This window comes from Burkholderia sp. WTPI3, from assembly GCF_021483755.1.
GTDB lineage: Bacteria > Pseudomonadota > Gammaproteobacteria > Burkholderiales > Burkholderiaceae > Burkholderia.
Genome location: NZ_JAGIXF010000026.1, coordinates 1 through 56,366 on the forward strand (window position 1 = coordinate 1; position 56,366 = coordinate 56,366).

The window sequence follows — 56,366 nt, forward strand, 5'->3', positions numbered from 1 at the left end:
ATCGACACCACCACGGCTGATCCGGACAGCACGCGGCGCGTGGCGGCGGCCCTGGCCGAGCGTGGCATCGGCTTCGTCGACGGCCCGGTGAGCGGCGGCCCGAAGGGCGCGGCCACCGCCACCATGACCATGGTGCTGGGCGGCTCGGACAGCGATATCGCGGCCATCGAGCCGATCCTCGCGACGATCAGCGCCAAGCGCGTGCATGTGGGCCCGGTGGGCGCCGGCCACGTCACCAAGCTGCTCAACAATCTGCTGACCGGCGTGCACCTGCTGGTCGCCAGCGAGGCGGTGCGCACCGCGCGCGCGGCCGGCGTCGATCCGGAAAAGCTGGTCGAGGCGCTCAACGGCGGCTCCGGCCGCAACAGCGCGACGCTGACCAACTACCCGACCTGGATCTTCAACGGCAAGTTCGATTCCGGTTTCACCATGAAGCTGATGCGCAAGGACGTGCGGCTCGCGCTGGGCCTGCTCGATCAGTTCGACAGCGTTGCGCCGGTAGCGCGCGAGGCGGCGCGCGTGTGGGCCGCCAGCGAGGTATCCGTCGCCGACGGCGAGGACTTCAACCGCATCGTCGACTTCCTCGACCCTGCCTGAGGCCCGGCAGCCCGCGCCACGATCCCGCTCGACTCACCTATACGGAAACCTGACATGACCCAGCACGCAGACCAGTTGCTCGCCGCCTTCGCGCATTTCTTCCCCGGTGCCGCCACGATCGGCTCGTATATCGACGGCGAACTCGTCGCCGGCCAGGGGGACACGATCCAGCTTTACGATGCGGCGACGGGCGAGGCCACGCTCGCCTATCGCGACGCCGGCGCAGCCGTGATCGGCCATGCCGCCGAAAGCGCGCGCCGCGCGCAGCGCGAATGGTGGGCGCTGACGCATGCCGCGCGCGGCCGCGTGATGCAGGAGGTGGCGCGCGCGATCCGCGCCGAGGCCGAGGCGATCGCGCGGCTGGAGGCGCTGGGCTCGGGCAAGCCGATCCGCGACTGCCGGGGCGAGGTGGCCAAGGTCGCGGAGATGTTCGAGTACTACGCGGGCTGGACCGACAAGTTCTACGGCAGCGTGATCCCGGTGCCGACCTCGCACCTCAACTACACGCGCCGCGAGCCGGCCGGCGTGGTGCTGCAGATCACGCCCTGGAACGCGCCGGTGTTCACCTGCGGCTGGCAGGTGGCGCCCGCGGTGGCGATGGGCAACGGCGTGCTGCTCAAGCCCTCGGAACTGACGCCCTTCACATCGCTGGCGCTCGCCAGGCTCGGCGAGGGGGCCGGGCTGCCGCGCGGCCTGGTCAACGTGCTGGCCGGCGCCGGTCACACCGCCGGGCAGGCCGCGATCGCGCATCGCGTGGTGAGCAAGGTGGTGTTCGTCGGCTCGCCGGCTACCGGCGCGCGCATCGCCGAGGCCGCCGCGCGCCGCGTGCTGCCCTGCGTGCTGGAGCTGGGCGGCAAGTCGGCCAATATCGTGTTCGCCGATGCCGACCTCAAGCGCGCGGCGCTGACCGCCCAGGCGGCGATCTTCGCCGGCGCGGGCCAGAGCTGCGTGGCCGGCTCGCGTCTGCTGGTGCAGCGCGCCGTCTACGACGACTTCGTCGCGATGGTGGCTGCCGGGGCGAAGAAGATTCGTGTCGGCGCGCCGCTCGACGATGCGACCGAGGTGGGCCCGATCAACAATCGCAAGCAGTACGACCACGTGATGTCGATGATCGAGAGCGGCGTGGCGGCTGGCGCCAGGCTCGCCAGTGGCTCGGCCGAGCGCGTCGGGGAGGGCCGCGGCGGCTACTTCGTGGCGCCCACCGTGCTGGCCGGTGTGTCGAACGCGATGGAGGTGGCGCGCACCGAGATCTTCGGTCCGGTGGTGGCCGCCATCCCGTTCGACACCGAGGAGGAGGCGATCGCGATCGCCAACGACACCGACTTCGGCCTGGCCGGCGCGGCCTGGACCACCGACGTGGCGCGCGCGCATCGCTTGGCCGCGCAGGTGAATGCCGGCACCTTCTGGATCAACGGCTACAAGACCATCAACGTAGCCTCCCCGTTCGGCGGCTACGGCATGAGCGGCTACGGCCGCTCGAGCGGGGTCGAGGCACTGTACGAATACACGCAGACCAAGAGCGTATGGGTCGAGACGGCTGAAGCGCCGCCCACCGCGTTCGGTTATCTGTAACTACCGGCCCGCATTCGACGGCAGCCGGGCTTCAAGGGGAGACTCGTCATGGAACACGCACTTGGTATCGAACGCCGCGAGCTTGGCGGCGCGGCCACCGCCAAGGTCCTGCTTTACGCGGCCGGCATTCTGCTGGTCGCCGAATGGATCGGCTCGTTCACGTTCAAGCTCGGACCGGGCAAGGTCGTGCTGCTGCCGATGATCTGGGCGCTGCTGCTCGGCGCCGCGGTGGGGCTGGCCAGCGCGCGCTGGAACAGCAGTGCGCGCCTGAGCGTGCCCGACCAGTTCTTCGCGGCCGCGATCCTGCAGCCGGCGCTGCTGCTGTTCGTCTCCAAGCTCGGGCTGATGGTGGGCAGTGCGCTGCCCAAGCTGGCTTCGGCGGGCTGGGCGCTGGCCTTTCAGGAATTCGGCCACTTCGTTGGCACCATCCTGCTCGGCCTGCCGCTCGCGTTGCTGCTCGGCATCAAGCGCGAGGCGATTGGCGCGACCTTCTCGGTGGGCCGCGAGCCGAGCCTGGCGATCATCGGCGAGAAGTACGGCATGGATTCGGCCGAGGGTCGCGGCGTGCTGGCCGAGTACCTGACCGGCACCGTGTTCGGTGCTGTGTTCATCGCCGTGTTCGCGGGTTTCGTGAGCAGCCTCGGCATCTTCGATCCACTCGCGCTGGCGATGGGTTCGGGCGTCGGCTCGGGCAGCATGATGGCGGCGGCCTCGGGCGCGATCGCCGCGCAGCAGGACCCGGAGACGGCGAAATCGGTGCTCGCCTTCGCCGCGGCCAGCAACCTGATCACCACCACCATCGGTACCTACTTCACGCTGTTCATCTCGCTGCCGCTCGCGGTCTGGGGCTATCGCGTGCTGGAGCCGCTGATCGGCCGCACCACCAAGGCATCGGCGCAGCCCGAGGCGGCCAGCCCGTCGCTGGGCGAAGTGCGGACCGAGGCGCCCGCGCTCGGCTACGGCGGCAAGCTGCTGGCCTGGATCGTGACGGCCGCGATGGCGCTGGTGTGCGACTGGATCGCCCACGGCACCACACCGCTGGTGGGGCTGCCGGGAATCGCGATCATGGTGTGCGCGACGATCGTCGGCGATGCGCTGGCGCGCGTAGCGGGGCGGCGGATTCCGGCGGTCTGCTGGGTATCGGTGGTGGCGATGTTCCTGACCTCGCCGTGGTGCCCGTGGGCTTCGCAGATCGCCGCGCTCAGCTCGCACAACGATTTCCTCGGGGTGACCACGCCGATGCTGGTGTTCGCGGGGCTGTCGATTGCCAAGGACATCCCGGCCTTCCGCCGGCTCGGCTGGCGCATCGTGCTGGTGTCCTTCGTGGCCAATGCCGGCACTTTCATCGGCGCGACCCTGGTGGCGCAGCTGTTCCATATCTGATGCCTCGCGGCGCGGCGGCGGGCGGCATGGACCGGCCCGCCGCCGTGCCGCGACGACCGACAAGAGCGCTCCCATCCGCATGAAACTGATCGATTCCATCGTCGCGCACGCCGACGAACTGACGGCGATCCGCCGCGACATCCATGCCCATCCCGAACTGGGCTACGACGTGTTCCGTACCGCCGAACTCGTCGCCGAGCGGCTCGAGCAATGGGGTTATGCCGTCACGCGCGGCGTCGGCCGCACCGGCGTGGTCGGCACCCTGAAGCGCGGCGGCAGCGCGCGCGCGATCGGCCTGCGCGCCGACATGGATGCGCTGCCCGTGCAGGAAGCCAATACCTTCGCGCATCGTTCGACGGTGCCCGGCGCGATGCATGCCTGCGGCCACGACGGGCACACCACCATGCTACTGGGGGCCGCGCGCCATCTGGCGCGGCATGGCGAGTTCGACGGCACCGTGCAGTTGTTCTTCCAGCCGGCCGAGGAGTCGGGCGGCGGCGCGCGCGCGATGATCGAGGACGGCCTGTTCGAGCGTTTTCCGGTGGATGCCGTGTTCGGGCTGCACAACTGGCCCGGCATCGCGGCCGGTGATTTCGCCGTGCGGCCGGGGCCGCTGATGGCCTCGACCAGCCTGTTCCGGATCAACTTGCGCGGTGCCGGCTGCCACGCGGCCATGCCGCACCTGGGCCGCGACCCGGTGTTCGCGGCGGGGCAGGTGCTGAGCGCCCTGCAGGGAATCGTCACGCGCAACCGAAATCCGATCGACGGCGCGGTGCTGTCGGTCACGCAGGTGCATGCGGGCGAGGCAATGAACGTGGTGCCGACCGATGCCTGGCTCGGCGGCACGGTGCGGACCTTCTCCGATGCGACGCTCGACCTGATCGAGAGGCGCATGCGCGCCGTGGTGGCCGCGACGGCCGCGGCCTTCGATTGCGAGAGCGAGGTGGATTTCCAGCACCAGTATCCGGCTACCGTGAACGACGCCGAACAGACAGCGGTGGCGGTGGCGGTGATGCGCGAGGTCGTGGGCGACGCGCATGTGAATGCAGCCGTCGATCCGACCATGGCGGCGGAGGATTTCTCGTTCATGCTGCGCGAGAAGCCGGGTTGTTATGCGTTTCTCGGGAATGGGGTGGGCGATCATCGCGTGCATGGGCATGGCGGCGGGCCTTGCCTGCTGCATAACGCCAGTTATGACTTCAACGATGCCTTGCTGCCGGTCGGGGCGAGTTATTTCGTGAGGTTGGTGGAGCGGGTTTTGGGGCGGTAGCGGGGCGGTGCCGACTTTTCGGGGCAGTTCGTGATCAACGAGCGCCGCCGGGGTGGTCCCGGTATGGGTGGCGCTCGTTGGTAAACCTCGATTCGACGAGAGGGGGCCGCAATCACCCATGCGCAGGGGCTTTGAGCACATGCAGAGCAACCCTGGCCATGCCACGTTTCCTCAAGGCATCGGAGGTTGCATAAACATGAGCGAGAACGACACTTTCGAGACGAACACGTTCGGGTTCAAACTTCCCTGTCGTCGGTTCGTAATCGCGGCCGAGAGGCCGAAGGAGCGTCGGATACTATTCGGTATTCGAAGTTTCTGCTAACCGTGACCGCAGATACTGCTAGCGCGTGAATTCCCGGCGGCACAGCCGGCAAAGGCCGAGAGCGAGTTTCTCGTCGTGTCCGCCGTGATGCTTTGGCGCAACAATATGACTGAGGTGTGTTCACCAATTCTGCCAATGCACCTTCAAGAGTGTGAGATTGTGCAGTAGCCCGCGACCCGCTTGATGGGGCATGCCGCCCGTGACAAGCTCATAGTGCGCGTACGAACGGTGAGCGGCAAATTGGATGTAAGCGCAACGATTTTCTTCGGGTAACTGGAACGGATCGAAACTTCAATCCCTGCTTTTCGGGTTGATGGTAGCGGTCTGCATTGACGCTGACTGCCTGGCAAGCGCGGCCACTCGAACCAATGTATCCGGTGGTGTTCTTTGACGCGCGCGGATCAAAGATTCGCGAAGACGCCGTGGTGCGCACCGTTGCGCAAGATCATCAAGACTCGAGGACACTTCCCAACCGATGAGGCTGCAACCAGGCTCATCTGGCTGGCACTGCGCAACATCACTGCCGGTTGGGGGCTGCTCATGACGGGAAGGAGACTATGAACCTGTTCGCCATCCTGAAACCGCCTGAAATGAGCGCAACGATAGTTCGTCGGACTCCCGCGTCATCCATCATTTCCCCTTGCTTCTGTGAAATTGCCGTGCTAATTTTTCATGAAATTAACCGGCGAAAATTTCACGGGAGTCCGCATGTTCGTGCAGTCCGACCGTCACGTCGCAAGCTACTACGCCGGCACCTACCCGGCGCCGATCCCGCATCGTCCCGAACTGGATGAGCGCATCGACGCCGACGTGCTGGTCGTCGGCGCGGGGTTCAGCGGGCTGCATACGGCGTTGCGCCTCGCGCTCGCGGGCAAGCGCGTGGTCGTGCTGGAAGCGAGCCGCGTCGCGTGGGCGGCGTCGGGCCGCAACGGCGGGCAGGCGCTGCTCGGCTGGTCGTGCGACATGCAGCCGCTCGAGGCTTCGCTCGGCCGCGACGGCGCGCGCGTGCTGTGGGACAGCATGCGCTGGGCCGCGGCCGAAGTGCGCGAGTTGCCCGCACGACACGGTTTCGACGTCGACTACCGGCCCGGCAGCCTGTGGGCGGCGGTGCGGCCGCGCCGCGTGGCGATGCTCGCGCAGGCCCGCGACGAAGCGGCCGAGCGGTGGGGCTACGACCGGCTGCGCGTGATCGGGCAGGACGAGATGTCCGGGTGGATCGGCAGCGCGCGCTATCGGGCCGCGCTCTACGATCCCGAAGCCGGACACCTGAATCCGCTGAAGCTCGCGCTTGGCCTCGCGCAGACGATCGAACGCGCGGGCGGCCGAATCTTCGAACGCAGCCGCGTGCTCGATTGTCGCGAGACGGCGGGCGGCCATGTTGCGCGCACCGCGCACGGCGAAGTGCGCGCCGACGTGCTCGTGCTCGCGTGCAACGCATACGTCGACCGGCTCGATCCCGAACTGTCGCGCCGGCTGCTGCCGGTCGGCACGTACCAGGTCGCGACTGCACCGCTTGCCCCGGACGTTGCGCGCTCGCTGCTGCCGCGGAACAGTTGCGTGATCGACAACCAGTTCGTGCCCGACTACTTCCGCTTGAGCCCCGACAACCGGCTGCTGTTCGGCGGCGGCTGCACGTATCTCGGCGGGATACCGGCCGACATCGCGGCGGCGACGCGCTCGCACCTCGAACGCGTGTTTCCGCAACTGAGCGGTGTGCCGCTCGACTACGCGTGGGGCGGCCACATCGACATCAGCATGCGGCGCACGCCGGACATCGGCTGTCACGGCCAGCGCTACTGGCTGCAGGGCTTTTCGGGACACGGCGTGCTGCCGACGCTCGCCGGTGCGCGCGCGGTCGCCGACGCCGTGCTCGGCGACGACCGCCTGCTCGCGCAGTACCAGCGCATTCGCAACCCGCGCTTCCCCGGCGGCGACCGCCTCGCCGCGCCGATGGAAGCGATCGGCAAGGCCTGGTACCGTTTGCGCGATACCGTCTGACGCACCGGATTCCAACATGAACGAACAGGAAGAAATAGAAAGTCTGGCGATCCTGATCCGCGATCTGCGCAAGCATCGCAAGGTCACGCTCAACGATCTCGCCGAACGGATCGGCCGCTCGGTCGGGTTTCTGTCGCAGGTCGAACGCGGGTTGTCGCGCCCGACGGTGGCCGATCTCACCGCGATCGGCGAGGCGCTCGGCGTGCCGACCACGTATTTCTACAGCCTGAGCAAGCCGCGCAGCGTGCCGTGGGTCACGCGGCCCGACGAGCGGCGCACCGTGTATTACGCGGCCGGCATCACCGACATTCTCGTGTCGCCGAACATGCGCTCGCGCTTCTCGATCCTCGAAAGCCATCTCGCGCCGGGCGCGAGCAGCGGCGAGCGGCCGGTCGACGACAGCGACGAGCAGGGCGGCTTCGTGCTTGAAGGCGAACTGACGATCTGGATCGACGGCGACGACATGCCTGTCACGCTCGGCCCGAACGACGCGTTCCAGTTGCCTGCGCACAAGCGCTTCCGGTATGCGAACCTGAGCGATGCGCCGACGCGCGTGATCTGGGTGTTTACCTGAGTTGCCGGCAGGGCGGCCCGGCGGGCCGCCGCGTTGCCGGCGTGCTGGTTTGCAGTACTGATCGACATCGGGCATGGAGCATTGACGCATGCCGATGAATCCGGGTCGCCGCAAGGCGGCACCGCCATACAGAACATGGAAAGGATGAGACATGGCTGACGTCGTTACCGTGCTGGTCGATGAAGTGCGCGCCTTTCGGCAGGCGCACCCCGAGATCCGTTATGTCGACCTGATCTGTCTCGACCTGCCCGGACACTTCTACGGCAAGCGCTATCCGATCGATGCACTCGAGAAGGTCGCGGCGGGTTCGCTGCTGAAGCTGCCGCAGAACTGCGTGCTGCTCGGCACGCAGGGCGGCCTTTACAAGATCGGCGATTACTGCTTCAACGACGGCGACCCCGACGCGCCGCGCCGGCTGATTCCGGGCACGCTGAAGCCGGTGCGCTGGGAGCGTCAGCCGCTCGCGCAGATGCTGATCAGTTCCGACGGCACGGACGCGCCAATCGAGTTCGAGCCGCGCGAAGTGCTCGCGCGCGTGCTGCGGCGGTTCGCGGCGCGCGGGATCCGGCCGGTTGTCGCGTTCGAGCTGGAGTTCTACCTGTTCGCGGCGCAGCTCGAGGGCGGGATGCCGCAGTATCCGCGCGACCGCTTGAGTGACGACCGCGACGATCAGCCGAACATGCACATCGAGCGCCTGTCGCGCTTTTCCGAGGTACTGCACGAGATGGTCGAGGCCGCGTGCGAGCAGGGCGTCGACGCAACGGTGATCACGGCCGAACTCGGCCCCGGCCAGTTCGAGATCAACTTCGGCCACACCGACGACGCGTTGCGCGCGGCCGACTGGTCGGCGCTGTTCTGCCGCAGCACGCGCGGCGTCGCGTTGCGGCACGGCTATCGCGCGAGCTTCATGGGCAAGCCGTATCTGCACGCGCCGGGCAGCGGGATGCACGTGCATGTGAGCCTGTACGACGAAGCCGGTCGCAACCTGCTCGCCGCGGACAGGCAGCGGCCGTTGCGGCATGCGGTGGCCGGTTGCCTCGCGCTGCTGCCGCACTGCATGCCGGTGTTCGCGCCGAATCACAATGCGTTCCGGCGCTACGGATCGATGGTGAACGCGGCGAGCCGCGCCAGCTGGGGTTTCGAGGATCGCGACGCGTGCATCCGGATTCCGGAGTCGGATGCGCGCAACCTGCGCATCGAGCATCGGCTCGCGAGCGCGGATGCGAATCCGTACCTGGTGCTCGCAGCGATCCTCGCCGGGATGGAGCACGGGCTCGATGCACGAAAGGAGCCGATTGCGCCGCTCAACGACGATCGCGGCAGCGGGATCGATTTCCCGAAGGAGATGTTGTCAGCCGTCGCGGCGATGCAGGATCACGCGGCCGTGCGCGACGGGCTCGGCAGCGAGTTCGTGATGGTGTATTGCGAGAACAAGCGGCAGGAAGAGCTGGATTTCCGCAACGAGATCGGCGCGCGGGAGTATCGGTGGTTTCTGTGACGGCGAGACGCGCGACCCCGCCGCGCATCTCGCATGATCGATCAGCGCCCCGCCGCGAAACGCATCGCGACAAGGTACGCGAAAACCCCGTTACTCACCGAGCTTCGACGCCACGCATCCCGTGCTCGAGCATTCGCGCTCGCGTTCGCGCAGGAACGACAGGCGCGACTGCGTCATGTCGGTTGCACACTGCAGATCGACGAGGTAGCCGTTGTTGCGCGTCTCGCTGCATTGCGCGTCGCGCTGCTTCAGCCAGGCGAGCTGGCCGGCCTTCAGCGTGGCCTGCTGGTCGCCGCTCAGTTGCTTGCGCAGGCGGCCGTACTCGTCGTTGAGGTCGCGGTCGGCCTGGGAAAATTGCGTGCTGCTGCAATACACCTGATCGAACGCGCTGTGCGGCTTTGCACAGCCGGCCGCGTGTGCGGCGAACGGAACGGCAAGCGCCAGCAGTGCGCAGGATGCGAGCAGATTCTTCTTTTTCATGGTGATGCTCCTCGGTGGGTGAAAACCGTTGGAATCGGTCGCCGTTGCCGGTTATCGGGCCGCCGTGCAAGCGTCGACGCCGCCCGCGATCGCGGCGGCCAGACGCTGGATCGTCTCGCGTTGCGCGAGCCGCTTTTCCTCGTCGGGATTGACGATCACGCCGGCCTCGACCAGCACGGCCGGAATCGGTGCGGTACGCAGCACGACCAGATCGTCGAAGCGGTGAATGCCGAGTTGCGGATCGACGAGCGGGCGGTTCTCGCCCTTGATCGGCTGCGCGTGGTACAGCGACGGCCGTTCGCCGGTCGCGACCAGCCGTTCGGCGATCGCTTTCGCGCAACGCAGGCTTTCCGCGTAGTGGGGATTGCGCTCGGACACGAACACCGCGAACCCGCGGAATTCGCGTTGCCGGCCCGCGTCGATGAACTGCTGCTGCATCGAATCGTGATGGATCGATATGAACAGGTTCGCGTCGGGCGCCTGCGTCGAACGCTGGTCGAGCGCGATCTCGCGGCCGTCGGCCGACGTGCGCAGCACGCGGTCGCCTTGCGCGGCGAGTTTTTCGGCAACGGCGGCGGACAGGTCGAGGTTGTACCGGTATTCGACGCGGCCGCTCGCGCCGGTGGCGCCCGGATGGGCCGGTGTATGGCCGGTATCGACGACGATGTAGCGGCCCGATGCGGGCCGTGCGTCGGCACTCGCGTTGTCGGCCGCGTGCACCGCCAGCGGTGCGCCGAGCAACGGCGCCCATGCGAGCAGGCTCGCGGCGGCATGCACGAGCGGGCGCAGGCGTCGGAGGGTTCGGTTTGTCATTGTTGTCGTCGAAGAGGGCTACGGCGCGTCGAACGGCGCGGCACCGTCGGCCTGCTCGATGCAGTCGGAATGTCGCGCGATTATAACGGGTGGCAGCGGCGGTGCAATGACGGCACGGCCGCGGCCGTGCGGGCGCAAGCCGGTGCTCAGGCGAGCACGCGCCGGGCTGCGAGCATGCCCCAGTACGACGCTTCCTCGAACAGCGACAGTCCCGACAGGTCCGCATGCGCGAACACCACGGGGCCGTCGGCATCGCGCAGCGCGAGTAGCCCCGGCCGGCTCAGGAAGCCGACGTCCGGCGTCGCCATCGCGTGGCCGCGCACGGTGATCTCGAGCGCCGCTGCATGCTTCCACAGCGCGCGTCCGTACACGGCCTGCAGGTCGATCGCCGCCTGCTCGCGCAGCGCATCGGGCTTCGCCTGCGCGAGCCAGCGACGCGTGTCGTCGGGCGTGCGGGTGCTCAACGCCTGATACGCGGAGAACACCGAACGCGTGGGCGGCGACATCCGGATCAGCTGATGCGTCGACACGACATAGCCGAGCCCCGCGCCGTCGTAGACGACGTTGTCCCACGCGAGCGGTACGCCGGCTTCCTCGGCCGGCATCCCGTCGAGCAGGAAGTTGGACACGAGCCACGGCGCGCGCGGCGGCAGGTCGCGTGCGGGATCGAAGCCGGAGGCCTGAAGCTGCGGAAACACCCGCGCGGCGACGAACAGCGGCATCGCGCTGACGACGCGCCGCGCCTTCAGCGTAAAGGTGGACAGCGTGCCGTCGTTGCCGACGTGCGCGCACAGCACGTCGACGCCGCCCGTGCGTTCGGTTGCATGAACCGCGAAGCCGTCGCGCGACCATGCGTTCGAACCGGTACGCACGGTGATCGAATCGCTCAGCTTCGCCACCATCGTGTGCAGTCCGTCGGGCCAGGTCAGCACCGCACCGTCGCTTGCATTGCGCGCATGGCCGCCGCGCGACGAGAAGTAGTGGAGGCCGGCCCATGCGGATACGTGCTCGTAGCCCGCGCCGTAGTCGTCGCGGCAGCAGTAGTTCAGATACCAGTGCAACGCGGTCGCGGTGTAGCCCTCGTCGAACAGCCACTGCCGGAACGAGCGCCGGTCGAGCGAGCGCCACTGCGGGTCGTGCGACGATTCCGCGATCGGAATGCAGAACACCTTGCGGCCGTCCGCGCCGCGCGCGGTGCGCAGGCTGTCCGTGTACGCGAAGAAGCGCGTTTGCTGCGCGAGCGCATCGGCGCCGAGGCCGGCCGTCGGCACGATGCCGTCCTGCCACTGCCCGTTGATGAACAGCCGCTCGTCGGGTGCGTGCACGAGCACGCGCTCGTCGTACACAGGGCGTGCGGAGAACGGTGCAGATTCGATCACGCCGAGATCGGCGAGCATGTCGCGCAGATGCGCGGATTCGAGCGACGGCAGCGGCAGATAGTGCGCGCCCTTCGGATAGCCGAGATCGCCAAAGCGGCCGCCGGCCGCATTGCCGCCGAATTCCGGGCCGGCGAGCACGACGAAGCGCCGGTGGCCGGCACGCGCGAGCTGCCACGCACACGACAGGCCCGCCGCGCCGGCGCCGAGGATCGCGACGTCGGTTTCGATCGTGCCGGACGGCGCCGGCAGCGCTGCATGATCGCGCAACGCATGGCCTTCGCGCATGCCGGGATAGCCGACGCGCGGCGTCGTCTCGATCCAGCCGGTGCGGCCGCACGCGGCGAGCGACGCGGCCGCGGACGCGACGAGGAACGTGCGGCGGTCCATCAGCGCAGCACGTGCTTCCAGTCGTCGTCGAAGCGGCGCACGAGCGGCTGGTCGTTGAGTTCGTTCGGCGACATCGACAGCGCCGGCATGTCGGCCGGGAAGTGGAACATCTCGACGGCCGTCTGCGCGTCGAGCCAGCGCGTGGGCACCGAGTAATGCGTCGGTATGGTGAAGTCGCGGCGCTTGCCTGCGATCACGAAGCCCCAGTCGCCGAACGACGGCACATAGCAGTGGTACGGCCAGGTGTTGAGCCCGGCTTCGTGCAGCGTCGCGATGATGGTCCAGTACGCATGCGGCGCGAAATACGGCGACGTCGACTGGATCACCGCATAGCCGTTCTCCGACAGGTGGCGCGCGAGCAGGCGGAACACCGGCACCGAATACAGGCGGCCGAGCCCGAAGTTGGTCGGATCGGGGAAGTCGACGACGATCGCGTCGTACACGTCGGCGTTCGATTCGAGCCAGCGCACCGCGTCGTCGTTGATCACGTGCACGCGCGGATCCTTCAGCGAACCCTGGTTCAGCTTTACGAGCGGCGCGGAGGTCGAGAACAGCTTCGTCATCGCGGGATCGAGATCGACGAGCGTGATCCGTTCGAGATTGCGGTGCTTGAGCAGCTCGCGCACCGCAAGGCCGTCGCCGCCGCCGAGCACGAGCACGTGCTTCGCCCACGGCAGCGCTTCGATCGTCGGGTGAATCAGCGCCTCGTGATAGCGATGCTCGTCGCGCGACGAGAACTGCAGGTTGCCGTTCAGGTACAGCCGCATGTCGTCATGCCACTGCGTGAGCACGATGCGCTGGTAGGGCGTCGTTTCCGAATAGATCGTCTCGTCGCCGTACACGCCGTGCTCGGCCCAGTGCGTGATGCGGTCGGACAGCGCGAAGCCGGCGACGAGCAGCCCGATCACGAGCGACGCGCGCATCAGCTTGCCGCGTACGTTGCGGATCTCGTCGCGAAAGAGGTGCGTGGTCCACAGCGCGACGAAAGCGTTCAGCAGCCCGAACAGGAAGCTCGTGCGCAGCAGGCCGAGACGCGGCGCGAGCACGATCGGGAAGATCAGCGACACGGCGAGCGAGCCGAGATAGTCGAAGGTCAGCACTTCGCTGACGGTATGGCGGAAGGCCTGGCGGCGCTGCTGGAACGCGCGCATCACGAGCGGGATTTCCATCCCGATCAGCAGGCCGAGCGCGAGCACGAGCGCGTAGAGCGCCGCGCGGAACGGCGCGGCCAGCCACGCGAACACCGCGAACAGCAGCGCGGCCGATACGCCGCCGAGCAGGCCGACGAGCAGCTCGATGTCGACGAAGCGGTCGAGCACGTCGTCGTCCTCGACGAACTTCGCGAGCCACGAGCCGATTCCCATCGCGAACAGGTAGCAGCCGATCACCGACGAGAACTGCAGGATCGAGTCGCCGAGCAGGTAGCTCGACAGTGCGCTGCTGATCAGTTCGTAGCCGAGCCCGCACGATGCGAGCACGAGAATCGACAGGACGAGCGCACGCTTATGCAGCATGGCGCATCCGTTGTGCAGTGTTCGTCAATGTGGATATACTGGCGCGGATTTTCGTGGGGCGGCCAACCGTGGGGCGGCCAACCGTGGGGCGGCCAACCGTGGGGCGGCCAACCGTGGGGCGGCGCCGCATGGGCCGACCGGCGACGGGGCAGCGAACCGAGCACAAAATCCGAGGAAAAGAATGAATAGTGCCTATCTTTATGCGGTTCATTTGCTGTCGGCGTTCGTGCTGCTTTTTGTGTTCGCGGCAGTGTACCTGAAGGTCACCCCGTTCGACGAACTGGCGCTGATCCGCGACGGCAACGCGGCCGCGACGCTGTCGTTCGGCGGTGCGCTCGTCGGCTTCTGCCTCACGCTCGCGTCCAGCATCGCGCACAATTCGACGCTCGGTGAAGTCGTGCTGTGGGCCGTCGGCGCGATGGCCGTGCAGCTCGTCACCTATGCGGTGCTGACGCGCCTGATTCCTGGCATGAACCATGCAATCGAGGATCGCAACGCCGCGATGGGCGGGCTAATGGGCACCGCGTCGCTCGTCGTCGGCATCATCAATGCCGCCTGCCTGACCTGACGCGCCACGCGCTGGAGGAGACCGACATGAGTCTGGGATCGTTTATCCGCAAGCAGTTCATCGACGTCCTGCAATGGACGGAAGACACCGACGGCGTGCTGGCCTGGCGCTATCCGATGGAAGACCAGGAGATCCAGTACGGCGGCCAGCTGACCGTGCGCGAAACGCAGGTCGCGATCTTCGTCAACGAAGGCAAGGTCGCCGACGTGTTCCAGCCCGGGCTGTACAAGCTGGAAACGCGCACGCTGCCGGTGCTCACGTACCTGAAGAACTGGGACAAACTCTTTCAATCTCCTTTCAAGTCGGATGTCTATTTCTTCAGCACGCGGCTGCAGCTCGGCCGGCGCTGGGGCACCGCGCAGCCGGTGACGATCCGCGATCGCGAGTTCGGTTTCGTGCAACTGCGCGCCTTCGGCATCTATTCGTACCGGATCGTTGATGCGGCCGCGTTCCATCGCGAGGTCAGCGGCACGCGCGCGCAATACACGGTCGACGATCTCGAACAGCAATTGCGCAACCTGGTCGTCACCGCGATGAGCACGACGTTCGGCTCGGCCGACGTGCCGTTCGTCGACATGGCCGCGAACCAGTCGCTGCTGTCGCAGCGCGTCGCCGACGCGCTGGTGCCGGTATTCACGCGCTACGGCCTCGCGCTCGACGCGTTCGCGGTCGAGAGCGTGTCGCTGCCCGCGGAGCTGCAGAAGGCGCTCGACCTGCGGATCGGCGCGGGGATGGCCGGCGATCTCGCCCGCGCGACGCAATACCAGACCGCGCAGGCGATTCCGCTTGCCGCGCAGAACCCGGGCGGCATCGCGGGCGTCGGCGCGGGGCTCGCGGCCGGCGCGGCGATCGGGCAGGCGATGGCCGGCCAGATCGCGGGAGCCGCGCAACCGGCGCCGCCCGCGCCGGCTGCGGCACCGGTTGCCGCTGCGCAGCCGGCCGAGGCGACGGACTATGTGCAGCGGCTGGAGCAATTGAAGGCGCTGCTGGACAAGGGCCTCGTGACCGAAGAAGACTATTCGCGCGCGAAGGCGGAAATCCTCGCGAAGCTCACGCGGTAAGCGTCGCGCATGTTCAGTACATCGTGCCCCCAGTGCGGCGCGCCGGTCGAGTTTCGTTCGGCGGCGGCAGTGATGGCCGTCTGCGCGTTCTGCCGCAGCACGCTGCTCAAGCGTGGCGCCGACGTCGAACGCATCGGCGAGCTGGCCGCCGTGCTCGACGACGCGTCGCCGATCCAGATCGGCACGGCCGGGCGCTACGGCAAGCGCACGTTCACGGTGCTCGGGCGCATCCAGATGACGTACGACGCCGGCGCGTGGAGCGAGTGGTACGTCGTCTTCGACGACGGGGCATTCGGTTGGCTGTCCGATGCGTCGGGCCAGTATGCGGTCACGGTGCGCGAGCCGGACGGTACGTCCGGCGGTGCGTGGCCCTCGTTCAACACGCTCGAGCCCGGCATGCGGATCGACCACGGCGGCCGTGCGTATCTCGTGTCCGACGTCCGTACCGCACGCTGCACGGGCGGGGACGGCGAGTTGCCGTTCCGCGTCGATGCAGGCTGGGAAGCGCGTGTCGTCGATCTGCGCACCGGCAACGCGTTCGCGACCTACGACTATTCCGACGCGAACGCGAATGGCGGAAGTCCGGCCGTCTATACGGGCGAGGCGCTGGCATTCGACGCGCTCGCGTTCACGGGGCTGCGCGATACCGAAGCCGATACGCGCGAGAAACGCGGCGCGGCGATGGTGCCGTTCGCGTGTCCGAGCTGCGGCGCGCCGCTGTCGTATACGCCGAACGTGGCCGACTATGTCGTGTGCGGCAGTTGCCACGCGGGCGTGCAGTGCACGGCCGAGCAAAAGACGGTATTCGCCGCGCAGCGCAAGCTCGATGCGGTGAAGGGCGCGCTGGAGCTCGGGGCGGCCGGCACGTTCGACGGCGTGAAGTACACCGTGATCGGCATGATGCGCTGCCGCGTGCCGGGCGACGACGAGACGTGGGACGAATACCTGTTGCTGAACCCGAAGCGCGGTTTCCTTTGGCTCGTGCAGAGCGAAGGACGCTGGGAGCGCGTGCAGGTGCTCGACCACTGGCCGACGATCGGCGGCGAATCCGACGTGACCGAAGGCGGGAAGACTTACCGGTTGCGCGAGACGTACGACTCGGAAGTGGTGTACGTGGTCGGCGCATTCAACTGGCGCGTGCAGGTGGGCGACCGCACGTCGATCGTCGACTACGGCTGGCAGAAGGACAAGCTCACGCGCGAGCGCAGCACGGCGGAAATCGTCTGGTCGCGGGCGCAGCCGCTGTCGGGCGGCGCGCTTGCCGAGCGCTTCGCGACGCCGGCGCTCGCGACCGCGTCGGTTGTGTCCGCAACCGGTTCCGCGGCGAAGCCGACGGGCCTGTTCGGCACGAAGCATCCGCACAGCTTCGCGCCGCTGCCGCTCATATTCAGTGCGCTGCTCGTGTTCTTCAACACGGGTTCGCTGTTCTCGTTCAGCGGCCGCTCCGTCTACGTGCTGATCGGCTTGCTCGTGCTTTGGCTGCCTGAATGGCTGTGGAAGGGTTTCGCAACGGATGGAGGCGATTCCTGATGCGTTACATCCTCTACGGCATCTACGGGCTGATCGTCGTCACGCTGTTCAGTTGCGCGTCGATCGGCGGCAGCGGCTCGGGCGGCAGCGGGTGGGGGAGTTCGTCCGCGCGCAGCGGCTACTCGTCCTACGGGTCGCACAAATGACGGCGCACGACAGTATCGCTCCGCCGCGCGCAACGCTCGGCTCGCATGTGCTGGCCGACCTGGCCGGCATCGATGCGGCGCTGCTGCGCGATGCCGGACGGCTCGAGACGATTCTCGCCGACGCCGCGCGGCAGGCCGGCGCGCGCGTGATCGGCGCGCATTTCCATCATTTTGGCGGCGAGTGCGGCGTGACGGGCGTCGTGCTGCTCGCCGAATCGCACATCACGATTCATACCTGGCCCGAGCACGGCTTCGCGGCCGTCGACGCCTTCATGTGCGGCGCCGCGCGGGCGGCCGATGCGGTCGATGCGATCGCCGCCGCGCTCGGCACGCACGCGCAGGTCCGGCAGCAGGTGGCACGCGGCGTCGCATCCGCGTGAGCGGACGTCGTTACCCCGGCGTGACCGTTCGCGACGCGCGATACGCCGCAATCAGCGATTGATTTCGTCGGCCGAGATCAGTTCGGCCACCAGCACCTGCGCGGGCCCCTTCAGGTAGTACTCGTGTTCGAGCGGTTCGCGCAGCTTCATGAACGTGTCGGCGCCGACCTGCATCGTTTCGCCCGCATGCATCCGCGCGCCGCTTTGCAGCAGGTAATGCATCACGTTGTTGAAGATGCCCGAATACCGTTCGCCCTCGTGATGGCCTGCAGCCAGCGCGGCGAAATCGGGCAGGCCGAACACGTCGGCGCCGTATGTGCGCATCCATACGCCTTCGGTGCCTTCGACCTCGTACTTCACGAAACCGCAGAAGAACAGGTTCAGCGGGATTTCGCGCAGGACTTCGAGGCTTTCTTCGCCGAGTTCCTCCGCGTCGAAGACGCCGGCCGGCAACGACGTATGCGCGCGCTCGTTCAGCACCGCGAGGCCGCTCTGTCCGGCCAGCGCGCCGGCGACGGCCGCCAGCGCGACATACTGGTCGAGCGGGTTCGCTTCGTGGCCTGCGTAGTAAAGGATCACGTGGCTGCGGCTCGCACGCACCTGCTGCTTCAGGTCTTGTCCGTAGTGGGCTGGCGCGACGCACGCTTCCAGCGCGTCCGACGGATAGGGTGCATCGAAGCCGACCAGCCGGACGACGTGGTTGCTCCAGCCGGCGAGCCCGAATACCTGCTCCAGCGTCGGTTCGGTTTCGACGCATGCCTGGCTCATGCTCGGGTGGTATGCGCGCAGCGCGGCTGTCAGCGCGTCGATATCGACCTGCAGCGGTCCGTCGAACACCACCGCCACGCTCAGCGGATTGTCGATGTCGGCGGCTGCGACCAGCGCGGCCGCGTTTTCGGGGGTGTCCTTGCGGCCAAAGAATCGGGATATCAGGCTCATTGGATTATGTTTGTGTCGATGCCGTGTCAGGCAGGAAAGCCCTGTTCTCTCGGTCAGGGCGCGCCGTCGGGGTGACGGCCGTCGGTAGTTTCCCCATGTTCGGCGAATCTGGCAAATGCGCGACCGATGCCCGATGGCGCGTTCGGGCGCATTGGGGCGGAAGTGATGCGGTCATGCCGGGCCGCACACGTGTGCGGCGTTGCGCGAGCGTCGCTCAGTGCGGCAACGCTTCGGCTTCGGCCCAGCGCTTGAACGAGTCGAGACGTCGGCGCGTCTGCACGAGATAGAACGCGCCGATCAGCGGCTCGAGCAGCCAGCGCAGCCACGCCGGTTGCACGCGGAAGTGATACGTGAACTTCACCTCCGTCGAGCCGGCCGAGCGTTCGGTGAAATTCCAGCTGCCGCTGAAGCGTTCGAGCACCTTCGGCCCGTCGACCATTTCGATGGCCGCGACCTGCGGCGGACGGTACGAGATGTAGCGCGACACCATAGTCGCGCCGGACTGGCTGCGGCAGAACGCGTCGATGCCGACATCGGCCGTCATCCCGTCGAGCAGATAGGCGTCGGAGAGGAAGCTGTCCCAGACGAGCCGCCGCCCGTAGTCCTGCGACCACGTGAAGAGGCGTCTGCGATCGACACCGACGATCCGGCTGACTGAGATCCTCATGATGGCGGGCGAAGGGAGGCGGATTGGGATGGAATCGAGTGTAACCCGCCCGCGCCGCGCACTTGTTAAGACTTCGTCAAGTCGAGCGGCGATTCGATTGACGGTCTCCGGGAATTCCCCTAGGATCGAATCCATGCCTTTGGGAAAGACCCGAAGCGTTTCAATCTCTTGAGGGAGCCTCATGAGTACGCAACAGAACCGGCGCTTCGACGCGCTCGTTTTCATTGGTCGTTTCCAGCCTCCGCATCGTGGTCACCTGAATGTGCTGAAGTCGGCATTGAGCCGGGCCGGGCGCGTGTGCGTGCTGATCGGATCGACCGACAAGCCCCGCACCATCAAGGATCCGTTTTCGTTCGACGAGCGCTGCCAGATGCTGGTTTCGCTGCTCGACCCGTCCGAGCGCGAGCGCGTGACGATCGCGCCCGTGCAGGATTCGACGTACAACGACGGCGACTGGGTGCGCTGGGTGCAGGATGCCGTGGCGTCCGCGCTCGGCGACGTCTCGCAGCGCAAGGTCGGGTTGATCGGCCACGAGAAGGACGCCACATCCTACTACCTGCGGATGTTCCCGCAATGGGAGCTCGTCGACGTCGATGCGGCCGAAGACATTTCCGCGACCGAAATCCGCGACCAGTATTTCGCCGAACGCACCAACAGCTTCGTGCAATGGGCCGTGCCGGAACCCGTGTTCGGCTGGCTCGAACGCTTTCGCACCCAGCCGGCCTTCGCGCAGCTGAAGGCCGAGGCCGAATTCATCGCCGCGTATCGCAAGGCGTGGTCGGCTGCGCCGTACCCGGTCACGTTCGTGACGGTCGACGCGGTGGTCGTTCACTCGGGCCATATCCTGCTCGTGCGCCGGCGCAGCGAACCGGGCCGCGGCCTGTGGGCGCTGCCGGGCGGATTCGTGAACCAGGACGAGCGGCTCGATGCGGCCTGCATTCGCGAACTGCGCGAGGAGACGGGCGTGAAGCTGCCGGAGCCGGTGCTGCGCGGCTCGATCAGGGATCGTCAGGTGTTCGATCATCCGGCCCGCTCGCTGCGCGGCCGCACGATCACGCATGCGTGCCTGTTCAATTTCCCGACCGGCGAGCTGCCGCGCGTGAAGGGCAGCGACGACGCCGACAAGGCACGCTGGGTGCCGCTCAACGAATTCGCGCAGATGCGCAACGTGATGTTCGAGGATCACTTCGAGATCGCGTATCACTTCCTGGGGAAGCTGTGATCCGTTGATTCCCCGGATACCGGTCCGCTGCGACAGACGCGGCGGCACTTCAACGGCCTAGAGGAGCTCTAGCCATGCAACACGTTCCCGGCGGCTTTGCCGCGGTTCTCGCCAATCCGATCCTCAACACGGATTCGTACAAGGCTTCCCACTTCCTGCAATACCCGCCCGACGCGCAGGCGATGTTCTCGTACGTCGAATCGCGGGGCGGCCGCTACGACCGCACGCTGTTCTTCGGCCTGCAGATGCTGCTGAAGGAATATCTGTGCCGGCCCGTCACGCACGCGATGATCGACGACGCGCGCGATTTCTTCGCGGTGCACGGCGAGCCGTTCAACGAGGATGGCTGGCGTCATGTCGTCGAGCGCTACGACGGCTATCTGCCCGTGAAGATCCGCGCGGTGCCCGAAGGTTCGATCGTTCCGGTGCACAACGTGCTGATGACCGTCGAATGCGACGATCCGAAGGTGTTCTGGCTCGCGTCGTATCTCGAGACGATGCTGTTGCGCGTGTGGTATCCGGTGACGGTCGCCACGCGCAGCTGGCAGCTGCGCCAGACGATCCGCCGCTTTCTCGAGAAGACCGACGACGATCTCGCGCAATTGCCGTTCAAGCTGCACGACTTCGGCGCGCGCGGCGTGTCGAGCGCGGAATCGGCTGCGATCGGCGGCGCGGCGCACCTCGTGAGCTTCATGGGTTCGGACACGGTGCCCGGCGTGCTGGCCGCGAACCGCTTCTACCGCGAGCCGATGGCTGCGTATTCGGTGCCGGCAGCCGAGCACAGCACGATCACGTCGTGGGGGCGCGACGGGGAGGCCGATGCGTACCGCAACATGATCGACCGTTTCGGATTGCCCGGCGCGATCGTGTCAGTCGTATCGGACTCCTACGATCTGTTCGCCGCCCTTGAAATGTGGGGCGGCCCGCTGCGCCAGGCGGTGATCGACTCGGGCGCGACGCTCGTCGTGCGTCCCGATTCGGGCGACCCGGTGACGATCGTGCTGCAGACCGTGCGCGCGCTCGACGCGTCGTTCGGTTCGACCGTGAACGGCAAGGGGCGGCGCGTGCTCGATCGCGTGCGCGTGATTCAGGGCGACGGTGTCGACGAGCAGTCGATCGAAGCGATTCTCGCCGCGCTCGACGATGCGGGTTATGCGGCCGGAAACGTCGTGTTCGGGATGGGCGGCGCGCTGCTGCAGCAGGTGAATCGCGATACGCAGCGTTTCGCGATGAAGTGCTCGGCGATCCGGCGCGACGGCGTGTGGCACGACGTGCGCAAGGATCCGGTCACCGACCGGGGCAAGCGCTCGAAGAAGGGGCGGCTCACGTTGCTGCGCAATCGCCGTACGGGCGAGTACCGGACCGTGGCGTTGCCGGTCGCGTGGGACGATCGCGCGCTGGAAGGCGAGTGGGACGATGCGCTCGAAACGGTGTTCGACACGGGGCGGATGCTGGTCGATACGACGTTCGCCGAGGTGCGGGCGAGGGCGCACGCGGGCGAGCGGTGAAACGTGCGCTGGGGTGATGCGGCAGCGCGTCACCCGGGCGATGCCGGGTCGTGTCGCGTACCCGGCACACCGCGCACTGCGGGTCGTCTGCTGTTTCAAGGCCCGGTGCGCGTGCGCATCGCATCGGCGACTGCGTCGCGCACACAACTCGCGGCGATTTCCGACGCACGCGTGCGTGCCGCACGCCCCAGACGCGCAATCACCAGCGGCTGGATCACGGTCGATTCCCGAATCGCACATTCGACGACGAGCGGCGAGCGCGTGACCGCCGGGCTTTGCGTGATCAGCAGCGACACGCCGAGCCCGCTCGCGACCATTGCCCGAACCAGCTCGATCGAGACCGCACGATAGCGGACATTCGGCGACAAGCCGCATTGCCAGAACGGCGCCATCAGGAAGTCGCGGCTGTGCGGCAGGTCGATCAGGATGACCGGATACGCGGCGAGATCGCGCAGCGAAATCGCGCGCTTGCGTTTAGCGAGCGCGGACCCGGCCGGTACGAGCGCATAGGGCCGCAATTCGGCAAGGCACTCGCGCTCGATGTCTTCGGGCAGGCCGACGTCGTACATCAACGCGAAATCGATCTGCTGCTTGTGCAGTGCCATATCGAGCTGAGCCAGATCGCCTTCCACGAAACGGATGTCGAGGCGCGGATGGCGTTGCTGCGCGAGTTCCAGCACGCGCGGCAAATAGACCGGCGCGATCGTGCTGAATACGCCGATATGGACGATACCGCCCGGCTCGTCGCCGATGTCGTCGGTCGCGAATGCGGACGCCGACGCCAGCAACTGGCGCGCCTCGGCGAGCTTGCGTTCGCCGAAATGCGTGAGCGTCATCCGTGTGCCCGCGCCACGCGTGAACAGCCGGTCGTCGAACAGCGCTTCGAGCTCGCGGATTGCCACCGAGATCGATGGTTGCGACACGCTGAGCCGGACCGCGGCGGCGGTCGTGCTGCCCGATTCGGCGGCGGCGACGAAATAACGAAGCAGTCTCAGCGACAGAGCCATGGTGTACCCATATGAAAATCGTATAGGTGTTAATTTATTCCGATATTTTATCTGATTGCCATGCTCGAACAGAATCACTGCATCGGCCGACTCGGCCCGACCTTCAGGAGAAAGATGCCGTGACTGTGTCCAGGCTGCCGCTCGACGGCATACGCGTGATCGATTTTTCCCGGGTGCTCGCGGGGCCGCTATGTTCGGCGTTGCTCGGCGACCTCGGCGCCGACGTGATCAAGATCGAGCCGCCCGCGGGGGACGACTATCGTGCGATCGGCCCGTTCGCGAACGGCGAGAGCGGGTTGTTCGGCGCGATGAACCGCAACAAGCGCAGTGTCGTGATCGACATGAAGACGTCGGACGGGCAGGCGCTTGCGCAATCGCTGTGCGCCGGCGCGGATGTCGTCGTCGAGAACTTTCGCCCCGGCGTGGCCGATCGGCTCGGAATCGGTTACGCGACGCTGTCGGCGCGCAACCCGGCGCTGGTGTACGCGAGCGTGTCCGGATTCGGGCAGACCGGCCCGGAATCGCGCCGGCCGGCGTACGACATCATCCTGCAGGCGATGTGCGGGTTGATGGATGCGACCGGCGCACCCGACGGCGAGCCGACACTCGTCGGCGATTCGGTGTCCGATGTGGTCAGCGGGATTTTTGGGTCATGGGGCGTGCTCGCGGCGCTGGTCGCGCGCGATCGAACCGGACAGGGCACGCACGTCGACGTATCGATGTTCGATGCGACGATGAGCCTGACCGCGGCACTCGTCGCACGTTATGCGACCACCGGCGTTGCGCCGCGGCGTGTCGGCAACCGCCATCCGACGTCCGCGCCGTTCGGCGCATATCGCGCCGCGGACGGCCATTTCGTCGTCGCGGTACTCAACAACAAGCTGTTCGGTTTGCTGGCCGACACGATCGGCCAGCCGGCGCTGGCCGACGATGCGCGCTTTGCGTCCGACACGTCACGCTGTGAACACGAAGCGGCGTTGCGCGCGTACATCGAGCAGTGGGCCGCAGCGCGCTCGGTCGACGAGGTCAACGCGACGCTGGCCGCGGCGGGTATTCCGGTCGCGCCGATCCGGAACATCCGGCAAGCGCTCGAAAGCGAGCAAGCGCGCACACGGCGCCTGCTCGTCGATGCCACTGCGGCCGACGGCTCGCCGATCCGGTTGCCCGCGCAACCGCTGAAGTTTTCCGCGTATCCCGACACGCGCACGACCCGCGCACCGCAGCTCGGCGAACACACGCACGCCGTGCTCGGGCAGGTGCTCGGCCTCGACGACGCAACGATCGCCGCACTGGCGAAGGACGGCGTGATTCATGCGGCACCCGGCATGGCGTACGGCGGCGCTGCCGAACCGTCGCGACAGACCGAAACCCATCAGGAGATGAACGATGCTTAAACGACTGGGCGTCGCCGACGCCGACCTCGAAATGGCCGACGCGATTCGCCGCTTCGCACAAGCCGAACTCGCACCGCACGCGGCGCAGGTCGATCGCGACGAGACGTCGACCACGCGTTACGTGCCCGCGCTGGCCGAACTCGGCGTGATGGGGATGAATCTGCCGGAGCGCTGGGGCGGAATCGGTGCGTCGCCGGCCGCGATCATCCTGTCGCTGGCCGAGATCGCGAACGCGTGCGCGGCGACGTCGTCGATGATCGGCGCGCACTATCTGGCGACCGATTCGGTGCTGATCGGCGGCGACGACGCGTTGCGCGCGCGCTATCTGCCGGACGCCGCAAGCGGCGCGAAGCTGGGCGCATTTGCGCTGACCGAGCCGCAGGCCGGCTCCAATCCGGCCGGCATGACGGCGCAGGCCGTGCGTGACGGCGACAACTACCGGATTCGCGGCGTCAAGCACTTCATCTCGAACGCCGATGCCGCGCAGTTCATCGTCGTCTATGCGAAAACCTCGCCCGAGCTCGGGACGCGCGGCATCAGCGCGTTCGTCGTCGATCGCGATACGCCCGGCGTGTCGGTGTCGTCGCCGGAGAAGCTGATGGGCATTCACGGCGCCCCCGCGCACGAAGTCGCGTTCGATTGCGTGGTGCCGGCGTCGAACCGGCTCGGCGACGAAGGGAGCGGCTTCCGCACCGCGATGAAGGTGCTCGACAACAGCCGGCTCGACGTCGCGGCGACGAGTCTCGGGATCGCGGAAGCCGCGCTCGGCGACGCGATCGACTGGGCGAAGCAGCGTCACGTCGGCGGCGAGGCGCTCGCGAACAAGCAGGGGCTGCAATGGCGATTCGCCGACATGAAGACGCAGCTCGAAGCCGCGTGGCTGCTGACGCTGCAGGCCGCGGCGCGGCGTGCTGCCGGCGAGCCGTTTACCGACATGGCGTCGATGGCGAAGCTGTATGCGTCGGAGATGGTGGCATTCGTGACCGATGCAGCCTTGCAGATCCACGGCGGCTATGGGTTCACGCGCGAAATGCGGATCGAACGACTCGTCCGGGACGCCCGCATTCTGCGGATCTACGAAGGATCGTCGGAGATCCAGCGCACGGTGATTGCACGCACGATGCTGGCATGACGGCACGTGAAATCGAACAAGGAGACGCGTGGTGAAAGTTCTGGTTCCAGTGAAGAGAGTGGTCGATTACAACGTGAAGGTCCGCGTGAAGTCGGACAACACGGGTGTGGATATCGCGAACGTGAAGATGTCGATGAACCCGTTCGATGAGATTGCCGTTGAAGAAGCGGTGCGTCTGAAGGAAGCGGGCGTGGCAACGGAAGTGATCGCCGTGTCGGTGGGCGTTGCGCAAGCGCAGGAAACGCTGCGCACGGCGCTGGCGATCGGTGCGGATCGCGCGATCCTCGTCGAATCGACCGACAGCGTCGAGCCGCTGGCGGTCGCGAAGATCCTGAAGGCGCTGGTCGACAAGGAACAGCCGCAACTGGTGATCCTCGGCAAGCAGGCGATCGACGACGATTCGAACCAGACGGGCCAGATGCTGGCGGCGCTCGCAGGCTTGCCGCAGGCGACGTTCGCGTCGAAGGTCACGATTGCAGATGGCAAGGCCACGGTTGCACGCGAAGTCGACGGCGGTGCTGAAACGCTGTCGCTTCAACTGCCGGCAGTCGTGACGACCGATCTGCGCCTGAACGAGCCGCGCTACGTGACGCTGCCGAACATCATGAAGGCGAAGAAGAAGCCGCTGGAAACGGTGAAGCCGGAAGAGCTGGGCGTGGACGTCGCGCCGCGTCTGAAGACGCTGAAGGTGGTCGAGCCGCCGAAGCGTGCAGCCGGCGTGAAGGTGCCGGACGTGAAGACGCTGGTCGAGAAGCTGAAGACCGAAGCCAAGGTGCTGTAAGAGGGAGCGCAAAGAAATGACGATTCTGGTGATTGCAGAACACGACAACGCGTCGATCAAGGCCGCGACGCTGAACGCGGTGGCGGCGGCGGCGAAGATCGGCGGCGACATTCACGTGCTGGTCGCGGGCCACAACGCGCAGGGCGCGGCCGATGCGGCGTCGAAGATTGCGGGCGTATCGAAGGTACTCCTGGCCGACGCGCCGCAACTCGAAGCGGGCCTGGCGGAAAACGTCGAGGCGACCGCGCTGAACATCGCGAAGGATTACTCGCACATCCTCGCGCCGGCTACCGCCTACGGCAAGAACATCGCGCCGCGCATCGCCGCGAAGCTGGACGTCGCGCAGATCTCGGACATCACGGCAGTGGACTCGGCCGATACGTTCGAGCGCCCGATCTACGCGGGCAACGCGATCGCGACGGTGCAGTCGAGCGACCCGATCAAGGTCATCACGGTGCGTGCGACGGGTTTCGATCCGGTAGCCGCGGAAGGCGGCAGCGCATCGGTCGAGAAGATCGAAGCGGCAGCCGACGCAGGCAAGTCGCAATTCGTGAGCCGTGAGGTGACGAAGCTGGACCGTCCGGAGCTGACGTCGGCAAGCATCATCGTGTCTGGCGGCCGCGGTCTGGGCAGCGGTGAAAACTACACGAAGGTGCTGGAGCCGCTGGCGGACAAGCTGTCGGCGGCACTCGGCGCATCGCGCGCGGCAGTGGATGCAGGCTACGTGCCGAACGACTATCAGGTCGGCCAGACCGGCAAGATCGTTGCGCCGCAGCTGTACATCGCAGTCGGTATCTCGGGTGCGATCCAGCACCTGGCCGGCATGAAGGATTCGAAGGTGATCGTCGCGATCAACAAGGATCCGGAGGCGCCGATCTTCAGCGTGGCCGATTACGGTCTCGTCGGCGATCTGCACGAGCTTGTCCCGCAACTGACCGCGTCGCTCTGATCCCTGCAACTCATCAGGATCCACTGATCCTGCCCGCATGCCGTGTCATTGCAACCGGCATGCGATTCACGCGAAGGACCGCGGCCTGATGCCTCTGGTCCGAGCGAACCCCCAAGCGCAGTTTTCCACCGGTCAGGAGCCGAGCATGGAACGTACCGCTTCACCTGTCGCCAATCCGTCGCTGATCGAGCGTCGTTCGATCGACCATATTCCCGATGCCGAGCGCCACGGCAACCTGTTCAGTCAATTCACCCTGTGGTTCGGCGCGAACCTTCAGGTCACGGCAGTCGTCGTCGGCGCGCTGGCGGTGGTGCTCGGCGGCGACGTGTTCTGGTCGCTGATCGGTTTGCTGGCAGGCCAGGTGCTTGGCGGCGCGGTGATGGCGCTGCACGGGGCGCAAGGGCCGCAGCTCGGGCTGCCGCAGATGGTGTCGAGCCGCGTGCAGTTCGGCGTGTACGGCGCGATCGTGCCGCTCGCACTCGTCTGCGTGATGTATGTCGGATTCTCCGCGGGCGGAACGGTCCTCGCCGGGCAGGCGATCGCCGAATTGCTGCATGTCGGCCATACCGCCGCGATCCTGATCTTCTCCGCGCTCGTCGTGCTGCTCACCGGTCTCGGCTACCGGACGATTCATGCAATGGGGCGCATATCGAGCATCGTCGGCACGCTCGCATTCCTGTATCTGTTTGCGAGCCTGCTGAACGGGCCCGCGCTCGGCGCGTTGCTCGCGAATCGCCACTTCACGCCCGCGTCGTTCCTGCTCGCGGTGTCGTTGTCCGCGTCGTGGCAGATCGCGTACGGACCGTACGTCGCCGACTATTCCCGTTACCTGCCCAGAGCGACGTCGCCCGTCAAGACCTTTGCCGCCGTATTCTGCGGCACCGTGATCGGCGCGCAGGTATCGATGACGTTCGGCGTGCTGGCCGCGGCGCTCGCCGGCGATCGCTTCGCCGGGCACGAGGTCGCGTTCATCGTCGGCCTCGGCGCGACGGGTACGATCGCAGCGGTGCTCTATTTCACGATCGCGTTGGGCAAGCTGACGATCACGACGCTCAACGCGTACGGCAGTGTGATGTCGGTTGCGGCGATCCTGACCGGCTTCGGCGGGCGACGCGAGATCTCGCCGCGCACGCGCATCGCGTTCGTGCTGCTGACCGTCGCCGCATCGAGCGGGATCGCGCTGGCCGGGCAGCACGATTTCCTCAAAGCGTTCTCGTCGTTCCTGCTGTTTCTGCTAGTGTTCTTCACCCCGTGGAGCGCGATCAATCTCGTCGACTATTACTGCGTCACGCGCGAGCGTTACGACGTGCCGGCATTGTTCGACCCCGACGGCCGGTACGGCCGCTGGAACGTCGTCGGTATCGCGGTCTACGCGGTCGGCGTGCTCGTGCAGATGCCGTTCGTCGCGACGGGGTTCTACACCGGGCCGTGGGTCGATGCGCTAGGCGGCGTCGACGTGTCGTGGATCGTCGGCATCGTCGTGCCGGGCTTGTTGTACTACGTCGCGTCGCGCGGCGCCGTGGCGAGCGTGCCGGATCGCCTGATCCTGTCCGACTCGGCGCGCGACGTCGACTAGTGTAGTGCGTCACAAATAATGCAACTTAATCGCGGTTTACGAGTCTCCTTGATACGGAGGGAGAACTCATGCGAATCGCGGCGAAAGTTGAGCTAAGTGAAGCACAGCGCAAACAGTTAAAGACGTGGGCTACTGGCCGGACGATTCCGGTTCGACTGGCTGAGCGCGCCAAGATGATTTTGCTCGCAGCGCAGGGAAAGACAGATAAAGAGATCAGTGCGGACCTGGCTATCTGGCGAGGCACGGTCGCACGCTGGCGCGCTCGCTTTATAGCTGACGGTGTGACGGGGATCGAGCGGGATGAGACGCGACCCGGGCGCAAGCCGAAGATCTCCGCGCGCAAGGTCAAGACCGTTGTGGCACTGACGACGCAGCAACGTCCGGATAACGCGACGCATTGGAGCACACGCAGCATGGCAGCGGTGGCCGGCATAAGTGAGGCGAGCGTGCGGCGCATCTGGCAGGCGCATGGCCTCAAGCCGCATCGGTTAGAGAGCTTCAAGGTATCGAACGACAAGCACTTTGCCGAGAAACTCGAGGACATCGTCGGGCTGTATCTCGATCCCCCGGAGCACGCCTTGGTCCTGTGCTGCGATGAGAAGTCCCAGATCCAGGCACTTGATCGGACCCAGCCGGGCTTGCCGCTCAAGCGAGGTCGCGCTCAAACGATGACGCACGATTACAAGCGCCATGGTGTGACGACGCTGTTTGCCGCGATGAACACGCTCGATGGCAGTGTCATTGGCCAGTGCCAGACTAAACATCGTCACCAGGAGTGGTTGAGCTTCTTGCGCAAGATCGATCGCAACACGCCCAAGGACAAGGAGCTGCATTTGATCGCTGACAACTATGCAACCCATAAGCACCCCGAGGTACAGGCATGGCTTGCCAAGCACCCGCGATTCCACATGCATTTCACGCCCACCAGTGCCTCTTGGCTCAACATGGTCGAACGCTTCTTTCGTGACTTATCAGTGAACCAGTTGCGACGTGCGGCGTTCCGCTCGGTACCCGAATTGGTCAGCACAATCGAACAGTACGTGCAGAAGCACAATCGTCATCCGAAACCATTCATCTGGACAGCAAAAGCCTCCGACATCCTCGCGAAAGTCACGCGTGCCAGGGCCAAACTGAATAAGATGCAATCTGTTTGACGCAGACCACTAGGTCACGGTTCGCTCGCGATTGCGCGTAACGGGCGGCGGCGTGTCGGGGTCGTGCGATGCGGCCCGCGCCGCCTCCATCGCCCCCGCAAGCGCATCGAACACCGCTGGCCCCTTGCAGCGCGACACGTTGAAGCGCATGAACGACGTCGCGCTGCGCGCCGCACTGAACACGTTCCCCGGCGCGAGCACCACGTCGTGATCGAGCGCGTGGCGCGCGACGTGCGCGGCGTCGAGCCCGTCGGGCAACTCCGCCCATACGAACAGTCCGCCGCGCGGTTCCGTCCAGATCCCGAGCCCGGCGCGCGCGAGCCGCCGGATCGTCTCGCCCATCGCGTCCGCGAGCTGCGCGCGCAGGCTGTCGAGATGGCGCCGGTACGTGCCGTCGACGAGCAGCCGATGCACGACGTTCGCGCCGATCTGCGCATTGCCGAACGACGTCGCGAGCTTCAGGTCGACGAGCGCATCGATCCATTCGGGACGCGCGGCGACATAGCCGCAGCGGATCGCAGCCGACAGCGTCTTCGAGAAGCTGCCGATCGACACGACGCGCGACAGCCCGTCGAATGCCGCGAGGCGCGGCGCGGGCGTGCTCTCGAAGTCCGCGAAGATGTCGTCCTCGACGATCAGCAGCCCATGCTCGGCCGCGAGCGTCAGCAGCCGGTGCGCGACCGGCGGCGCGAGCGTTGCGCCGGTCGGGTTGTGCAGTGCCGCGTTCGTGATGTAGAGCCGCGGACGATGCTCGACGAGCACCTGCTCGAAGCGCGCGAGGTCGGGGCCGTTCGGCGTGTACGGGACGCTGACGATCCGCGCACGATGCGCGCGCAGCAGCGCCTGGAAGTTGAAGTAGCACGGGTCGTCGAGCACGACGGTGTCGCCGGGCTCCAGCAGCAGCCGGCACACCAGATCGAGCGCATGCGTGCCGCCGTCGGTCAGCATGATCTGCGCGGGCTCCGCATGGATGCCGTGCTGCGCGAGGCGCCACGCGAGCTGCTGGCGCAGTGCGGGCAGCCCGAGTGGTGTCGCATAGTCGGTCAGTGCGTCGGGTTCGTCGCGCGATACGGCGCGCAGCGCGCGGCGCAGGCTCTCGTCGGGCAGCCACGACGATGGCAGCCAGCCGCAGCCGGGTTTCACCGAGCCGGGCGCCGCTTCAAGCGCCTGGCGCGACAGCCACAGCGGATCGAGCTCGCGATCGAGGCGGGGCCCGAGTTCGGCGAGCGCGAGCGGCGGCGCATGGCCCGACACGTAGAAGCCGGAGCCGCGCCGCGCGACGAGCACGCCTTCGCTCGCGAGCCGTTCGTACGCGTCGACGACGGTCGATTTCGACACATGCAGCGCGTCGGCCATCATCCGGATCGACGGCACGCGCGCGCCAGGCATCAGCGCGCGGCTCGCGATCCGCGCGCGCAGCGTGTCCATCACGGTTTCCACACGCGTGCGCGATGCCGCGGGCGGGGCGAGGTGCTGGGCGGATTGGCTCATGGCGAAGGGTGAACTGTACGGCCGGTTGTTCAGTACAGTTTGTCCGAATTGTATTGAGCTGTAGCTTACGCGCATTTCGCGGGCGGCGGATTATCAGACATCCCCCTTTTTCCGATCAGGATGTGCCGTGCAAAAGACGACCGACGGATGGCTCAGCGGCTTGCTGGGCGTGATCATTTTCAGTGGCTCGCTGCCTGCGACACGCGTCGCGGTGCAGGGGCTCGACCCGCTGTTCCTCACGTTCGCGCGTGCGACGATTGCCGGCGTGCTCGGCCTGGGGTTGCTCGTCGCGCTGAAGCAGAAGCGGCCCACGCGCGCCGAGACCGCGTCGCTCGTCGTCGTCGCACTAGGGGTCGTGGTCGGTTTTCCGTTGCTGACCGCGCTTGCGTTAAAGCACGTGACGTCCGCGCACGCGATCGTGTTCGTCGGGCTGCTGCCGCTGGCGACCGCGCTGTTCGGCGTGTGGCGCGGCGGCGAACGGCCGAGGCTGCCGTTCTGGATCTTCTCGCTGCTCGGCAGCGGCGCGGTGGCCGCGTTTGCGCTGCGCAACGGCGGCAGTGCGTCGGTGGTCGGCGACGCGCTGATGCTGGCCGCGATCGTCGCATGCGGGCTCGGCTACGCGGAAGGCGCGCGCCTGTCGCGCCAGCTCGGCGGCTGGCAGGTGATCTCGTGGGCGCTGGTGCTGTCGCTGCCGGTGATGCTGCCGCTCGCGTGGTTCACGTGGCCGGCCACGTTCGACGGCGTCGACGCCGCCGCGCTGTGGGGGCTCGCCTACGTGTCGCTGTTCAGCATGCTGATCGGCTTCGTGTTCTGGTATCGCGGGCTCGCCCTCGGCGGGATCGCGGGCGTCGGCCAGTTGCAACTGCTGCAGCCGTTCTTCGGTTTCCTGCTCGCAGCCGGGCTGCTGCACGAGGCGGTGCCGCCGTCGATGCTCGTCGTGACGGTCGTGGTCGTCGGCTGCGTCGCGGGCGCGAAGTACTTTTCGAAAATGGCGCCGATGCAGCGCGCGGGCTGACGCGCGGTGCACGGCGACGTGACGGGCCAAGCCGAACGAGCGGCTCTGCCGCGCGCCGAGCGTCGCGCAAGACGGGCCGCGCATGTTGCGCGGCCCGTTCGCCGGCGCCCGTCGACATCAGGCGTCGGCGTGCTTACGCAACGTGCGCAACGCCGTATTGCGACGACAGATAGCGCCGGATATCGGCGGGCGAATCGATGAAGCGACGGCCGTTGTGCTCGCGCACGCCGAGCGCATCATCCTTCGGTGTCTGCCCGTTGGCCAGCACGAGCACGGGTGCCGACTGATTGTCCTCGCCGATCAGCGCGACGATCGGCTGGCGCGGCCGCGGCGCGTCGATGTACTCGACCGCGACCGCGTCGCGCAATTGCGGATAGAAACTGAGCAATCCTTCGACGGCAACCGAGTCGCCGCAGTAAAACGGACCTTCGGAGTCCTTGAAGAAACCCGGGCGGAGAATGAACAGCGTGTCTTTCATGATGGCCTCGCTATCAGTGGTGGTCGAACGTTGAAAAAGATGTGATGCGTCGTGGCACGAACAGGCGTGCGCGAGATGCGCTGCGTTGCCCGATGTCAGGCTTCCACGAATGCGGCCGCGGCGGCACGCATTCTCGCGAAACCGGCGTCGAGGTCGGCGATCATGTCGTCCGGATGCTCGAGCCCCGCGTGAATGCGCAGCAGCGGGCCGGCGGCAGCCCATGACGTCGCGGTGCGATGACGCGACGGGTTCGACGGGATGATCAGGCTTTCGAAGCCGCCCCAGCTGTAGCCCATGCCGAAGCACGTCATCCCGTCGAGCAGCGCACGCACGGCCTCGTCGGGCTGCGGATGCAGCACCAGGCCGAACAGCCCGCACGCGCCCGTGAAGTCGCGCTGCCACAGCGCGTGGCCGGCATCGCCTGGCCGCGCCGGATAGAGGATCTGCGCGACTTCCGGCTGCTGCGCGAGCCATTCGGTCAACACGTGCGCATTGCGCTGGTGCCGCTCGAGCCGCACCGACAGCGTGCGCAGGCCGCGCAGCGCGAGATACGCATCGTCGCCGCTGACGGTCATCCCGAGCTGCCGGTAGCAGCGCGTGACTTTCGGCGCGAGCGCCTCGGTGGTCAGGATTACACCCATCAGCACGTCGGAATGCCCGGCGATGTATTTCGTTGCCGCGTGGATCGACACGTCGACGCCATGCGAGAACGAACGGAAATTCAGCGGCGTGCCCCACGTGTTGTCGAGCAGCACGACCGCGCCGTGCTCGTGTGCGACGTGGCAGATCGCGGGGATGTCCTGCACCTCGAAGGTCAGCGAGCCGGGCGATTCGGTGAATATCGCGCGCGTGTTGGGTCGCATCAGCGACGCGATGCCGGCGCCGATCGACGGATCGTAGTACGTCGTTTCGATGCCGAGGCGCGCGAGCGTTTCGTCGCAGAACGAGCGCGTCGGGTCGTACGCGGAGTCGACCATCAGCAGATGGTCGCCGGGATCGAGCACCGCGAGCAGCGCGGTCGTGATCGCGCTGAGTCCGCTCGGTGTCAGCAGTGCGGCGTGCGCGCCTTCGAGACGCGCGAGCGCCTTCTCGAGCGCGCGCGTGGTCGGGCTGCCGTGCCGTCCGTAAGCGAGCGGCGTGCCGCGCACCGCGTCGAGCGCATCGGTGCCGTGAAAGAGCAGCGTCGACTGGCGGTACACGGGCGGATTCACCGGCGAGCCGGGCTGGCCGTGCGAGCGGCCTTCGTGAGCGAGGAGTGTGTCGGTCGAGTGCGGGTGGTTCAAGATGTCGTCCTTTGAAAGTCGGTCAATCGAAGCAGTGCGGCCGTCGTGTGCTCAGTGCAGGATCTTGTCGAGGAAGTCGCGGGCGCGATCGGAGCGCGGCGCGGCGAAGAACGCATCGCTTGCCGCATCCTCGACCACCGCACCCTGATCCATGAAGATCACGCGATGTGCGACCTTCCGCGCGAAGCCCATCTCGTGCGTGACGCACACCATCGTCATTCCGTCGCGGGCGAGCTCGACCATCACGTCGAGCACTTCGTTGATCATCTCGGGGTCGAGCGCGGAGGTCGGTTCGTCGAACAGCATCGCGACCGGGTTCATCGACAGCGCGCGCGCGATCGCGACGCGCTGCTGCTGCCCGCCGGACAACTGCCCCGGATACTTGTGCGCATGGGCCTTCAGGCCGACGCGATCGAGCAGCTTCATCGCGTTCTCGATCGCCTCGTCCTTGCGGCGACCGAGCACCTTGACCTGCGCGAGCGTCAGGTTGTCGGTAATCGACAGGTGCGGAAACAGCTCGAAATGCTGAAACACCATGCCGACCCGCGCACGCAGTTGCGCGAGTTTCGCGGCGGGATCGCCGAGCCGCATGCCGTCGACGACGATGCTGCCTTTCTGGAACGGCTCGAGGCCGTTGATCGTCTTGATCAGTGTCGACTTGCCGGAGCCCGACGGCCCGCACACGACGACCACTTCGCCTTTCGATACCGCCGCGCTGCATGCGGAAAGGACCTGATGCTTGCCATACCACTTCGAAACGTTGTCGAGCGTGATCATGTTGTGTCCGTGGTTGAGGTTCATGTCGATGGGCGCGCGCCTGCTCAATGCGTGGACGGCAGCGCGAGACGCGTTTCGACGCGGCCCTGCAGGCGCGTGAGCAGCGTGCTGAGAACCCAGTAGATCGCGGCGGCGGCGAGGTAGAGCGGCAGCGGCTGGAAGGTCGCGGCGATCACTTCCTGCGTCGAGCGCAGCAACTCGGTGACGGTGATCACCGACACGAGCGAGGTGTCCTTGATCAGGCTGATCAGCGTGTTGCCGAGGCTCGGCACGGCCAGGCGCAGCGCCTGCGGGCAGACGATATAGCGCAGCGTCTGCACGTGCGTGAGGCCGAGGCTGTGCGCCGCCGCCCATTGTCCGCGGCCGATGCCGAGGATCGCGCCCCGCATGCTTTCGGACAGGTACGCGCCGGCATTGAGCGTCAGCGTGAAGATGCCCGCCGTCGTCGGGTCGAGCGTGATGCCGAGATCGGGCAGTCCGTAGTAGACGACGAACATCTGCACGAGCAGCGGCGTGCCGCGCATCAGGCTCACGTAGCCTTGTGCGAGGCCGGACGCGAGCCGGTTGCTGCCGATGCGCATGATGGCGGCCACGAGCCCGACGACGAGGCCGAGCGCCATCGACGCCACCGCGAACTTCAGCGTGAGCAGCGCGCCCTTCACCATGACGGGCAGCGTATGTATGATCAGATCGAGTGCTTCCACCACGTGTCTCCTGATTGTGTTTTCGACGGCCCGCGCATCGGGGTGCGCGGGCCTTTGCAGCGCTGCGTTATTGCGTGACCGGCCGGGAGGTGTCCGCACCGAACCACTGCATCGAGATCTTCTTCAGCGTGCCGTCCTGCTGCAGCGATGCGACCGCGTCGTCGATCGCCTTCGCGAATTTCGGATTGCCCTTGCGGAACGGGATGCCCATTTGGTCTTCGCCGCCGGGGAGCACGGAGCCGGGGCGCAGCGGCAGGTGCGAGTTCTTGATCAGGTAGCTCAGCATCAGGCGGTCGTTGACCGCCGCATCGATGCGGCCCGCCGCGAGGTCGCGCAGGTTTTCCGGCGTGCCCGGATACACCTGCAGATCGATCGCTGGCACGGTTTTCACGAGGTCGACGTAGTTGCTGCCCATCGTCACGCCGACTTTCCTGCCCTTCAGTTCGCCGAGCGACTTGAACGCACGCGTGTCGTTCTGGCGTTGCAGCAGTTGCGCGGACGAATACACGTACGGTGTGCTGAAATCGAGCGCCTGCTGGCGCGACGGCGTGATCGCCACCTGGTTCACGATCACATCGAACTTGCCGGCCTGCAGCCCGGCGAGAATCCCGCTCCATTCGGTCGTGACGAACTGCGGCTTCACGCCGAGCCGGGCGGCGACCGCCTTCGCGACGTCGACGTCGAACCCTTCGAGCTGCCCGTCGGCATTGCGGTAGTCGAACGGCGGGTAGGTGCCTTCGAGCGCGATCTTCAGCACGCCGGCCTGCTTGACGGTGTCGAGCAGGTCCGCCGCGTGCGAGGCCGTGGCCGCAACGCAGAGGAGGGCGGCGGCGAGGCCTTGCTTGAGCGTCGGGTTGAAGTGTTTCTTCATGGTCGTCTCCGTGGTCGTTGTCGAAAATTCAGGGTGTGCGTGTCCGCAGCGACGGGCGGCGTCGCCGTGGGCGGGAATCGGATCGAAGGAGCCGCGGCGAGACGCGGCGCGCGACGGTGTGGCGGCGAGTGCGGCGCGAGCCGTTCGCCGCGATGCGTTACGGCTTGCGTTCGCGCGCGCAGGCGGACCGCACGGCGTTCGTATCGAACGGGTTCCGGTGTGCGGCGAGGAGTTCAAGCATCGTGTTCATGATTGCCCGTGCGGCTTGCGAGTGAGGTAGACCGGCTGCATCGTCGATGCGTATCCGGCGACGCAAATGCTGAACGACTGAGGGCAATCTTAGTTTTGTCAAAAAGGAAAGTGCTTCCAAAAATGCAGGCACTTTCCACGCGCCGTGGAATGTTTTTCTCTCTGTGTGGAACGTGATGCAGGCGATCTGCTGCGGTTGCACGGGGTGCGCAGCATGAGGTGCTACGGCGTGCGCGAGCGGTTGCCCTGCGCGAGCGGCACGCGCCAAAAGCAAAACGGCCAGGCATGCCTGAAGCGGCAAGCCTGGCCGTGAGCGTTCGAGCGGTGTCGAACGCGGCGTGAAGGCGCGGTTACTCGAACGTTTCGAGCGCGAGCAGTTCGTCGATCGTCTGCCGGCGGCGAATCAGCCGCGGGGTGCCGCGATCGACGAGCACTTCCGGTGCGAGCGGCCGGCTGTTGTAGTTCGAGGACATCGATGCGCCGTACGCGCCCGCGTCGTGCAGGAACAGCAGGTCGCCGATCTGCGGCTGCGCGAGCTTGCGGTGCGTGACCACGCCGCCTGCGTCCTGCGTGAACACGTCGCCGGATTCGCACAGCGGTCCGGCGATCGCGATGTCGACGAGCGGCCGGCCGGCGGGCAGTGCGCCATCGTGCGCATGCACGGACACCGCGTGATAGCTGCCGTACATCGACGGACGCATCAGGTCGTTGAAGCCCGCATCGATCAGCACGAAGTCGTGCTTTGGCCGGCGGTTCACGCCCTGCACTTCGGTGACGAGCGTGCCGGCTTCCGCAACGAGGAAGCGGCCCGGTTCGATCTCGATGCGCACCGCGTGGCCGAGATGCCGTTCGATCCGCTTGCGCGCGGCATCCCACTGGCTGAAGTAGTGGCCGACGTCGACGCGCGGCTCGCCGTCGCGATACGGGATCGACAGGCCGCCGCCCGCGGAGATCGCTTCGATGTCGTGGCCGAGCGACGTGACGAGGTCGACCATCGCATCGCACACCTGCGACAGGTGGCCGTAGTCGACGCCCGAGCCGATGTGCATGTGGATGCCGACCAGCTTCAGCCCGTACTGGCGCACGATCTCGATCGCGCGCGGCACGTCGTCGATCCAGATCCCGTGCTTGCTTTGCGGGCCGCCGGTGTTGGTCTTGTTGCTGTGGCCGTGGCCGAAACCCGGATTCACGCGCAGCCATACGCGATGGCCGGGCGCATGCTCGCCCACGCGCGCGAGCATGTCGAGCGAGCCGGCGTTCACGGTTACGCCGTGCTTGAGCACGGCCGCGAGCGTCGGGCGGTCGATCAGGTCGGCCGTGAACACGACGCCTTCCGGTTCGCCTGCCGGACTGAATCCGGCCGCGAGGCTGCGTTCGATTTCGCCGAGCGACACGGCATCGACGCACGCGCCTTCCTCGCGCATCAGCTTCAGGATATGCAGGTTCGAGTTCGCCTTCTGCGCATAACGGATCACGTCGAATTGGCGCAGTTGGGCGATGCGGTCGCGGATGACGTCGGCGTCATACACCCACAGCGGGGTGCCGTATTGCTGCGCGAGCGCCGCGAGCTGGCGGGAATCGAGAGACATGGCGGATGAATCGGATCGAATGAACGGATAGCGTGAATGATGCGCCTGAAAGGCTATGCGGTAAAATGCCTGTTTATCGATATTCGATTCATTCTGGATATAGGGTGCCATGCTTACACACCGGCATATCGAGGTTTTTCGCGCGCTGATGGTCACCGGCAGCACGACGCGAGCGGCCGAGATGCTCTATACGTCGCAGCCGACCATCAGCCGCGAACTCGCCCGCATGGAGCAGGTGGTCGGCTTTGCACTGTTCGAGCGCTCGCATGGCCGGCTGCGGCCGACGATGGCCGCGCTCACGCTGTTCGACGACGTGCGGCTCGCCTATGTGGGGCTCGAGCGGGTCGCGGCGACGGCCGCGCGGCTGCGCGAGTTTCGCGACGGACAATTGTCGGTGATCGCGCTGCCGGCGTTCTCGCACGCGATCCTGCCCGGGGCGTGCCGGCGTTTTCACGACGCGCATGCGGGCGTCAGCGTGTCGGTCGCGACGCAGGAGTCGCCGGTGCTCGAGGAGTGGCTGACGGCGCAACGCTACGACCTCGGGCTGACCGAGCACGACGTCGCGCCGGCCGGCACCCTGCTCACGCCGCTGCTCGAAGTCGACGAGGTGTGCGTGCTGCCCGACGGCCATCCGCTGCTGGCGAAGGATGCGATCGATCTCGCGGATCTCGCCGATCGCCCGTTCGTGAGCCTGTCGCTGAACGACCCGTACCGGATCATGATCGACGAGGCGTTCGCGCAGCTCGGTGTCGCACCGCGCTCGGTGATCGAAACGCCGTCGGCGGTGTCGGTGTGCGCGTTCGTGCGGCAGGGGCTCGGCGCCGCGATCGTCAATCCGCTGACTGCGCTCGATTTCGTCGGGCGCGATCTGCACGTGCGGCCGCTCACGCGGGCGTTCCCGTATCGCGTCAGCGTGATCGTGCCGGAGCACCGGCCGAAGAGCCTCCTCGTCGACGCATTCGCCGACGCGCTGCGCGGCGAAGCGAAAGCGATCCGGCGCCGGCTCGCTGCGCTGCCCGGTTAGCGGCGGCCGTATGATGAACGTTTCGCCGCAGTCGTTGCCATCCTCGTCCTCACTTTCACGGAAACGGAACCCGTCATGAACGACGCTTCATCCTCCCTCGCACAACCGACGCTCACCGGCGAGCGCATCGAACTGCGGCCGCTCGAAGCGTCCGACCGGCAGGCGCTGCTGGATGCCGCCGCCGATGGTCGACTGTGGAACCTGAAGGTCACGGTCGTGCCGGGCGAGGAGACGGTCGACGCGTATATCGACACCGCGCTGCAAGGGCGCGCGAGCGGCACCGTGATGCCGTTCGCGATCGTCGATCGCGCGTCGGGCCGCGTGATCGGCAGCACGCGCTTCTGGAAGATCGACCGCCAGCATCGCAAGCTCGAGATCGGTCATACGTGGCTTGGCGAATCGTCGCAGCGCACGCGCGCGAATACCGAAGCGAAATGGCTGCTGCTCGCGTACGCGTTCGACACGCTGCATTGCGTGCGCGTGCAGTTCACGACCGACGAACTGAACGAGAAGTCCCGTGCGGCGATTCTGCGGCTCGGTGCGAAGCAGGAAGGGATCGTGCGTCACGAACGGATCATGCCCGACGGCCGCAAGCGCAATTCGGTGCGCTTCAGCATCATCGACGACGAATGGCCGGAAGTGCGCGAGCGGTTGAAGGCGAAGCTTGCGACGTGACGCGTAACGGGTGTTGTATGCATCGCGCCGCCGGAAGGGGCGGCGCGACGATGGGGGGACGTCGTGTGCCGCGCGCGATGCGCGGCCATGCATCGCGTTACTGTGCCGATGCGAGGTGGTGACGCTGCGCGAGCTTCTGCGCGTCCGCGTAGTGCGCCTGCAGGATCGGCAGCGACTGGCGTGCGACTTCCTTCAGCTTCGTGTCGCGGCCCGAGGCGATTTCGGCCTGGAACGCCGAAATCGTCTTCTGCTCGCCGGCGAGCGCGACCTGTTCGATATACGCCTTGTCGAAATCCGCGCCGCGCAGGCTCTTGATGCTGTCCAGCACGGTGGTGTCGGGATTGTTGGCCGGCACGTCGACGCCGCGCGGGCTCGCTGCGCGCATCGCCTGGATGATTTTTTCATCGTCGGTCGACACGCGTTGCGCGAATGCCTTCACCTGGCTGTCCGACGTGCGCGAATCGGCGATGCGCGCTGCGTCGTGCTGCGTCGACACGGTCTTCGTGCCGTTCGTTATGAAGGTCTGGTCGGCTTCGTGGATGCGTGTCTCTGCGGCGGCCGGTGCGGACGGCGACGGTTGCGCGGTTTGCGCATTCGCCGTCACGGCGACGAACAGCAGGCCAGCGGCAGACAATGCAAGGCGCGAGAGGGTGGGAAAGCGGTTCATGGGACCTCCTTTCGATCGGGGCTCTGATTAACGGACGGATCGCGTGATCCGCAGCTTTGCGAGAGACCGGGCGCGCCCGGGCCGGAATCGACCGCCGCTCTGCCGCGATGGCGGTCGAAGTGTTTCGCGGCCCGACTGATTCTAGGAGAGCGTCCGGGTAGCAGGTGCAACCGCGCTGTGCCTTGTGTAACGGTTGGTAAGACGAGTCGATGGGCGCGCGAACGGGCAGGTAGCGCGTACCTGTCGCGCGTATCGCGGCGGCAATTCTTGCGTGCACGGTGTGCTTGAAATGGATGCGGCGTGCACGCGTGTCGTCGGCGTTTCATCGTCGCGCGGGTCGGACACGTAGCGGATGCACACCGTATGCGTGACGTCGCATCGAATCGCGCGACGTCGGTCACACGCGATCGAGCAGGGCGTCGAGGCGCGGGAGCAGCGGCGTCGCGCAATGCGACTGCAATGCGTCGGGCGCCGTATAGCCCCATGCGACGCCCAGGAACGCGATGCCCGCGCGGCGTGCCGCATCGGCATCGCGGATTTCGTCGCCGACGTACAGCACCTCGGCGGGTTGCATGCCGGCTTCGCGCACGAGTGCGCGAAGCCGGTGCGCCTTGCCGAACAACGGAATGCCGCACGCGAAGAGATCGACGTGACGGCTGGCGCGCGGGCCGAGCCGGTCGCGCACGATGTCCTCGGTGTTCGACGTCGCGATCGCGATACGGATCCCGCGCGCGGCGAGCGCATCGAACGTGTCGTCGACGCCGGGGAACAGCTTCACCCGCGCAATGTGCGGCCGCATCAGGCGACGCATGTCGACCGTCACGCGCGGCACTTTCCACATCGGCACCTCGAGCGCGCGGATGATCTCGCGCGCCGACATCCCGCGCAGCGCGGGGCGCAGTTCGGGCGTGGCGTCGCGAAAGCCGTGCAGGCGCGACGCCTGCGTCAGCGCCGCGAGAAAGCAGTCGAGCGAATCGGCGAGCGTGCCGTCGAAGTCGAACGCGATGAGTCGGTAGGGCATGAGACAGCGTGGTGGCGTTATCGGGCGGCGAGCGCGGCGCGGCCGCGCATTGAAGTGTCTTCTTCCAGTCGGGCGTGGCCGGCGGCCGGCGCCGCAAGCAGGTTGCGCACAGGCTACCCGATTCGCAGGAATTCGTGCATGGGCAGGAAAGGGCGCGTAACGGACGCGTAACGGACGCAAAGGCGGGTATGCTGTCGGCGTTTCTTCCGTCCGCATTCACCGACATGAAAATCGCGCGTACTCGCCCTGCGACGTGGGTTCTCGGGGCGGCCTTCGCCTTGACCGTCGCGATGCCCGCCGCCGCCGCGCCGGAAAAGCGCTGCGGATGGCTCGAGAATCCGACGCCGGCCAACTGGTGGCTGGTCGACAAGGACGCCAGCTGGACGCTGTCGACGCAGGGCAGTCCGCCGGTGCCGGGCCTCGACGAGATGCCCGACATGTCGACGCGCGGGTGGGTCGTGACCAACGCGGGGATGCACGGCTACGGCTGCGCATGCCTCGATCTGGAAATCGACCCGCGCACTCGCGAGGTGACGCGGATCGTCGCGGCCCGGCCGCTGCCGTTGAAGCGTTGCAAGGCCGATCGCGCATTGCCGGCGCCGTGAGCGGGGAAAGCGGCGGATTGAAGCCAATCGCTTGTCGCCCACCCCGCACCGCGCTATCGTGGCTGCTCCGCCCCGATCCGACCGGAGAGCCGACGTGCCCGCAGCCACACCCGCCACGCTGAGATTTTCCACCGACAAGCGCGAGCTCGACATCGACGCGATCTTCGATTTCCTGCATCGCGACGCGTACTGGTCGCAGGGCATTCCGCGCGACGTCGTCGAACGCGCGATCGAAGGGTCGCTGTGCTTCGGCGCGTATGTCGGCGACCGGCTCGTCGGGTTTGCGCGGCTCGTCACCGATCACGCGACGTTCGCGTACCTGTGCGACGTGTTCGTGTTGCCGGCCGAGCGCGGCAACGGCTACGGCCGCGCGCTGATCGACCACGTCTTCGCGCAGCCGATGGTGCAGGGCCTGCGCCGCATCATGCTGGTGACGACCGATGCCCACGAGTTGTACCGCCCGGTCGGCTTCGGGCCGTCCGCGAATCCCGAGCGGCTGATGGAGATCCGCCGCCCCGACATCTACGCGAAACGCTGACGCACGGCGAGCGCATACGAGCGCATACAATACGCGCTTTCGTTTTTGCCGAAGGAAAGCAGATATGACCGAACAGGAAGCCGAACAGCTCGCCACACATCGTCACTACAAGGGCGGGCTGTATCGCTACATCGGCGTCGCCCGTCATTCCGAAACCGAGGAATCGGTGGTCGTATACGAGCATCTGTGGCCGCATGCGCGCGGTCTGTGGGTGCGCCCGGAAGCGATGTTCAACGAGAACCTGCAGGACGGCACGCCGCGTTTTCGCAAGCTGCGCGACTGAGCGGCAGCAGGTGACGTTCGCGCAAGCGGAGCATGCATCGTCGCCGGCCGACGCAATGACGCAGGCGTTACACGCCCGCCAGCGCCTTCTCCAGCTCGGGCGGCGCGTGCGCGACCGTCACCGCGGGCGTCCCGTGCCATGCCGCAAGCTTTTTCACGGCCTTCGCGACATCGGCCGCGAGCCCGGCGCCGAACCGCACACCGGGCTCGACATGGAAAGCCTTCAGCTCGAACGTGCCGAGCATGCGATGCGCCTTGGCGTCGACGCGCCCGATCAGCCGGCCGCGATGCAGCACCGGCAGGCAGAAGTAGCCGTAGCGCCGCTTGTGCGCGGGTGTATAGCACTCGATCGTGTAGTCGAACCCGAACAGCGTCGATGCGCGCCGCCGGTCCCACACCACCGGATCGAACGGCGACAGCAGCGTCGTGACCGTCGAGCGCAGCGTGTCGGCCGCGGCGGCCGGCAGCAGCGATTCGAGCGAGCGATGCACGTAGGCGGGCTCTTTCCAGTCGGCGATCTCCACCGGAATCAGGTCGCCCGCGTCGGCGAGCCGATCGAGCTCCGCGCGGTATGAACGGCGCGGCAGCCGATAGTAGTCGGCCACCCAGTCGGCCCGCACGACACCGAGCGCGCGACACGTGTAGTCGAGCAGCGCGGGCAGCACGGCTTCGCGCGGCGGCAGGTCGCGCGCATCGTCCCAGCCGGGCAGCACGCGCTCGCGCACGTCGTACACGCGCTGGAAGTTGCGGCGTTCGGACACCATCAGGTCGCCGGTCGTGAACAGCACCTCGAGATGCTTCTTCTCCGGCTTGCGGTCCCACCAGCCGTTGCCCTTTGCGCCGTCTTCGCGGATGAAGTCCGCCGAGCGCACCGGGCCTTCGTCGCGAATCCGCACGAGCAGCCGCTCGATGTCGGGGAGATTCTGTTCGTGCCATTCGGCTGCGTATTTCCAGCCCATCCCGGACGGATCGAGCATCTTGTAGCGCATCAGCCCGAACTGCTCGACGGGCAGGAAGCACGCTTCATGCGACCAGTATTCGAACAGGCGCGCCTCGGCGAGATGTTCGTCGAGCCACTGCGGGGTGAAGTCGCCGAGGCGGCTGAACAGCACGAGATACGGGCTGCGCGCGACGACGTGAATGGTATCGATCTGTAACTGCGCCATCCGGCGGATCGTGTCGAGCACGTCGGCCTTGGTCGCCTTGCGGCGCGGCGGAGTCAGCAGGCCCTGCGCGGCGAGATGCAGCGCGCGGGCGGCGACGGGCGAGAGCGTAAGCATCGGAACGGCAACTGAGGGTGACGGTCGGGCACCACTTTAGCGCGAAAGCGGCGCGCGTGTGCGGCGCGGGCAAGGGTTGGCGTCTGACAATGGTTGACAGATGCGCGGCGCGAGTTTCCCTATAGTGCAGTCATGGCGCGACGAAATGTGCGCGCAACGATTCCGCTTCCGACGCACGATATGTCCATGGCACGCAGGAAGCGAATCCGGGATTCTCAACCCCCAACGAGAGACCCGGAGCCCTGAGCGGACATCCATGCGGCTGTGCACCGGCCCCGTGTGGATGTCCGCTGATTTTTTTGTTTTTCCGGTTTCTCGCCGCCGACCTCGCCGACTTTTTTCCCGCCAGTCCGTTTATTGCCGCTTGCCCCGCGCGACTTCGTCGCCGGCGCCGGGCGGCAGCCGCCGCGTGATCGGAATCGACGCGAACGAGCACAGCCCGACCACGACGAACGCCGGCCAGAAATCCGACCACACCATCGTCTGGTGTCCTTGCAGCCAGTGCGAGATGTGCAGCACGAGGCCCGCGACCGTCACGCCGAGCCCGAGCGACATCTGTTGCACGACGCTGCCGAGGCTGGTGGCGCGGCCCGCGTCGCTTTGCGAGATGTCCGCGTAGATCATCGAATTCAGGCTGGTGAACTGCAGCGCGGGGAAAATGCCGCCGACCAGCACGATCGTCCAGATCGCCCAGGTCGCCATGCCCGGATGGAACAGGCCGTAGGCGGCGATCGCGAGCCCGGCGAATGCCGCGTTGTAGATCAGCACCGTGCGAAAGCCGAAGCGGCGCAGCGTATGCGTGGCCGTCGAGCGGCTCACCGCGCCGCCGAGCGCGGACGCGCACGTGATCAGGCCGGAGTGGAAAGCGCTCATCCCGAGCCCTTCCTGCAGCGCGAGCGGCAACAGGAACGGCACCGCGCCGAGGCCGATCCGGAACAGCGACCCGCCGACCACGCTCGCGTGGTACGTCGGTATCTTCAGGAAGCTGAGGTCGAGCACCGGCCGCTCCTTGCGGCGCGCGTACGGCACGTAGAGCGCGAGCATCGCGGCACCTGCCACGCACATCATGACCGCGTTGCCGCGCGACGTGAGCGAACCGTCGATCAGCGTCAGCCCCATCAGCAGCAGCGCGGCGCCGCTCGCCGACAGCAGGAAGCCGAACCAGTCGAGCGGCCCCGGATCGGGCTCGTGCGTGTTCGCGATGTGCTTGCTCGCGAGGTAGATCCCGTAGATCCCGATCGGCACGTTGATGAAGAAGATCATCCGCCAGTGCAGATAGGTCGTGATGAAGCCGCCGACGAGCGGCCCGAACGTGGGCCCGAACAGCGCGGGAATGGCGAGGTAGTTCATCGCGCGCACGAGATCGGCGCGCGGCACCGCGCGGAAGATGATGATCCGGCCGACCGGCACCATCATCGCGCCGCCGACGCCCTGCACGAAGCGCGCGAACGTGAGCAGACCTAGGGAATTGGATGCCGCGCACATCAGCGAGCCGGCGACGAAGATGCCGATCGCGGTACGGAACACGGAGCGCGCGCCGAAGCGGTCGGCGAGCCATCCGCAGATCGGGATGAACACGCCGAGGCCGACCACGTAGGCCGTGATCGCAATGTTCAGGGTGACGGGGCTGTGCCCGAAGTCCCTCGCCATCGCGGGCAGCGCGGTGACGATGATGTTCGCGTCGACGCTTTCCATGAACAACGCACAGGCAACGATGAGCGGTGCTAGAAAGACGGGCGACATGGGCAGGGCGCGCGGTAAAGATGCCATTATGCCCACAATGTGGTCGTTGCGTCACGCGAGGCAACGCTTGTTCCGCATGTTGCAACAGTCGTTCCTGCTACGGTGCCCGTGAAAAGAGACGACTGCCGCTGCGGTGCGGAACATGACACGACACATGACGGCGACGGGCGGCCACGGCAGCGAAGCTTGCATGCGCTGCGCGTTTCGTGCGACAGTCGGCACTCATCTGCGGAACACAACCACGCGCATCGATCGACGGCCATCGAGACGGGCGCACGCGCGAAAGAGACCCCTGCCGATCCACTCACCATCGAAAGGAGGGGACACGTCATGACGCCACGTCGTGCCGCATCGACCGAATCGCAACCCGACTCGCAACCCGACTCGCAACCCGACTCGCAACCCGACTCGCATCCGTCCATGCCCGCGCCGCGTCTGCGCTGGGCGGCCGTCATGGCAGTCGCGTACCTGGCCGTTGCCGGCTGCGCCGCACAGGCCGACAGCGCGAACCGGGCCGCCGCGCAACAGGCCGCGCAGGCTTCCGAGCCTGCCGCGACGGCGTTCGCGAGCCCGGCATCCGGCACGCTGCTGCCGCCGCCGAGCCAGCTCTACGGCGACCTGTTCGTCGCGGTGCAGACGGCCCAGCTCTATCCCGACCAGAAGACCTTCGTCGATGCGACGCCCGATACCGATCCCGCGACGATCGTGCAGTTGTATCAGCAACAAAAATCGCAGCCGGGCTTTTCGCTGAAGGCGTTCGTCGACCAGCACTTCACGCTGCCGCCCGAAGGCGGGGTCACGCCGCCGGCGAACCAGACGCTGCGCCAGCACATCGACTGGTTGTGGCCGCAACTCACGCGCACGAGCGCAACGGTGCCGTCGTACAGTTCGCTGATCCCGATGCCGAAACCGTACGTGGTGCCCGGCGGCCGCTTCCGCGAAGGCTACTACTGGGATACCTATTTCACGATGCTCGGGCTGCAGGTGTCGGGTCGCGAGGATCTCGTCGACGACATGCTCGACAACTTCGCGCACCTGATCGACACGGTCGGCCACATCCCGAACGGCAACCGCACGTACTATGCGAGCCGCTCGCAGCCGCCGTTCTTCGCATACATGGTCACGCTCGCCGCGCAGGCCGAGGGCGACCAGGTCTACCAGAAATACCTGCCGGAGCTGCGCAAGGAATACGGGTACTGGATGCAGGGCGAAACCACGACGCCGCGCGGGCGGGCCGCGCGCCACGTGGTCGCGATGCCCGACGGCGCGATGCTGAACCGCTACTGGGACGCGAGCGACACGCCGCGCGACGAATCGTATCTGGAGGACGTAACGACGGCGAAGGCCGTGCCGAACCGTCCGGCGAACGAGGTGTACCGCGACCTGCGCGCGGGCGCCGAAAGCGGCTGGGACTACAGCTCGCGCTGGTTCGGCGACGGCAAGACGCTCGCGACGATCCGCACGACGTCGATCGTGCCGGTCGACCTGAACAGCCTGATGTTCCATCTCGAGCGCACGATCGTGAAGGGCTGCACGGTATCGCACGACGTCGCGTGCGTGGCGGACTTCTCCGGGCGTGCGGCGCGCCGCGCGGCCGCGATCAACCGCTATCTGTGGAACCGTCGCGGCTATTACGGCGACTACGACTGGCAACTGCGCAAGCCGCGCGACGCCGTGTCGGCCGCTGCGCTGTATCCGCTGTTCACGGGCGTCGCATGGCCCGAGCGCGCGAAGGCGACCGCGCGCGAGGTGCGCAAGACGTTGCTGCAGCCGGGCGGCCTCGCGACGACGACCGGGAATACGGGCCAGCAGTGGGACGCGCCGAACGGCTGGGCGCCGCTGCAGTGGATCGCGATCGAAGGGCTGCGCCGCTACGGCGAACCGGCGTTCGCGAAGGACATCGGCACGCGCTTCCTGACCGACGTGCGGCATGTGTATGCGACCGAAGGCAAGCTCGTCGAGAAGTACGTGGTCGAAGGTGCGGGCGAAGGCGGCGGCGGTGGCGGTGAATATCCGCTGCAGGACGGCTTCGGCTGGACCAACGGCGTCACGCTGAAGCTGCTCGGGCTGTACGGCGACAATGGACAGTAGCGGGCAGCGGCGGACAAGCCGCCGGCACGACGCTCGCGTGGCGCACGAGGCATGCTGAAAGGTTGCGGCACGTGTTTTCGGGGGTAAATCTTTCAGTGCGGCAATGCGCAAAATTTATTTCGGGAAATGGGGCTTCAAGGGGTTGACTTCACTTTCGGGGCGTCCATAGAATCCGCCATCTTCACTCTTGGGGCCGCCGCCTTGGACGCCTGCAGTAGTCGATCTTCGAACGAAATTTCCGCCTGAGCGACCGACGTCCGCGCCTCATCGAAGCCGCCGTTTGTCACCCAGGCAAACGGTGCGCGCAGCATTACTCCGCAGTAACTCCCTACGTGCACCCTGATTCGCGCCGGTTAGCGTGATGCGTTTTCGCATGCGCCGTCCGGTTTTACCGCCGCCTGGCAGGCGGCCGCATTCGTGCATCCCGTTTCCGGGCGCGCGAATACCGGCCCGCATGCCGTGCGGCGGTCAACCGTGTTCGCCGGAACACCGCACAGGAGCCGCCATGAACGACAGTGACAGTTGTCCCTTATGCCCGTTGCACCAACAGACCCTTTTGAACCCGGGTCGCAGGGACACTCCGGCTCACTAGCCTGACACGACGTTCAGGCCCCGGACTGGCCCCGCGTCCACCACGCGGCCGGCACGCATGCCGTCGCCGCCAGGGGCCAGACCATGAACTTCGGCCTTCTGCTGTCGAACCTCCCGCACGTCACGGAATCGCGTCCGCACTACGACGCGATGCTGACGCTCGACGCCCGTCCGCGAGTGTTCTCCCGTTTGCTGAACCACCTGAAATCGTTGATCCGCTGAAGCAGCGCCGAGCGCGCCTCGGCATGCGCACGCGTGGCCGCCGTCGAGCGGCCGCCCGCGTGCATTCCAAGGTCGCATGCTTGCCAGATAACCATTAGCCGTACGGAATTCATCATGTCGACGCCATCCAACATCTCTCCACCCGTTGCTGTCGAACGCAGCGCCGTGCTCGACGAAGCCCATCTGGGCGACATCCGCGGCGCGCTCGGCACGATCGCGCATCACGATACCGCCGCGCGTGGCACGTGGTGGGCGCGCCTGCGCACGCTGCTCGCGATCATCGGCCCCGGCCTCATCGTGATGGTCGGCGACAACGACGCCGGCGCATTCGGCACCTATACGCAGGCCGGCCAGAACTACGGCACGACGCTGCTGTGGACGCTGCTGCTGCTCGTGCCGGTGTTGTACGTGAACCAGGAAATGGTGTTGCGCCTGGGCGCGGTTACCGGCGTCGGCCATGCGCGCCTGATCTTCGAGCGCTTCGGCAAGTTCTGGGGCGCTTTCAGCGTGATCGACCTGTTCCTGCTCAACGCGCTGACGATCGTCACCGAGTTCATCGGTATCACGTTCGTGCTGGATTTCTTCGGCTTGCCGAAGGTGGCCGGCGTGTGCGTAGCCGCCGCGCTGACGATGGCCGCGGTGAGTACCGGAGACTTCAGGCGCTTCGAGCGGTTCGCGATCGTGCTGTGTCTGATGAGCCTGCTGCTCGTGCCGGTGCTGGTGACGATCCACCCGCCGGTCGCGCAGATGTCGCGCGATTTCTTCATGCCGAACTGGCCCGCGCACGCGAAGCTGTCCGACGTGATGCTGCTCGTGATCGGCATCGTCGGCACGACGGTCGCGCCGTGGCAGCTGTTCTTCCAGCAGAGCTACGTGATCGACAAGCGCATCACGCCGCGCTTCATGAAATATGAAAAGGCCGACCTGTGGATCGGCATCGCCTTCGTGCTGGTCGGCGCGGTCGCGATGATCGCGTTCTCGGCGCAACTGTTCTCGGGTCATCCGGAATTCGGCAATTTCACCGACGCGGGCGGCATCATCGCGGGCCTCGAGAAGTATGCGGGCCATACGAGCGCGACGCTGTTCGCGATCGCGCTGCTCGACGCGTGCATCATCGGCGCGGCGGCGGTGTCGCTGTCGACCGCCTATGCGATCGGCGACGTGTTCAAGATCCGTCATTCGCTGCATCGCGGTGTGTCGGATGCGAAGGGCTTCTATCTCGTCTACTTCGGGATCGTCGCGGCGGCCGCTGCGCTGGTGCTGATTCCGGGCAGCCCGCTCGGCCTGCTGACCGAAGCGGTGCAGACGCTCGCGGGCGTGCTGCTGCCGAGCGCGACCGTGTTCCTGCTGCTGCTCTGCAATGACAGGCAGGTGCTCGGGCCGTGGATCAATTCGACGAAGCTCAATATCTTCACGGGCGCGGTGATCTGGGTGCTGGTGATGCTGTCGATCATCCTGACCGCATCGGTGATGTATCCGGACATCAGCGGCGAAGCGATCCTCGATGTGCTGGTGGGCGGTAGCGTGTTCGCCATCGTCGGCTATCTCGCGACGGTGCTGATTCGTCGCCACAAGCGGGTCGTCGAACCGGGCGTCGATCGCGCACTGCGCGACACGTGGCGCATGCCGCCGCTCGGCACGCTCGAGCCGCAGAAGATGACGCTGTCGACGCGCGTCTGGATGACCGTGCTGCGCGGCTATCTGGTGATCGCGGTCGGTCTGGTGATCGTCAAGGTCGTGCAGATGACGCTGCTGAAGTAACGGAAGTAACGGCGATCATCTGTCTGGAAGCGGCGCCGGACCCGGCACCGCGCCGCAACCCGCACATGCCGGCCCGCGAGGCCGGCATGTGCGTTTACGCGGGACGCTGCGCCCGCGTCAGATCAGTTCGAGCTTCGACGTCAGGTACGTGAGCTGGATCCGGTTCGCGACGCCGAAGCGTTTGCGCAGCTTGCGCAGGTGATAGTCGACGTTGTGCGCGCTGGTGTCGAGGCGTCGCCCGATTTCCTTGTCGGACGCGCCTTCCGCGATGCCGAGCAGCAGTTCCTGCTCGAACGGCGTGAGCCCGTTGACCGCGCGCGCGCGCGACGTCGCGATCATTTGCGGCGACGCGAACTTGTGCACCGACAGCCCGATCGACAGTGCCTGCTCGATCGTCGCCGGCGTGATCCATTCGCGCGTGCGACGCGGTGCGGTGAAGCTCATGAACGCATGCAGCCGCGTGCCGGGCACGGCCATCGAATACATGATGCCGCTGCACATGCCGTCGTCCTGCATCGTCTGCAGGAAGCCGTCGAGCGCGGCGGGCGCGACGCACCGGCCGGCGTCGCGTTTGCGCTCGCGATGTTCGCGGCGCAGTTGCTCCAGGTCCCACACGATCGGCATGTTGCATGCGCGGGCGTCGAGCGTGCGTGGATCGATGTCGTGGTGGTTGCGGCGCACGTAGTCGCCGCGATAGGTGGCGGGCGTGAATGCCTCGTGAAGATACAGACTCTCGACGCGCTCGCGCGCGAATTCGAGCGCGAAGTACGCAAACGTCGAGAAGCCCGTCAGATGCAGCAGACTCGCGACGATCCGGCTGCGCTCGGCGGTGCTCTGCGCATGGGCGAGCGTATCGGCGACGCCGAGCTTCGGCGCATTCGGTTGCGCGACGTCGCCGCGCTTCACGTCGTCGCACCAGACGACCTGTACCGGGCGCGCGCTCGATGCATCGGGGCACGCGGCCGCGCGCCGCAGCGAACGGGACAAGGTTGGGGCGACCGCTTCTTCATGCACTGCAATGTCGGACATGAGCCATCCTCGGAATCGACGCGCATCGCCTGACGGCGGCCGTATCGTGTACGGCGTTCGCGGCGGTGCGATCGAGCATCGTTGTGGTATGCGCCGATCGTCATCCCTGACGAAACGCGGGGGCATTGTACAAAAATGCCGGTGTGCACGTAATATGCCGTAATATTTGTCGCGGCGAAAGATTCATGTTCGCGCTCATACAAAGACGACCCGAAGTTATTCATAAAGAAAAGACCAGATCGTGACGGGGCAGGTTCACATATTGGGAAAGGGTGGGCTCCTCATGACGTACGCTGACGACGCGCCACGTGTCGAGTGGTTCTCGCAAGCCGAGATTGCGGCCGCTGCCGCTTATTCGAAAGAAATTCATCCGGCCGATCGCGATGTTTTTACCGGCGCGCAATTGATGCCCGGTAATTCCGACCTTGCTTCTGTCGATTTCGCTCAATGTCACGAGCGCTTGCGGCAAATCGGTTTCAGCACACTCGGTTACGGCGCATACGAGATGATCGGGCGGTGCATTCTGTGCGCGCATCTGCTGCGCGACCTCGCGCCCGCGACGTTCATGCAGCCGTACATCGACGGAATGCTGTACGAGAGCGACCCGCGCTTCGCGCAGGTGCGCCAGAGCGGCTTGCCGGTCGCGTGGCGGCTCGACGAGATCGCGGCGGCCGCGCACGGCAGCGGCGATCGCAAGGTGCTCGCGCTGGCCGGCCATCTGCGTGCGCACGCGATGAACAGCGGCGTGATCTTCAGTTTGTCCGCGCCACGGCTCGACCTGCGCGTCGCGGTGAACGTGACGTCGGAAACCCATGGCACCGAGTGGATCGACGATCGCGTGATCGGCGGTGCGCTGTCGGTGTGCCTCGCGGTGCATCGCGTCGCGCTGCCGTTTCTCGAGGCGCGCATCGCGCGCATGCGCGGCTTCGCGCTCGGCGACGAACAGCAGCAGGTGCTCGAGCGTCTCGTGCACGGGCTGTCCGACCAGGAGATCGCCAGCGCGCTGCGCACGTCGCTGCACAAGGTCGGTCACCATATCCGCTCGCTCGAAAAACTCTTCAACGTCCAGAATCGCGCGCAGCTCGCATATCTCGCCGCACGGCGTATGGAGTCCTGAATTCATCTGCGGATGTGCTGCGGCCACCGTGCGGGGTGCCGTGCGGGCGGAGCTTGCAGGAGACGATCGGGAGCGCGGTGCGGGGCAATCTTGCGCTGCCGGGCACGGTCAGGCAGGGCATCTGCATCGCGATGCGGCCGATCGCCGTGATGGTCGCGCTCGTGCTGCGCTCGGACGGGTTCGGCAGCGAGATGCTGCGCTTCGCGCAGCAGGCGCTGGCGCCTAGGTTCGTTTCTCCCACTTGAGTCCGGTGATGCGTCGCCCCGATCCGGCTGCACCCGCGGCGCCTGCAGCAGACCGCGTCGCGGTGCTTGACGGCGGTTTTTTTCGGTCCTGGGCGACATTCACCCATGAATTATTGCTGATTTATTTCTTCGTAATATGGCTCGACCGTCAGGCGGACGATCGGCCGCAAGGTTGCGCCCCGCGTGACGGAACAGGTCAACAGGGGCGGACAAATCAATGTGCGGAATCGACGGCTTTCTGAATAGCGTCGCCTTCGATGAGGAGACAGCGCGCGGCACGCTCGCGCGGATGACGACGAGCCTCGCGCATCGCGGGCCCGACGGGCAAGGCGTCTGGGTCGACCCGGACGCCGGCATTGCGCTCGGCCACCGGCGGCTCGCGATCGTCGATCTGTCGGTGCACGGCCGGCAGCCGATGGCTTCCGCGTGCGGCCGTTACGTCATGGTCTTCAACGGCGAAATCTACAACCATCGCGAATTGCGCGCGGAGCTCGAGCGCGCGGGTCGCGCACCGGCGTGGCGCGGCCGCTCCGACAGCGAGGTACTGATCGCGGCGATCGCCGCATGGGGTGTCGAGGCGACGCTGCGGCGCACGACCGGGATGTTCGCGTTGGCGCTGTGGAATCGCGCGTCGCGGGTGCTCACGCTCGCACGCGACCGGATCGGCGAGAAGCCGCTCTATTACGGCCGGGTCGGCGACGCGCTGGTGTTCGCGTCGGAGCTCAAGGCGCTGCGCGGCTATCCGGGTTTCGACGGCGAGATCGATCGCGATGCGCTGTGCCTGTATCTGCGTCAGTCGGGCGTGCCCGCGCCGCATACGATCTATCGCGGCATCAGCAAGCTGCCGCCGGGCACCTACATCCAGTTCGAGCATGCGCGCGACATGCCGCACGTGCGTGCGTACTGGACGCTCGAGCAGGCGATCGAAGCGGGGCGCGAGGCGCCGTTCGACGGCAGCGCCGACGATGCCGTCGGGCAGCTCGACGCGATCCTGCGGCAGGCGGTTGCACGGCAGATGGAAGCCGACGTGCCGCTCGGCGCGTTCCTGTCGGGCGGCGTCGACTCGTCGGCGATCGTCGCGCTGATGCAGGCGCAATCGGCGCATCCCGTCGACACGTTCACGATCGGCTTTCACGAGGCCGGCTACGACGAGGCCGGTTACGCGAAGGCGGTGGCGCGCCATCTCGGCACGCGGCACACCGAACTCTACGTGACGGCCGATCACGCGCTCGGCGTCGTGCCGAAGCTGCCGGCGATCTACGACGAACCGTTCGCCGACGCGTCGCAGATCCCGACCTTCCTCGTGTCGGAGCTGACGCGCCGGCACGTGAAGGTGAGCCTGTCCGGTGACGGCGGCGACGAACTGTTCGGCGGCTATACACGCTACTTCCTGACGCCGCGCCTGTGGCGCAAGCTGCATCGCGTGCCGGCGGCGGTGCGTGCGCGGATCGCCGCCGCGCTGCATGCGTTGCGCCCCGATCACGCGGACCAGCTCGCGGCGGTCGCGCAGGGCGCGTGGGGCGGCGTGGAGGCACGCGAATCGGCGACGCGCATCGGCGACCGGCTGCACAAGCTCGGCCACGTGATGACGGCCGAGAGCCGGATCGGCTTGTACCGGCTGCTGATGTCGTCGGTGCACCATCCGGAGCGCATCGCGCTCGCCGGCCAGGAGCCGCCGACGCCGCTCGATACGGTGTCCGCGTGGCCCGCGCACCTGAGCTTCGCCGAACAGGCGATGGCGATCGACACGCTCGCGTACCTGCCGACCGACATCCTCGCGAAGGTCGATCGCGCGGCAATGGCGGTGAGCCTCGAGACGCGCATGCCTTTCCTCGATCATCACGTCGTGGAATTCGCGTGGCGGCTGCCGGCGTCCGTGCGCTTGCCGGAAGGACAGTCGAAGGCGCTGCTGCGCCGGCTGCTGGACCGGTACGTGCCGTCGGCGCTCATCGACCGGCCGAAGCAGGGATTCTGCGCGCCCGTCGATCACTGGCTGCGCGGCGCGTTGCGCGACTGGGCCGAGGCGCTGCTGCAGCCGTCGCGGTTGCGCGACGAGGGGTTCTTCGACGCGCAGGCGATCGAGCGGCTGTGGCGGCAGCACCAGACGGGCCGGATGAACTGGCAGCACCCGCTGTGGACGGTGCTGATGTTCCAGGCGTGGCTCGACGCGCAGCGCGCCGGGTGAGGCGGGGCGCCGACAAAGGCGACCGCCGCCCGGAGGCGGCGGTCGTGTCGCGGCGCGGCAGGCACGCCGGGTCGCGATGCGCTGCACGGCGAGGCGCAGCGCTTCGGGGGGACCTTGCCGGCGCGCCGCGCAGCGGCGGCGCGCGGGTCGGCCGCTACGCGTTACGCGTAGTCGGCGGCCATCGCCGGCTGCGGCGCGGCACGCAGGATCGGCGCCGCGTCGTGGCGTTCGACGTGTGTCATGGCCGCACCGAACAGCACCAGCCGGTAGCCGACCGCGTAGATTGGGATGATCCGCAGGTTCTTGTCGTGATCGAGCTGCAGCTTCGAGCGGATGCGCGAGATATGGGTGTCGAGCGTGCGCGACGACACGCTGAGCTCGCGGCCCCAGACCGCTTCCTGGATCGCTTGCCGCGGCACGATCTTGTTCATGTTGTCGAGCAGGAATTCGACGACGTCGAATTCACGCGGGGTTACGTCGACGACTTGGTTGTCGATTTCGATCGTGCGGCGCACGAAGTTGATTTTTATGTCGTCGATGTACAGGTATTTGCAATCCATGTTGGCCCTCGCATGTCCGTAAAGGAGTGTTTGCGGGAACATATGAAGCAACTTTCGGACCAAGGATTTTCTGTCGGGAAGCGACGGTCGGCGGCGGTGGTGCGATCGGCCTGCCAGCCTTGAATTTAAAAGAATTTTTAACGCGGGAGGCGTGGCGGGAGTGGAAGGGTCGGAGCCGCATTGAAGGATTGTTACGTAGCGTGAAGCGGGAACGTTACGTGCGTTACGGGCGGCGTAACGTCGGAACGGGCGGCCCGTGACGCGAATCGGGCGGTGGCGCGGGAGGGGGCCGGCCGCGCGACGTCCCCGCCCCGCGGCCGGCCTTTCTCCCGCCATCAAGCCTTCGCGGTATCCGTCGCATCGAACGGCAGCACGTAATGCCGCTTGCCCGTCGCCGCGAAGATCGCATTGGCCACCGCCGGCCCGACCGGCGCGACGCCGGGCTCGCCGACGCCGGTCGGCGCCTCGGCCG

At 66.7% G+C, this 56,366-nt stretch carries 53 protein-coding genes and 3 pseudogenes (1 of these 56 running past the window's edge); 34 read left to right on the plus strand and 22 right to left on the minus strand.

Annotated elements, in window-relative coordinates:
- The 9 genes and pseudogenes from J7024_RS16330 to J7024_RS16365 all read left to right on the plus strand — a co-directional run.
- Window positions 1-597, plus strand: a 597-nt coding sequence (locus J7024_RS16330; RefSeq protein WP_234745303.1) for an NAD(P)-dependent oxidoreductase, incomplete at its 5' end; no start/stop codon positions are given.
- 54 nt (window positions 598-651) lie between these two features.
- Window positions 652-2,169: an aldehyde dehydrogenase family protein gene (locus J7024_RS16335; protein ID WP_175751917.1), complete on the plus strand. Its 1,518-nt coding sequence runs from the start codon at window positions 652-654 to the stop codon at window positions 2,167-2,169.
- 48 nt (window positions 2,170-2,217) lie between these two features.
- Window positions 2,218-3,552: a DUF3100 domain-containing protein gene (locus J7024_RS16340; RefSeq protein ID WP_124830061.1), complete on the plus strand. Its 1,335-nt coding sequence runs from the start codon at window positions 2,218-2,220 to the stop codon at window positions 3,550-3,552.
- A 79-nt stretch (window positions 3,553-3,631) separates the two neighbouring features.
- Window positions 3,632-4,822 (plus strand): M20 aminoacylase family protein, encoded by a 1,191-nt coding sequence (locus J7024_RS16345; protein ID WP_124830062.1) that lies wholly within the window; start codon window positions 3,632-3,634, stop codon window positions 4,820-4,822.
- Window positions 4,823-5,479: 657 nt separating this feature from the next.
- Window positions 5,480-5,584 (plus strand): annotated as a pseudogene (locus J7024_RS37530) (transposase); the annotation flags it as partial.
- Window positions 5,574-5,722: pseudogene (locus tag J7024_RS16350) on the plus strand (IS256 family transposase); the annotation flags it as partial. The pseudogenes J7024_RS37530 and J7024_RS16350, both read left to right, overlap by 11 nt.
- A 130-nt stretch (window positions 5,723-5,852) precedes the next feature.
- Window positions 5,853-7,142, plus strand: coding sequence for an NAD(P)/FAD-dependent oxidoreductase (locus J7024_RS16355; RefSeq protein WP_175769981.1), 1,290 nt, complete (start codon window positions 5,853-5,855; stop codon window positions 7,140-7,142).
- A 16-nt stretch (window positions 7,143-7,158) separates the two neighbouring features.
- The gene (locus J7024_RS16360; protein WP_124830065.1) at window positions 7,159-7,716 is read left to right on the plus strand and encodes a helix-turn-helix domain-containing protein; all 558 of its coding nucleotides are present in this window, start codon (window positions 7,159-7,161) and stop codon (window positions 7,714-7,716) included.
- Between the two features lie 151 nt (window positions 7,717-7,867).
- The gene (locus J7024_RS16365) at window positions 7,868-9,214 is read left to right on the plus strand and encodes a glutamine synthetase family protein (protein WP_124830066.1); all 1,347 of its coding nucleotides are present in this window, start codon (window positions 7,868-7,870) and stop codon (window positions 9,212-9,214) included.
- 90 nt (window positions 9,215-9,304) lie between these two features.
- Here the strand turns inward: J7024_RS16365 and J7024_RS16370 are convergent, their stop codons facing one another.
- The 4 genes from J7024_RS16370 to J7024_RS16385 form a co-directional block, all read right to left on the minus strand.
- Complete coding sequence (locus J7024_RS16370) at window positions 9,305-9,694, minus strand: lysozyme inhibitor LprI family protein (RefSeq protein ID WP_124830067.1); 390 nt, start codon at window positions 9,692-9,694, stop codon at window positions 9,305-9,307.
- Window positions 9,695-9,745: 51 nt separating this feature from the next.
- Complete coding sequence (locus J7024_RS16375; protein WP_175760670.1) at window positions 9,746-10,507, minus strand: N-acetylmuramoyl-L-alanine amidase family protein; 762 nt, start codon at window positions 10,505-10,507, stop codon at window positions 9,746-9,748.
- Between the two features lie 146 nt (window positions 10,508-10,653).
- Entirely contained in the window at window positions 10,654-12,273 is a 1,620-nt protein-coding gene (locus tag J7024_RS16380; protein WP_175751919.1) for an FAD-dependent oxidoreductase, read from the minus strand.
- Window positions 12,273-13,787 (minus strand): polyamine aminopropyltransferase, encoded by a 1,515-nt coding sequence (locus tag J7024_RS16385; RefSeq protein WP_124830070.1) that lies wholly within the window; start codon window positions 13,785-13,787, stop codon window positions 12,273-12,275. The genes J7024_RS16380 and J7024_RS16385 overlap by 1 nt, the downstream gene beginning before the upstream one ends.
- A gap of 181 nt (window positions 13,788-13,968) precedes the next feature.
- Here J7024_RS16385 and J7024_RS16390 point away from each other — a divergent pair, with 181 nt between their 5' ends.
- From J7024_RS16390 to speD, 5 genes are read left to right on the plus strand one after another with little or no spacing between them, the layout of a single operon-like run.
- A complete protein-coding gene (locus tag J7024_RS16390) occupies window positions 13,969-14,355 on the plus strand; it encodes a DUF350 domain-containing protein (RefSeq protein WP_175751921.1) in 387 nt (128 codons plus the stop codon).
- A 26-nt stretch (window positions 14,356-14,381) separates the two neighbouring features.
- Window positions 14,382-15,416, plus strand: coding sequence for an SPFH domain-containing protein (locus tag J7024_RS16395; protein ID WP_124830071.1), 1,035 nt, complete (start codon window positions 14,382-14,384; stop codon window positions 15,414-15,416).
- Window positions 15,417-15,425: 9 nt separating this feature from the next.
- On the plus strand, window positions 15,426-16,946 hold the full coding sequence (locus tag J7024_RS16400; RefSeq protein ID WP_175751924.1) for a DUF4178 domain-containing protein: 1,521 nt from the start codon (window positions 15,426-15,428) through the stop codon (window positions 16,944-16,946).
- Window positions 16,946-17,092, plus strand: a complete 147-nt coding sequence (locus tag J7024_RS16405) for a hypothetical protein (protein ID WP_162840577.1) — start codon at window positions 16,946-16,948, stop codon at window positions 17,090-17,092. Before J7024_RS16400 ends, J7024_RS16405 begins: the two co-directional genes overlap by 1 nt.
- Complete coding sequence (gene speD, locus J7024_RS16410) at window positions 17,089-17,472, plus strand: adenosylmethionine decarboxylase (RefSeq protein ID WP_124830073.1); 384 nt, start codon at window positions 17,089-17,091, stop codon at window positions 17,470-17,472. Before J7024_RS16405 ends, speD begins: the two co-directional genes overlap by 4 nt.
- A 51-nt stretch (window positions 17,473-17,523) precedes the next feature.
- Here the strand turns inward: speD and J7024_RS16415 are convergent, their stop codons facing one another.
- Window positions 17,524-18,411, minus strand: a complete 888-nt coding sequence (locus J7024_RS16415; RefSeq protein WP_124830074.1) for a DUF4261 domain-containing protein — start codon at window positions 18,409-18,411, stop codon at window positions 17,524-17,526.
- Window positions 18,412-18,625: 214 nt separating this feature from the next.
- Complete coding sequence (locus J7024_RS16420) at window positions 18,626-19,078, minus strand: type II toxin-antitoxin system RatA family toxin (RefSeq protein WP_124830075.1); 453 nt, start codon at window positions 19,076-19,078, stop codon at window positions 18,626-18,628.
- A gap of 181 nt (window positions 19,079-19,259) precedes the next feature.
- On the opposite strand from J7024_RS16420, the gene J7024_RS16425 reads away from it, so the two are divergent.
- Together J7024_RS16425 and J7024_RS16430 are read left to right on the plus strand one after the other, a co-directional pair.
- Window positions 19,260-20,300, plus strand: a complete 1,041-nt coding sequence (locus J7024_RS16425) for a bifunctional nicotinamide-nucleotide adenylyltransferase/Nudix hydroxylase (RefSeq protein WP_124830076.1) — start codon at window positions 19,260-19,262, stop codon at window positions 20,298-20,300.
- A gap of 74 nt (window positions 20,301-20,374) precedes the next feature.
- Window positions 20,375-21,808 carry a nicotinate phosphoribosyltransferase gene (locus J7024_RS16430; RefSeq protein ID WP_124830077.1) on the plus strand — a complete coding sequence of 478 codons (1,434 nt, stop codon included), beginning with the start codon at window positions 20,375-20,377 and terminating at the stop codon, window positions 21,806-21,808.
- A gap of 95 nt (window positions 21,809-21,903) precedes the next feature.
- Here J7024_RS16430 and J7024_RS16435 read toward each other — a convergent pair whose 3' ends face one another.
- Window positions 21,904-22,815 (minus strand): LysR family transcriptional regulator, encoded by a 912-nt coding sequence (locus J7024_RS16435; protein ID WP_124830078.1) that lies wholly within the window; start codon window positions 22,813-22,815, stop codon window positions 21,904-21,906.
- 119 nt (window positions 22,816-22,934) lie between these two features.
- Between J7024_RS16435 and J7024_RS16440 the strand changes: the two genes are divergently transcribed.
- From J7024_RS16440 to J7024_RS16465, 6 genes are all read left to right on the plus strand, one after another.
- A complete protein-coding gene (locus J7024_RS16440; protein WP_124830079.1) occupies window positions 22,935-24,209 on the plus strand; it encodes a CaiB/BaiF CoA transferase family protein in 1,275 nt (424 codons plus the stop codon).
- Complete coding sequence (locus J7024_RS16445; RefSeq protein WP_234745304.1) at window positions 24,202-25,341, plus strand: acyl-CoA dehydrogenase family protein; 1,140 nt, start codon at window positions 24,202-24,204, stop codon at window positions 25,339-25,341. Before J7024_RS16440 ends, J7024_RS16445 begins: the two co-directional genes overlap by 8 nt.
- A gap of 31 nt (window positions 25,342-25,372) precedes the next feature.
- Window positions 25,373-26,122 carry an electron transfer flavoprotein subunit beta/FixA family protein gene (locus J7024_RS16450; protein ID WP_175858167.1) on the plus strand — a complete coding sequence of 250 codons (750 nt, stop codon included), beginning with the start codon at window positions 25,373-25,375 and terminating at the stop codon, window positions 26,120-26,122.
- Between the two features lie 16 nt (window positions 26,123-26,138).
- Window positions 26,139-27,071, plus strand: a complete 933-nt coding sequence (locus J7024_RS16455) for an electron transfer flavoprotein subunit alpha/FixB family protein (protein WP_199568882.1) — start codon at window positions 26,139-26,141, stop codon at window positions 27,069-27,071.
- 145 nt (window positions 27,072-27,216) lie between these two features.
- Complete coding sequence (locus J7024_RS16460; RefSeq protein ID WP_175752196.1) at window positions 27,217-28,647, plus strand: purine-cytosine permease family protein; 1,431 nt, start codon at window positions 27,217-27,219, stop codon at window positions 28,645-28,647.
- 68 nt (window positions 28,648-28,715) lie between these two features.
- Entirely contained in the window at window positions 28,716-29,801 is a 1,086-nt protein-coding gene (locus J7024_RS16465) for an IS630-like element ISBmu8 family transposase (RefSeq protein WP_007180368.1), read from the plus strand.
- 9 nt (window positions 29,802-29,810) lie between these two features.
- Here J7024_RS16465 and J7024_RS16470 read toward each other — a convergent pair whose 3' ends face one another.
- Window positions 29,811-31,292, minus strand: a complete 1,482-nt coding sequence (locus tag J7024_RS16470; RefSeq protein ID WP_175770700.1) for an aminotransferase-like domain-containing protein — start codon at window positions 31,290-31,292, stop codon at window positions 29,811-29,813.
- 127 nt (window positions 31,293-31,419) lie between these two features.
- On the opposite strand from J7024_RS16470, the gene J7024_RS16475 reads away from it, so the two are divergent.
- Window positions 31,420-32,307 carry a DMT family transporter gene (locus tag J7024_RS16475; protein WP_124830574.1) on the plus strand — a complete coding sequence of 296 codons (888 nt, stop codon included), beginning with the start codon at window positions 31,420-31,422 and terminating at the stop codon, window positions 32,305-32,307.
- Between the two features lie 133 nt (window positions 32,308-32,440).
- Here J7024_RS16475 and J7024_RS16480 read toward each other — a convergent pair whose 3' ends face one another.
- The 7 genes from J7024_RS16480 to lysA form a co-directional block, all read right to left on the minus strand.
- Entirely contained in the window at window positions 32,441-32,785 is a 345-nt protein-coding gene (locus J7024_RS16480; protein ID WP_124830575.1) for a DUF3088 domain-containing protein, read from the minus strand.
- Between the two features lie 95 nt (window positions 32,786-32,880).
- On the minus strand, window positions 32,881-34,068 hold the full coding sequence (gene metC / locus J7024_RS16485) for a cystathionine beta-lyase (protein WP_124830576.1): 1,188 nt from the start codon (window positions 34,066-34,068) through the stop codon (window positions 32,881-32,883).
- A 51-nt stretch (window positions 34,069-34,119) separates the two neighbouring features.
- The gene (locus J7024_RS16490; protein ID WP_124830614.1) at window positions 34,120-34,845 is read right to left on the minus strand and encodes an amino acid ABC transporter ATP-binding protein; all 726 of its coding nucleotides are present in this window, start codon (window positions 34,843-34,845) and stop codon (window positions 34,120-34,122) included.
- A 44-nt stretch (window positions 34,846-34,889) separates the two neighbouring features.
- Window positions 34,890-35,549, minus strand: a complete 660-nt coding sequence (locus tag J7024_RS16495; RefSeq protein WP_124830577.1) for an amino acid ABC transporter permease — start codon at window positions 35,547-35,549, stop codon at window positions 34,890-34,892.
- A gap of 67 nt (window positions 35,550-35,616) precedes the next feature.
- Window positions 35,617-36,420 (minus strand): transporter substrate-binding domain-containing protein, encoded by an 804-nt coding sequence (locus J7024_RS16500; protein WP_175752192.1) that lies wholly within the window; start codon window positions 36,418-36,420, stop codon window positions 35,617-35,619.
- A gap of 157 nt (window positions 36,421-36,577) precedes the next feature.
- Complete coding sequence (locus J7024_RS16505; protein WP_124830579.1) at window positions 36,578-36,871, minus strand: hypothetical protein; 294 nt, start codon at window positions 36,869-36,871, stop codon at window positions 36,578-36,580.
- 148 nt (window positions 36,872-37,019) lie between these two features.
- Window positions 37,020-38,258 carry a diaminopimelate decarboxylase gene (lysA, locus tag J7024_RS16510; RefSeq protein ID WP_124830580.1) on the minus strand — a complete coding sequence of 413 codons (1,239 nt, stop codon included), beginning with the start codon at window positions 38,256-38,258 and terminating at the stop codon, window positions 37,020-37,022.
- 109 nt (window positions 38,259-38,367) lie between these two features.
- Between lysA and J7024_RS16515 the strand changes: the two genes are divergently transcribed.
- Entirely contained in the window at window positions 38,368-39,282 is a 915-nt protein-coding gene (locus J7024_RS16515) for a LysR family transcriptional regulator (protein ID WP_199568880.1), read from the plus strand.
- A 75-nt stretch (window positions 39,283-39,357) separates the two neighbouring features.
- Window positions 39,358-39,957 (plus strand): GNAT family N-acetyltransferase, encoded by a 600-nt coding sequence (locus tag J7024_RS16520; protein WP_124830582.1) that lies wholly within the window; start codon window positions 39,358-39,360, stop codon window positions 39,955-39,957.
- Window positions 39,958-40,054: 97 nt separating this feature from the next.
- Here J7024_RS16520 and J7024_RS16525 read toward each other — a convergent pair whose 3' ends face one another.
- Together J7024_RS16525 and J7024_RS16530 are read right to left on the minus strand one after the other, a co-directional pair.
- On the minus strand, window positions 40,055-40,624 hold the full coding sequence (locus J7024_RS16525; RefSeq protein ID WP_234745305.1) for a DUF4142 domain-containing protein: 570 nt from the start codon (window positions 40,622-40,624) through the stop codon (window positions 40,055-40,057).
- Window positions 40,625-41,021: 397 nt separating this feature from the next.
- Window positions 41,022-41,645: an HAD hydrolase-like protein gene (locus J7024_RS16530; protein WP_124830584.1), complete on the minus strand. Its 624-nt coding sequence runs from the start codon at window positions 41,643-41,645 to the stop codon at window positions 41,022-41,024.
- A gap of 278 nt (window positions 41,646-41,923) precedes the next feature.
- On the opposite strand from J7024_RS16530, the gene J7024_RS16535 reads away from it, so the two are divergent.
- The 3 genes from J7024_RS16535 (at window position 41,924) to J7024_RS16545 (ending at window position 43,071) form a co-directional block, all read left to right on the plus strand.
- The gene (locus tag J7024_RS16535) at window positions 41,924-42,250 is read left to right on the plus strand and encodes a DUF4087 domain-containing protein (protein ID WP_199568879.1); all 327 of its coding nucleotides are present in this window, start codon (window positions 41,924-41,926) and stop codon (window positions 42,248-42,250) included.
- A gap of 94 nt (window positions 42,251-42,344) precedes the next feature.
- The gene (locus J7024_RS16540; protein ID WP_124830586.1) at window positions 42,345-42,788 is read left to right on the plus strand and encodes a GNAT family N-acetyltransferase; all 444 of its coding nucleotides are present in this window, start codon (window positions 42,345-42,347) and stop codon (window positions 42,786-42,788) included.
- A gap of 64 nt (window positions 42,789-42,852) precedes the next feature.
- Window positions 42,853-43,071 carry a DUF1653 domain-containing protein gene (locus J7024_RS16545; RefSeq protein WP_124830587.1) on the plus strand — a complete coding sequence of 73 codons (219 nt, stop codon included), beginning with the start codon at window positions 42,853-42,855 and terminating at the stop codon, window positions 43,069-43,071.
- Window positions 43,072-43,138: 67 nt separating this feature from the next.
- Here the strand turns inward: J7024_RS16545 and J7024_RS16550 are convergent, their stop codons facing one another.
- Window positions 43,139-44,350: a winged helix-turn-helix domain-containing protein gene (locus tag J7024_RS16550; RefSeq protein WP_234745306.1), complete on the minus strand. Its 1,212-nt coding sequence runs from the start codon at window positions 44,348-44,350 to the stop codon at window positions 43,139-43,141.
- A gap of 354 nt (window positions 44,351-44,704) precedes the next feature.
- Window positions 44,705-46,093, minus strand: coding sequence for an MFS transporter (locus J7024_RS16555; protein WP_124830589.1), 1,389 nt, complete (start codon window positions 46,091-46,093; stop codon window positions 44,705-44,707).
- A 330-nt stretch (window positions 46,094-46,423) separates the two neighbouring features.
- On the opposite strand from J7024_RS16555, the gene treA reads away from it, so the two are divergent.
- From treA to J7024_RS16570, 3 genes are all read left to right on the plus strand, one after another.
- Window positions 46,424-48,184 (plus strand): alpha,alpha-trehalase TreA, encoded by a 1,761-nt coding sequence (gene treA, locus J7024_RS16560; RefSeq protein WP_234745307.1) that lies wholly within the window; start codon window positions 46,424-46,426, stop codon window positions 48,182-48,184.
- A 675-nt stretch (window positions 48,185-48,859) separates the two neighbouring features.
- The gene (locus J7024_RS16565; protein WP_175752182.1) at window positions 48,860-48,997 is read left to right on the plus strand and encodes a hypothetical protein; all 138 of its coding nucleotides are present in this window, start codon (window positions 48,860-48,862) and stop codon (window positions 48,995-48,997) included.
- Window positions 48,998-49,111: 114 nt separating this feature from the next.
- Window positions 49,112-50,758 carry an NRAMP family divalent metal transporter gene (locus J7024_RS16570; protein WP_124830591.1) on the plus strand — a complete coding sequence of 549 codons (1,647 nt, stop codon included), beginning with the start codon at window positions 49,112-49,114 and terminating at the stop codon, window positions 50,756-50,758.
- A 117-nt stretch (window positions 50,759-50,875) separates the two neighbouring features.
- Here the strand turns inward: J7024_RS16570 and J7024_RS16575 are convergent, their stop codons facing one another.
- Window positions 50,876-51,787 (minus strand): helix-turn-helix transcriptional regulator, encoded by a 912-nt coding sequence (locus tag J7024_RS16575; protein ID WP_234745308.1) that lies wholly within the window; start codon window positions 51,785-51,787, stop codon window positions 50,876-50,878.
- A 283-nt stretch (window positions 51,788-52,070) separates the two neighbouring features.
- Here J7024_RS16575 and J7024_RS16580 point away from each other — a divergent pair, with 283 nt between their 5' ends.
- From J7024_RS16580 to asnB, 3 genes and pseudogenes are all read left to right on the plus strand, one after another.
- Window positions 52,071-52,904 carry a helix-turn-helix transcriptional regulator gene (locus tag J7024_RS16580; RefSeq protein ID WP_234745309.1) on the plus strand — a complete coding sequence of 278 codons (834 nt, stop codon included), beginning with the start codon at window positions 52,071-52,073 and terminating at the stop codon, window positions 52,902-52,904.
- A gap of 119 nt (window positions 52,905-53,023) precedes the next feature.
- Window positions 53,024-53,149 (plus strand): annotated as a pseudogene (locus J7024_RS16585) (EscS/YscS/HrcS family type III secretion system export apparatus protein); the annotation flags it as partial.
- A 217-nt stretch (window positions 53,150-53,366) separates the two neighbouring features.
- Entirely contained in the window at window positions 53,367-55,334 is a 1,968-nt protein-coding gene (asnB, locus tag J7024_RS16590; protein WP_124830595.1) for an asparagine synthase (glutamine-hydrolyzing), read from the plus strand.
- A gap of 161 nt (window positions 55,335-55,495) precedes the next feature.
- Here the strand turns inward: asnB and J7024_RS16595 are convergent, their stop codons facing one another.
- Entirely contained in the window at window positions 55,496-55,894 is a 399-nt protein-coding gene (locus tag J7024_RS16595) for a winged helix-turn-helix domain-containing protein (protein ID WP_124830596.1), read from the minus strand.
- Window positions 55,895-56,229: 335 nt separating this feature from the next.
- Window positions 56,230-56,366: the end of a xanthine dehydrogenase family protein molybdopterin-binding subunit gene (locus tag J7024_RS16600; protein ID WP_175762131.1), read on the minus strand. 2,074 nt of this gene lie beyond the right edge of the window; 137 of the gene's 2,211 nt are visible here — the last part of the coding sequence; its start codon lies beyond the right edge, outside the window — the gene reads right to left on this strand; it ends in the stop codon at window positions 56,230-56,232.

Excerpts from the sequence above, each read along its gene's own strand:
- J7024_RS16335 (WP_175751917.1), top strand. The coding sequence starts at position 652 with ATGACCCAGCACGCAGACCAGTTGCTCGCCGCCTTCGCGCATTTCTTC.
- J7024_RS16340 (WP_124830061.1), top strand. The coding sequence starts at position 2,218 with ATGGAACACGCACTTGGTATCGAACGCCGCGAGCTTGGCGGCGCGGCC.
- J7024_RS16345 (WP_124830062.1), top strand. The coding sequence starts at position 3,632 with ATGAAACTGATCGATTCCATCGTCGCGCACGCCGACGAACTGACGGCG.
- J7024_RS16355 (WP_175769981.1), top strand. The coding sequence starts at position 5,853 with ATGTTCGTGCAGTCCGACCGTCACGTCGCAAGCTACTACGCCGGCACC.
- J7024_RS16360 (WP_124830065.1), top strand. The coding sequence starts at position 7,159 with ATGAACGAACAGGAAGAAATAGAAAGTCTGGCGATCCTGATCCGCGAT.
- J7024_RS16365 (WP_124830066.1), top strand. The coding sequence starts at position 7,868 with ATGGCTGACGTCGTTACCGTGCTGGTCGATGAAGTGCGCGCCTTTCGG.
- J7024_RS16370 (WP_124830067.1), bottom strand. The coding sequence starts at position 9,694 with ATGAAAAAGAAGAATCTGCTCGCATCCTGCGCACTGCTGGCGCTTGCC.
- J7024_RS16375 (WP_175760670.1), bottom strand. The coding sequence starts at position 10,507 with ATGACAAACCGAACCCTCCGACGCCTGCGCCCGCTCGTGCATGCCGCC.
- J7024_RS16380 (WP_175751919.1), bottom strand. The coding sequence starts at position 12,273 with ATGGACCGCCGCACGTTCCTCGTCGCGTCCGCGGCCGCGTCGCTCGCC.
- J7024_RS16385 (WP_124830070.1), bottom strand. The coding sequence starts at position 13,787 with ATGCTGCATAAGCGTGCGCTCGTCCTGTCGATTCTCGTGCTCGCATCG.
- J7024_RS16390 (WP_175751921.1), top strand. The coding sequence starts at position 13,969 with ATGAATAGTGCCTATCTTTATGCGGTTCATTTGCTGTCGGCGTTCGTG.
- J7024_RS16395 (WP_124830071.1), top strand. The coding sequence starts at position 14,382 with ATGAGTCTGGGATCGTTTATCCGCAAGCAGTTCATCGACGTCCTGCAA.
- J7024_RS16400 (WP_175751924.1), top strand. The coding sequence starts at position 15,426 with ATGTTCAGTACATCGTGCCCCCAGTGCGGCGCGCCGGTCGAGTTTCGT.
- J7024_RS16405 (WP_162840577.1), top strand. The coding sequence starts at position 16,946 with ATGCGTTACATCCTCTACGGCATCTACGGGCTGATCGTCGTCACGCTG.
- speD (WP_124830073.1), top strand. The coding sequence starts at position 17,089 with ATGACGGCGCACGACAGTATCGCTCCGCCGCGCGCAACGCTCGGCTCG.
- J7024_RS16415 (WP_124830074.1), bottom strand. The coding sequence starts at position 18,411 with ATGAGCCTGATATCCCGATTCTTTGGCCGCAAGGACACCCCCGAAAAC.
- J7024_RS16420 (WP_124830075.1), bottom strand. The coding sequence starts at position 19,078 with ATGAGGATCTCAGTCAGCCGGATCGTCGGTGTCGATCGCAGACGCCTC.
- J7024_RS16425 (WP_124830076.1), top strand. The coding sequence starts at position 19,260 with ATGAGTACGCAACAGAACCGGCGCTTCGACGCGCTCGTTTTCATTGGT.
- J7024_RS16430 (WP_124830077.1), top strand. The coding sequence starts at position 20,375 with ATGCAACACGTTCCCGGCGGCTTTGCCGCGGTTCTCGCCAATCCGATC.
- J7024_RS16435 (WP_124830078.1), bottom strand. The coding sequence starts at position 22,815 with ATGGCTCTGTCGCTGAGACTGCTTCGTTATTTCGTCGCCGCCGCCGAA.
- J7024_RS16445 (WP_234745304.1), top strand. The coding sequence starts at position 24,202 with ATGCTTAAACGACTGGGCGTCGCCGACGCCGACCTCGAAATGGCCGAC.
- J7024_RS16455 (WP_199568882.1), top strand. The coding sequence starts at position 26,139 with ATGACGATTCTGGTGATTGCAGAACACGACAACGCGTCGATCAAGGCC.
- J7024_RS16460 (WP_175752196.1), top strand. The coding sequence starts at position 27,217 with ATGGAACGTACCGCTTCACCTGTCGCCAATCCGTCGCTGATCGAGCGT.
- J7024_RS16465 (WP_007180368.1), top strand. The coding sequence starts at position 28,716 with ATGCGAATCGCGGCGAAAGTTGAGCTAAGTGAAGCACAGCGCAAACAG.
- J7024_RS16470 (WP_175770700.1), bottom strand. The coding sequence starts at position 31,292 with ATGAGCCAATCCGCCCAGCACCTCGCCCCGCCCGCGGCATCGCGCACG.
- J7024_RS16480 (WP_124830575.1), bottom strand. The coding sequence starts at position 32,785 with ATGAAAGACACGCTGTTCATTCTCCGCCCGGGTTTCTTCAAGGACTCC.
- J7024_RS16490 (WP_124830614.1), bottom strand. The coding sequence starts at position 34,845 with ATGATCACGCTCGACAACGTTTCGAAGTGGTATGGCAAGCATCAGGTC.
- J7024_RS16500 (WP_175752192.1), bottom strand. The coding sequence starts at position 36,420 with ATGAAGAAACACTTCAACCCGACGCTCAAGCAAGGCCTCGCCGCCGCC.
- lysA (WP_124830580.1), bottom strand. The coding sequence starts at position 38,258 with ATGTCTCTCGATTCCCGCCAGCTCGCGGCGCTCGCGCAGCAATACGGC.
- J7024_RS16515 (WP_199568880.1), top strand. The coding sequence starts at position 38,368 with ATGCTTACACACCGGCATATCGAGGTTTTTCGCGCGCTGATGGTCACC.
- J7024_RS16520 (WP_124830582.1), top strand. The coding sequence starts at position 39,358 with ATGAACGACGCTTCATCCTCCCTCGCACAACCGACGCTCACCGGCGAG.
- J7024_RS16525 (WP_234745305.1), bottom strand. The coding sequence starts at position 40,624 with ATGAACCGCTTTCCCACCCTCTCGCGCCTTGCATTGTCTGCCGCTGGC.
- J7024_RS16530 (WP_124830584.1), bottom strand. The coding sequence starts at position 41,645 with ATGCCCTACCGACTCATCGCGTTCGACTTCGACGGCACGCTCGCCGAT.
- J7024_RS16545 (WP_124830587.1), top strand. The coding sequence starts at position 42,853 with ATGACCGAACAGGAAGCCGAACAGCTCGCCACACATCGTCACTACAAG.
- J7024_RS16550 (WP_234745306.1), bottom strand. The coding sequence starts at position 44,350 with ATGCTTACGCTCTCGCCCGTCGCCGCCCGCGCGCTGCATCTCGCCGCG.
- J7024_RS16555 (WP_124830589.1), bottom strand. The coding sequence starts at position 46,093 with ATGTCGCCCGTCTTTCTAGCACCGCTCATCGTTGCCTGTGCGTTGTTC.
- treA (WP_234745307.1), top strand. The coding sequence starts at position 46,424 with ATGACGCCACGTCGTGCCGCATCGACCGAATCGCAACCCGACTCGCAA.
- J7024_RS16565 (WP_175752182.1), top strand. The coding sequence starts at position 48,860 with ATGAACTTCGGCCTTCTGCTGTCGAACCTCCCGCACGTCACGGAATCG.
- J7024_RS16570 (WP_124830591.1), top strand. The coding sequence starts at position 49,112 with ATGTCGACGCCATCCAACATCTCTCCACCCGTTGCTGTCGAACGCAGC.
- J7024_RS16575 (WP_234745308.1), bottom strand. The coding sequence starts at position 51,787 with ATGTCCGACATTGCAGTGCATGAAGAAGCGGTCGCCCCAACCTTGTCC.
- J7024_RS16580 (WP_234745309.1), top strand. The coding sequence starts at position 52,071 with ATGACGTACGCTGACGACGCGCCACGTGTCGAGTGGTTCTCGCAAGCC.
- asnB (WP_124830595.1), top strand. The coding sequence starts at position 53,367 with ATGTGCGGAATCGACGGCTTTCTGAATAGCGTCGCCTTCGATGAGGAG.
- J7024_RS16595 (WP_124830596.1), bottom strand. The coding sequence starts at position 55,894 with ATGGATTGCAAATACCTGTACATCGACGACATAAAAATCAACTTCGTG.